At 43.4% G+C, this 57,671-nt stretch carries 41 protein-coding genes (2 of these 41 only partly in view); 19 read left to right on the top strand and 22 right to left on the bottom strand.

Features of this window, described 5'->3' with window-relative positions:
• Window positions 1-439 carry the 5' portion of a hypothetical protein gene (locus tag E2H97_RS01100; protein WP_133405415.1) on the bottom strand. It extends 197 nt beyond the left edge of the window, so the window shows 439 of its 636 coding nt (coding positions 1-439); it begins with the start codon at window positions 437-439; the stop codon falls past the left edge of the window.
• A 167-nt stretch (window positions 440-606) separates the two neighbouring features.
• Between E2H97_RS01100 and E2H97_RS01095 the strand changes: the two genes are divergently transcribed.
• Complete coding sequence (locus E2H97_RS01095; RefSeq protein WP_133405414.1) at window positions 607-2,064, top strand: hypothetical protein; 1,458 nt, start codon at window positions 607-609, stop codon at window positions 2,062-2,064.
• 117 nt (window positions 2,065-2,181) lie between these two features.
• The gene (locus tag E2H97_RS01090) at window positions 2,182-3,117 is read left to right on the top strand and encodes a PI-PLC domain-containing protein (RefSeq protein ID WP_133405413.1); all 936 of its coding nucleotides are present in this window, start codon (window positions 2,182-2,184) and stop codon (window positions 3,115-3,117) included.
• A gap of 88 nt (window positions 3,118-3,205) precedes the next feature.
• Here E2H97_RS01090 and E2H97_RS01085 read toward each other — a convergent pair whose 3' ends face one another.
• The 3 genes from E2H97_RS01085 to E2H97_RS01075 are packed head-to-tail and all read right to left on the bottom strand — an operon-like array spanning window position 3,206 to window position 5,893.
• Window positions 3,206-3,679, bottom strand: coding sequence for a DUF494 family protein (locus tag E2H97_RS01085; protein ID WP_133405412.1), 474 nt, complete (start codon window positions 3,677-3,679; stop codon window positions 3,206-3,208).
• A 4-nt stretch (window positions 3,680-3,683) separates the two neighbouring features.
• Window positions 3,684-4,799 (bottom strand): DNA-processing protein DprA, encoded by a 1,116-nt coding sequence (gene dprA, locus E2H97_RS01080; protein ID WP_133405411.1) that lies wholly within the window; start codon window positions 4,797-4,799, stop codon window positions 3,684-3,686.
• Window positions 4,796-5,893 carry a LysM peptidoglycan-binding domain-containing protein gene (locus E2H97_RS01075; protein ID WP_133405410.1) on the bottom strand — a complete coding sequence of 366 codons (1,098 nt, stop codon included), beginning with the start codon at window positions 5,891-5,893 and terminating at the stop codon, window positions 4,796-4,798. Before E2H97_RS01075 ends, dprA begins: the two co-directional genes overlap by 4 nt.
• A 215-nt stretch (window positions 5,894-6,108) precedes the next feature.
• Here E2H97_RS01075 and def point away from each other — a divergent pair, with 215 nt between their 5' ends.
• From def to E2H97_RS01050, 5 genes are read left to right on the top strand one after another with little or no spacing between them, the layout of a single operon-like run.
• A complete protein-coding gene (gene def / locus E2H97_RS01070; protein WP_133405409.1) occupies window positions 6,109-6,621 on the top strand; it encodes a peptide deformylase in 513 nt (170 codons plus the stop codon).
• Window positions 6,622-6,630: 9 nt separating this feature from the next.
• Window positions 6,631-7,587 (top strand): methionyl-tRNA formyltransferase, encoded by a 957-nt coding sequence (fmt, locus tag E2H97_RS01065; protein ID WP_133405408.1) that lies wholly within the window; start codon window positions 6,631-6,633, stop codon window positions 7,585-7,587.
• Between the two features lie 2 nt (window positions 7,588-7,589).
• Window positions 7,590-8,870 (top strand): 16S rRNA (cytosine(967)-C(5))-methyltransferase RsmB, encoded by a 1,281-nt coding sequence (rsmB, locus tag E2H97_RS01060; protein WP_133405407.1) that lies wholly within the window; start codon window positions 7,590-7,592, stop codon window positions 8,868-8,870.
• 15 nt (window positions 8,871-8,885) lie between these two features.
• Window positions 8,886-10,295, top strand: coding sequence for a Trk system potassium transporter TrkA (gene trkA / locus E2H97_RS01055; RefSeq protein ID WP_133405406.1), 1,410 nt, complete (start codon window positions 8,886-8,888; stop codon window positions 10,293-10,295).
• Window positions 10,296-10,352: 57 nt separating this feature from the next.
• The gene (locus E2H97_RS01050; RefSeq protein ID WP_133405405.1) at window positions 10,353-11,798 is read left to right on the top strand and encodes a TrkH family potassium uptake protein; all 1,446 of its coding nucleotides are present in this window, start codon (window positions 10,353-10,355) and stop codon (window positions 11,796-11,798) included.
• A 46-nt stretch (window positions 11,799-11,844) separates the two neighbouring features.
• Here E2H97_RS01050 and E2H97_RS01045 read toward each other — a convergent pair whose 3' ends face one another.
• A complete protein-coding gene (locus tag E2H97_RS01045) occupies window positions 11,845-14,367 on the bottom strand; it encodes an esterase-like activity of phytase family protein (protein WP_133405404.1) in 2,523 nt (840 codons plus the stop codon).
• Window positions 14,368-14,697: 330 nt separating this feature from the next.
• Between E2H97_RS01045 and E2H97_RS01040 the strand changes: the two genes are divergently transcribed.
• Both E2H97_RS01040 and E2H97_RS01035 read left to right on the top strand, forming a co-directional pair.
• On the top strand, window positions 14,698-18,060 hold the full coding sequence (locus tag E2H97_RS01040; RefSeq protein WP_133405403.1) for a hypothetical protein: 3,363 nt from the start codon (window positions 14,698-14,700) through the stop codon (window positions 18,058-18,060).
• A 274-nt stretch (window positions 18,061-18,334) separates the two neighbouring features.
• Window positions 18,335-18,826 (top strand): hypothetical protein, encoded by a 492-nt coding sequence (locus E2H97_RS01035; RefSeq protein ID WP_133405402.1) that lies wholly within the window; start codon window positions 18,335-18,337, stop codon window positions 18,824-18,826.
• A gap of 219 nt (window positions 18,827-19,045) precedes the next feature.
• Here the strand turns inward: E2H97_RS01035 and groL are convergent, their stop codons facing one another.
• Window positions 19,046-20,698: a chaperonin GroEL gene (gene groL / locus E2H97_RS01030; RefSeq protein ID WP_133405401.1), complete on the bottom strand. Its 1,653-nt coding sequence runs from the start codon at window positions 20,696-20,698 to the stop codon at window positions 19,046-19,048.
• A gap of 30 nt (window positions 20,699-20,728) precedes the next feature.
• Window positions 20,729-21,022 carry a co-chaperone GroES gene (locus E2H97_RS01025; RefSeq protein ID WP_133405400.1) on the bottom strand — a complete coding sequence of 98 codons (294 nt, stop codon included), beginning with the start codon at window positions 21,020-21,022 and terminating at the stop codon, window positions 20,729-20,731.
• A 240-nt stretch (window positions 21,023-21,262) separates the two neighbouring features.
• Here E2H97_RS01025 and E2H97_RS01020 point away from each other — a divergent pair, with 240 nt between their 5' ends.
• Together E2H97_RS01020 and E2H97_RS01015 are read left to right on the top strand one after the other, a co-directional pair.
• Window positions 21,263-22,603 (top strand): MATE family efflux transporter, encoded by a 1,341-nt coding sequence (locus E2H97_RS01020; RefSeq protein ID WP_133405399.1) that lies wholly within the window; start codon window positions 21,263-21,265, stop codon window positions 22,601-22,603.
• Window positions 22,604-22,972: 369 nt separating this feature from the next.
• Window positions 22,973-26,044: a protein kinase family protein gene (locus tag E2H97_RS01015; RefSeq protein ID WP_133405398.1), complete on the top strand. Its 3,072-nt coding sequence runs from the start codon at window positions 22,973-22,975 to the stop codon at window positions 26,042-26,044.
• Window positions 26,045-26,086: 42 nt separating this feature from the next.
• Here E2H97_RS01015 and E2H97_RS01010 read toward each other — a convergent pair whose 3' ends face one another.
• Together E2H97_RS01010 and E2H97_RS01005 are read right to left on the bottom strand one after the other, a co-directional pair.
• Window positions 26,087-28,486 (bottom strand): zinc-dependent metalloprotease, encoded by a 2,400-nt coding sequence (locus E2H97_RS01010; protein WP_133405397.1) that lies wholly within the window; start codon window positions 28,484-28,486, stop codon window positions 26,087-26,089.
• A gap of 168 nt (window positions 28,487-28,654) precedes the next feature.
• The gene (locus E2H97_RS01005) at window positions 28,655-29,659 is read right to left on the bottom strand and encodes a LacI family DNA-binding transcriptional regulator (protein ID WP_133405396.1); all 1,005 of its coding nucleotides are present in this window, start codon (window positions 29,657-29,659) and stop codon (window positions 28,655-28,657) included.
• 138 nt (window positions 29,660-29,797) lie between these two features.
• On the opposite strand from E2H97_RS01005, the gene E2H97_RS01000 reads away from it, so the two are divergent.
• From E2H97_RS01000 to galE, 3 genes are read left to right on the top strand one after another with little or no spacing between them, the layout of a single operon-like run.
• Window positions 29,798-30,838 (top strand): UDP-glucose--hexose-1-phosphate uridylyltransferase, encoded by a 1,041-nt coding sequence (locus E2H97_RS01000; protein ID WP_133405395.1) that lies wholly within the window; start codon window positions 29,798-29,800, stop codon window positions 30,836-30,838.
• Between the two features lie 14 nt (window positions 30,839-30,852).
• Entirely contained in the window at window positions 30,853-32,004 is a 1,152-nt protein-coding gene (gene galK, locus E2H97_RS00995) for a galactokinase (RefSeq protein WP_133405394.1), read from the top strand.
• An 18-nt stretch (window positions 32,005-32,022) separates the two neighbouring features.
• Complete coding sequence (gene galE, locus E2H97_RS00990; RefSeq protein WP_133405393.1) at window positions 32,023-33,042, top strand: UDP-glucose 4-epimerase GalE; 1,020 nt, start codon at window positions 32,023-32,025, stop codon at window positions 33,040-33,042.
• Window positions 33,043-33,105: 63 nt separating this feature from the next.
• Here galE and E2H97_RS00985 read toward each other — a convergent pair whose 3' ends face one another.
• The 7 genes from E2H97_RS00985 to E2H97_RS00955 all read right to left on the bottom strand — a co-directional run bounded on the left by E2H97_RS00985 (window position 33,106) and on the right by E2H97_RS00955 (window position 44,002).
• A complete protein-coding gene (locus tag E2H97_RS00985; RefSeq protein WP_133405392.1) occupies window positions 33,106-33,549 on the bottom strand; it encodes a hypothetical protein in 444 nt (147 codons plus the stop codon).
• 96 nt (window positions 33,550-33,645) lie between these two features.
• Window positions 33,646-34,752, bottom strand: a complete 1,107-nt coding sequence (locus E2H97_RS00980; protein WP_133405391.1) for an acyltransferase family protein — start codon at window positions 34,750-34,752, stop codon at window positions 33,646-33,648.
• Window positions 34,753-34,781: 29 nt separating this feature from the next.
• The gene (locus E2H97_RS00975; protein ID WP_133405390.1) at window positions 34,782-35,372 is read right to left on the bottom strand and encodes a LysE family translocator; all 591 of its coding nucleotides are present in this window, start codon (window positions 35,370-35,372) and stop codon (window positions 34,782-34,784) included.
• Window positions 35,373-35,384: 12 nt separating this feature from the next.
• Window positions 35,385-36,116: an SDR family oxidoreductase gene (locus E2H97_RS00970; protein ID WP_133405389.1), complete on the bottom strand. Its 732-nt coding sequence runs from the start codon at window positions 36,114-36,116 to the stop codon at window positions 35,385-35,387.
• A gap of 135 nt (window positions 36,117-36,251) precedes the next feature.
• Window positions 36,252-38,399, bottom strand: a complete 2,148-nt coding sequence (locus E2H97_RS00965; RefSeq protein WP_133405388.1) for a tetratricopeptide repeat protein — start codon at window positions 38,397-38,399, stop codon at window positions 36,252-36,254.
• Between the two features lie 385 nt (window positions 38,400-38,784).
• Window positions 38,785-42,477, bottom strand: coding sequence for a response regulator (locus E2H97_RS00960; protein WP_133405387.1), 3,693 nt, complete (start codon window positions 42,475-42,477; stop codon window positions 38,785-38,787).
• A gap of 130 nt (window positions 42,478-42,607) precedes the next feature.
• A complete protein-coding gene (locus tag E2H97_RS00955) occupies window positions 42,608-44,002 on the bottom strand; it encodes a PhoH family protein (RefSeq protein WP_133405386.1) in 1,395 nt (464 codons plus the stop codon).
• A gap of 214 nt (window positions 44,003-44,216) precedes the next feature.
• Between E2H97_RS00955 and E2H97_RS00950 the strand changes: the two genes are divergently transcribed.
• The 4 genes from E2H97_RS00950 (at window position 44,217) to E2H97_RS00935 (ending at window position 50,104) form a co-directional block, all read left to right on the top strand.
• Window positions 44,217-44,627: a lysozyme inhibitor LprI family protein gene (locus E2H97_RS00950; protein ID WP_133405385.1), complete on the top strand. Its 411-nt coding sequence runs from the start codon at window positions 44,217-44,219 to the stop codon at window positions 44,625-44,627.
• Window positions 44,628-44,866: 239 nt separating this feature from the next.
• Window positions 44,867-47,788 carry an RNA polymerase-associated protein RapA gene (gene rapA, locus E2H97_RS00945; RefSeq protein ID WP_133405384.1) on the top strand — a complete coding sequence of 974 codons (2,922 nt, stop codon included), beginning with the start codon at window positions 44,867-44,869 and terminating at the stop codon, window positions 47,786-47,788.
• 319 nt (window positions 47,789-48,107) lie between these two features.
• Window positions 48,108-49,121 (top strand): response regulator, encoded by a 1,014-nt coding sequence (locus E2H97_RS00940; protein WP_133405383.1) that lies wholly within the window; start codon window positions 48,108-48,110, stop codon window positions 49,119-49,121.
• Window positions 49,118-50,104 carry a sensor domain-containing diguanylate cyclase gene (locus E2H97_RS00935; RefSeq protein ID WP_133405382.1) on the top strand — a complete coding sequence of 329 codons (987 nt, stop codon included), beginning with the start codon at window positions 49,118-49,120 and terminating at the stop codon, window positions 50,102-50,104. Before E2H97_RS00940 ends, E2H97_RS00935 begins: the two co-directional genes overlap by 4 nt.
• 42 nt (window positions 50,105-50,146) lie before the next feature.
• On the opposite strand, the gene rraB is transcribed toward E2H97_RS00935, so the two are convergent.
• From rraB to E2H97_RS00915, 4 genes are all read right to left on the bottom strand, one after another.
• A complete protein-coding gene (gene rraB / locus E2H97_RS00930; protein ID WP_133405381.1) occupies window positions 50,147-50,545 on the bottom strand; it encodes a ribonuclease E inhibitor RraB in 399 nt (132 codons plus the stop codon).
• 8 nt (window positions 50,546-50,553) lie between these two features.
• Entirely contained in the window at window positions 50,554-51,285 is a 732-nt protein-coding gene (locus tag E2H97_RS00925) for a 1-acylglycerol-3-phosphate O-acyltransferase (RefSeq protein ID WP_133405380.1), read from the bottom strand.
• Window positions 51,286-51,428: 143 nt separating this feature from the next.
• Complete coding sequence (norR, locus tag E2H97_RS00920; RefSeq protein WP_133408535.1) at window positions 51,429-52,979, bottom strand: nitric oxide reductase transcriptional regulator NorR; 1,551 nt, start codon at window positions 52,977-52,979, stop codon at window positions 51,429-51,431.
• A gap of 184 nt (window positions 52,980-53,163) precedes the next feature.
• Window positions 53,164-55,443 carry a nitric-oxide reductase large subunit gene (locus tag E2H97_RS00915; RefSeq protein WP_133405379.1) on the bottom strand — a complete coding sequence of 760 codons (2,280 nt, stop codon included), beginning with the start codon at window positions 55,441-55,443 and terminating at the stop codon, window positions 53,164-53,166.
• Window positions 55,444-55,664: 221 nt separating this feature from the next.
• Between E2H97_RS00915 and E2H97_RS00910 the strand changes: the two genes are divergently transcribed.
• The gene (locus E2H97_RS00910; protein ID WP_133405378.1) at window positions 55,665-56,102 is read left to right on the top strand and encodes a PH domain-containing protein; all 438 of its coding nucleotides are present in this window, start codon (window positions 55,665-55,667) and stop codon (window positions 56,100-56,102) included.
• Between the two features lie 41 nt (window positions 56,103-56,143).
• Here the strand turns inward: E2H97_RS00910 and E2H97_RS00905 are convergent, their stop codons facing one another.
• Both E2H97_RS00905 and E2H97_RS00900 read right to left on the bottom strand, forming a co-directional pair.
• Entirely contained in the window at window positions 56,144-56,908 is a 765-nt protein-coding gene (locus E2H97_RS00905; RefSeq protein WP_133405377.1) for a metal ABC transporter permease, read from the bottom strand.
• Window positions 56,908-57,671 carry the 3' portion of a metal ABC transporter solute-binding protein, Zn/Mn family gene (locus tag E2H97_RS00900; protein WP_133405376.1) on the bottom strand. The gene runs 142 nt beyond the window's last position, so the window shows 764 of its 906 coding nt (coding positions 143-906); its start codon lies off the right edge, out of view; the stop codon is at window positions 56,908-56,910. The genes E2H97_RS00905 and E2H97_RS00900 overlap by 1 nt, the downstream gene beginning before the upstream one ends.

Below are 57,671 nucleotides of genomic sequence, written 5' to 3'. Positions count from 1 at the left end.
TAAGATCTTCGTTACAGTAAACCTTAATATAAAAACAGCATGACTTTTTCCATTTCACATAGGATTTGAATTTTAAAAAAGATTTACCCGCTTTACCGTATTTAGGTACGTCATAATCTGGCAAACAATTTCTTAATAAAACATCAAGTGCTACACCTACTTTTTGAATGAACTGGTAGCCTCTTACCTGACCGATCCCTTCATTGGTTTTCAATAAAGGCTCTAATCGCCTAAAATCAAAATCGCCATTCATCAAAGTCATGCATAAACCAAAACAACATCCATTGGTCGTGACATTGTCACTTTCAATTCGCACATACCCTCGTGGAAACTCCACTTGGCGGCCTAATACAAAATTCAAATTTGGTGTTATTATTGACTGATCAAAATCGTAAAATGCAACGGCACCTCGTGACTTTGCTATTCCCTCAAATGACATGCCCAGACCTTTTACACAAGATACTATGTACGCATTATAAAAATAATCATTGGCTAAGGTTCGAATTTAGAATGCTTAATAATAATGATTTGGAATAAGGAATCGATCTTTACGGTGCTAACCTGACACTCATTGTGCCCTTCATACATAAAGCCGAGTACCGAAATATGGCTACATCAGCTCAAGCAATCCCCCTTCCCCTTACATCAATAGAAACCACACATGTCTCGGCTACAACAGACGAAGATATCCAATCAAAACTTCAGCTTTTACAAGATGAGGCATCATCGCTCTCTCAGCTTGACACACAGGATGCCATCACCAAACATTCCAAACTCGTTTTCGAAATAGATAAAACACTACAATCATTACCAGAAACTCAACGAAAAGCCGCTTTGATATCAACATTAAATGGTTACCGTGATCACCTTACCACTTTTTTAAAGGCGCTCCCGGCATTGCAGTTTTCTAATGAAGACATGGGACTGGCTCAACATGTCCTTCCCCTTTTATCTAGACAAATGCCAAGTAAACTTGCGGTTACTTCCCAAAAAGAGACCAAACCCGCATGTGAAACGGTTGAACTTAACACTTTGCAGCAACAATTTAGAACATTCACCCTTGTTAAATCTATTCTTGATCAACATTCAGAATTGAGCGATCCCGATTGTTATCACACACTAGTGTTAAGACTGATTGAAACGCGAACCCAGCAGGCAATGTACACTTCTTGCCTTCACACCAAGCAACTGCATTTGAGACAAGCCCTACAACTGTCGTCAACCGATGCTCGGCTATCAAGAGAAGTCATTTCCCGACAAGCACTACGTGCCCATACCATTCTAAGGTGGCATGCTTTCGTTGAAAAAAAAGATGAAAAAAACATAGAAGAACTTCAAACAGAAATAAGAAAGCATCAAAGAGCCAAACAATCTCATCATACTGGAGATGTCTATTCTCTATATTGGCAATATGTCGTGAGCACGCATTGCTCAATTTTTAATGTATCCCAAAATGATAAGCTTTCAAGAGAAGTCGAACTGGTAACTCAATGTGAAAAACAATTAAAACCAGCGGCCAACTGCCCATTAGAAGATAAAGCTTTTTATGATTACTTAGTCTATAAAACCCAATGTTTCCACCATTATTCTGCTGGCCTAAAGCAAATGGCTACCGCTTTACGACTCAATTGTTTATCACCCAATAAACCTATTGACCATAAAAAATTAGATCAAGCAATGATGGCCTACCTACAAACCATTAACCTTACGTTAAAGTCCATGGCTTTCCCTCAATGGCAGCAAGGCGAAGTCACTTTAGACAATCTTTGTCAAATAGATTTTGGTCAAATCAAAACTCAACTCACTGAAGATATGCAATTTGTCATACTTGATTCCATCTACGGTATTGCTTGGTGCTACTTCATAAAAAGTAAACCTGCTTGTTTTATGGAGGCATCGCCAAAACGTTCAGAAGCCTTTGAATGGCTTACCATCGCAGGCAAAATTAAGGCAATAGCCCAGCAGTTTGGGCATTTACAAACATCAGTATTAGAGCGAGATCTAATCGGTGCAAATGAGGCAAGAAAATTAGTTGAAACAAACTTTGCAACCTTTGCCAATTAGCAAATGGCTCAACAACTAACATAGCCAATAGTTAAATCTTATAGCCGTTAGCTTTATTTAACTCTTGATAAATCCGATATGCTAAACACCTTTTTAGTCTAACTAAGAGCATTCGGCATGGGTCGATTTATGGGTGAATACTTAGAGTTTCCATTAGAGTCATGGATGGAACATTTTAGTCGTCATGTTGAAGCCTTTAAGTACAAAACCTTAATTGATATCACCATGCCCGGTAGTCACGATGCGGCAACTTATACCATGTCCTCGTCGGCAGGAGCCAAATTTGCGGTGACTCAGACAAAAACCTTAGTCGAACAATTTAATTTAGGCGTTCGCTACTTTGATATCAGAGTGAGACAAGTGGACGGAAAGCAAATGTCTTTTTTTCATGGCTCTGTAGACAGTAAAAAAGAAGACGTTTTTCCTAATTTAATGGCTTTTTTTAGTACGGTTTTACTCAGCAACGAAGTTGTTATCATCAAGCTTCACTTTAGTGGTGTCAGCGACTTCGAACTGTTTCGAAAACTCTATATCAATGAAGATATCAAGGCACTGATTCTCACTCCTTACGAATTCACCAGTGAACCACTCGAAAATTTATTAGGAACAAAAAAACTCGTTATCTTAACCAATCATGGCGGATTAACTGACATCTCTGTTGATTACAATAAAAGCACCACGACGCAGTGGGGAAAAACCAGAGACCCGAAAAAATTATTGGAGTCAATGAACGAGACCAGAGCAACACTAGATATGTTTTCGAGATATAAACTGAAAGTCGTGCAAACCAATCAACCTGCGTTGGTCGGCAGTGGCAGTAATCGATTTATTTCCGTGTTAGATCAAGATGCCCAACCCGAAAGCCGCGCAACGGTAAGGCATTTTGTGAATCAAAGTAAGCACGAACTGATAAGAGTTAAAGCCAGCAAAAATATGAGTCACTTTCGTCAAGTGCAGATGTGTACCAGAGGAGTGATCAGTCTAGACAATATCGGCTCAGATATGGATAAAGACCAATTAGTCGGGCAAATCATCGAGCTTAACTATTGGTAACCTGAGCTGATTTCTTTATGCAGAGCTCAGGTTACTTAAACAAAAAAGGAAGCGATTCGCCTCCTTTCTTTGCGGGTATGTGTTCACATTAAGAGTGTAATCGGCCATCAGGCTGCTCAAAAATCAAATCTTCCATTTGTTCGTAAGCCGATTGGTGACCAGGAGCATTAAATAAGACCATCAAAATCACCCACTTTAAGTCGTCCAACCCAAGGTAGCTGTCTTCTAGCTCCATCACACGGTCGATAACCATTTCACGAGTTTCGACATTCAGCACCTTGATCTGTTCAAGGAACAAGATAAAGCCACGACTTTCTACATCCAGTTTGTCCATTTCCTCTGTAGTATAAATACGAAAAGATTGTTGGTTATGTGTGCGGAGATAAGATCCCTCCTTAGTCTGTAAATCCGCTAATCGCTCTAACCAATCTAAGGCCTTAATGATTTCTGATTGATGAAAACCTGCTCGTGTCAATTCTTGAGTCAGCTCACCCTCATCCACTAATAACTCTGTATCTCCTTGGACATAGTTCTCGAAAAGGTACATTAAAATGTCAAACATCGGCCTAACTCCTCTTCAGTTTAACGTAACCACCAGGTACTGTTGCCACCCAACCTTGCAGTTCAAGTTCAAGTAATTGCTCCAGCACTTGATCGATCGCAATTCCACTATGCTCGACAATGACATCAATTGTCGTTGTCTCATAGCCTACACTAGCCAAGAGTGAAGAAAATGGCAAATCAGGTTGTGCCTTTTCTACTATATGGTGCTGCTTTTTTGACTCTTCAAGATGATGGCGAAAAATAGTGGGTAATTCTTGCAAAATATCATCCACACATGTTGTCAACTTTGCTCCTTGCTGAATTAAGTCATGGCAGCCCTGACTTTGATGACTCAAAATGCTCCCAGGAAGCGCAAACACATCTCGCCCTTGCTCCATTGCCAGTCTTGCCGTAATTAGCGAGCCACTACGACGAGACGCCTCAACCACCAGCGTACCTAAACTAAGACCGCTAATAATACGATTTCGTTTCGGAAAATTCCCTGCATAAGGCCGAGTGTCTGGCCAATATTCACTAATGAGACAGCCATGTGCTTGAATATCTTGGTACAGTTTTCGATGACGTTTTGGATAAATTTCTTCAACGCCTGTTCCTAATACCGCTGTGGTTTTCAACGCTAACTCAGTTCGAGCCGCCAACGCTCCGCTGTGCGCAGCGCCATCAATACCAGCCGCTAAGCCACTGGTTACTGTCATTCCAGCCTCTACTAGCTGCTTTGACAATTCATAGCTGTGCTTTAACCCTGCTGGCGTAGCATCTCGGCTGCCCACTATCGCTACTGAAGGCAAGGCTAACGCCATTGGATCGCCCTTAACAAACAGTAACAGAGGAGGATCGCTAATATGTTTTAACAACGGTGGATAATGGTCATCGTCTTGGCAAAGAATATGATGCTCGGAAGAGGACTGTAGCCATGATAAGGCAAAATCAACTTTTTCAGGGTGGTATTTTAAGGAGGCAAGACTTTTAGCTGAAGCAGGTAAATCGTGAGGGCGATGCTCTATCGCCCACCTTAGCTCAGATAAAGAAAGATGCTTTAATAATTGTTGAATCCGAGTTGGCCCTAACCCAGATACCGCACTAACAACTAGCCAATCGGCCAGCGCTGATGCGGTCATTGCCTAGCGATGGCTCCCGAGCGAGGTGTTACAATCTTATCCCCGACACGCACTGGACGATCATTTAATAAAATCAAACCAAAACTCACGTCATCAAACACCTTAAACACCATTAATTTACCACGAAAGGTATCGGGAACCGTTATCGCATTATCATCAGAAATGGCGGCCATTAGATTGTTATAGGCATTGCGATCTTCTGTTTGTACTGGCTGCTCATTCGCATCAATCACAATTTCATCGCCGTCACGGAAAATATCGAAGACTTGACCAGAACGTATTCCCGCCTTACTACCATTATCTAGATACACCACGCTTAGCTGACCAGCTTCACGCTGTTTATTGGCAATCGCAATCACTCGGGTAATGCTGTCCACGGCTCCAGGAGCTGGCATATAGTAAGCTGACATCATGGCTTCTTCATCGACTGGCAACGCAAAAAAACCCGCTTTAGTTTCTCGCTGATTATTCAGAATTTGTACCTTTGAGACTCGACCAGATTCAATCACTCTACCACTTCCGGTTAGAACAAGCTCTTTACCTAAATGCTCACCGTGGGCTTCAAGATCACGTCCAGGTTGATATAACGCCAACTTTTGTCCAACATCCAGAGTCTTATCGACGTAAATCACATCATTAAGGGTATGAAAGCGAGATTCACGTTCACCACCAAGTACTTTCGCTTTGCCTTCAAGCCAATCAAGCGTTTCAATACGATTTTGCAAAATATACGGCTGAATAACGCCAAGGTCGATCATGGGAATAGCGGTATTTTTAGCGATAATTCGACCATGTGGTGACAGTTTTTTATGCGCTTTTTTAACCAGCCTAGGCTGACCATTAATAAAAACTAATGTTAAGGTATCACCGGGGTAAATAAGGTGAGGATTTGTCACTTGAGGGTTGGCATCCCATAATTCAGGCCAGCGCCAAGGATCTTGTAAATAAAAAGTAGAGATATCCCATAAAGTATCGCCTTTTTTGACCACATAGGTTTGTGGACGATCTTGCTTTAGCGCCAAAGTATCGGCGAGCGCTGCACTCGTCATCAAAACGAGCAGTATTAGAATTATGCGTTTCATATAACGGTCCATTTTGTCGTTTCGGGCTTTCTCAATGGATTCAAATCAGGAATGCCCCTAATCCATTAGCGTATGATGTAACTCTACCACTTGATCATAAAGACTTATTCACTTTGAACAATGGTATTCCCCACCACAAAGGATTAAAATTACTCTATTGAACATAGGGCACACCCTAGGGTCAGTATAACTAACTGATTTAGATTTAACAGACTTAGAGAACATCTATGGCACTATTACCTGTTTTACGTTTTCCCGATGAGCGTTTGCGCACTATCGCAAAGCCAGTTACTGAATTTGATGACAAGCTGCAAACTCAAATCGAAGACATGCTAGAAACCATGTACGAAGAAAAAGGCATTGGTCTTGCAGCAACTCAGGTGGACTATCATCAGCGCTTAATTGTGATGGACTTACAAGATGACGTTGAGCGTCCAAATGTATTCATCAACCCAGAGATTGTTGAGTCCAGTGGTCATTTTGAAAACGAAGAAGGCTGTTTATCCGTCCCAGGCGTCTACGCCAAAGTTGAACGTGCAGAGAATGTGACGGTAAAAGCGTTGGATCGTGACGGCAAAGAATTCACTGTAGAAGCCGATGGCTTGTTTGCTATCTGCCTTCAACACGAAATGGATCACATTGTCGGAAAGCTATTTGTGGATTACTTGTCACCACTCAAACGCAATCGCATTAAGCAAAAGTTAGAAAAAGAAGCTCGTCTGGCTGCGAAAAACGCCTAAGGTACCATTTTGAAACCACTCAATATTATTTTTGCCGGTACGCCGGATTTTGCTGCTCGCCATTTACAAGCCTTAATCGACTCTCACCATAATGTGATTGGGGTTTATACCCAACCTGATCGTCCAGCAGGTCGCGGTAAAAAATTGCAAGCCAGCCCAGTAAAGCAACTAGCCGAACAACACGACATTAGCGTTTACCAACCTAAAAGCTTACGAACTGAAGATGCACAACAAGAATTAGCTGGGCTGAACGCTGACATCATGGTGGTGGTCGCTTATGGTTTGATTTTGCCACAAGTGGTATTAGACACGCCAAAGCTTGGCTGCATCAATGTTCATGGTTCTATTCTTCCCCGCTGGCGAGGCGCGGCACCGATTCAACGCTCGATTTGGGCGGGCGATGTTGAAACTGGTGTGACGATTATGCAAATGGATATTGGCCTCGATACTGGTGATATGCTGCTGAAAACCAAACTGCCGATTTTGCCTGAAGACACCAGTGCGACCTTATACGAAAAACTCGCCGAACAAGGCCCAGTTGCTCTGCTGGCAGCACTAGATGGCCTAGCTGCTGGCACACTGCAAGCCGAAGTACAGGATGATGCTTTGGCCAATTATGCTGAAAAGCTGTCAAAAGAAGAAGCTAAAATTGACTGGAACAAATCGGCAAAACAATTATGGCAAGAAGTCCGTGCCTTCAACCCTTGGCCTGTCAGTCATTTTGCACATCGTGATCAAACCATCAAAGTCTGGGAAGCGGATTTTCAACATACCGAACACAATGCCAAAGTAGGAAGTGTTGTATCTGCAGATAAAAGCGGTATTGCGATTGCCGCCGCTGATGGTGTTTTAATCTTAAAAACACTGCAAATCCCCGGTAAAAAACCGATGGCCGCAGCCGATGTCCTCAATGGTAAAGCCGATTGGTTCCAAGTTGGGCAATTGATTGGCAGCAGTGAGGCTTAACCATGAATGTAAGAGCCCTCGCCGCCAAAGCCTTGTATGCGGTATTAGAGCAAGGCATTTCGTTATCAGTTGCACTGCCTGAGCAACAAAAAAAGCTCAGCAATGGTAAAGATAAAGGCCTACTTGCCGAACTTTGTTATGGCGTATTGCGCGTACTGCCACAGCTTGATAAACGAGTGAGTGATTGCTTAAGTAAACCCTTTAAAAACAAGCAACGCGTATTGCATCAATTATTGCTTGTAGGTTGTTATCAGCTGTATTTTACTCGCATACCTGAACATGCCGCGATTTCAGAAACCGCTGAAGCTTGTCGTCAGCTAAGATTCGAAGGCTTGGTTAAAGTTATCAATGGAGTATTGAGAAACATTCAGCGCAACCAAACGGAACTCAGCGCTGATAATCCTGTATTGGAATTTAATACTCCCAACTGGCTGATCAAACACTTACAAGCCGCTTACCCTGATGCTTGGAAGTCCATTATTGAGCAAAGCCACCAGCGGCCGCCGATGTGGCTTCGTAATAACCAGCAAGCACAAAGCCGTGAGCAATATCTCTCACAATTGTCAGAAGCTGGCATAGAGGCCACAGCGGGCAAGAGTAAGGATGCCATATTGCTGGAGCAAGCGACAGATGTGATGCAGTTACCAAACTTCGCACAAGGCGCTGTTTCTGTTCAAGATGCTGCGGCACAATGGGCGGCTTGGTTACTTGAGCCCAAAGATAACGAGCTGATTTTAGATGCGTGTGCAGCCCCGGGTGGTAAAACGTGTCACATTTTAGAGCAAGCCCCAAACGCACAAGTCATCGCTGTAGATTTTGATGAAAAGCGCTTAGCTCGCGTCAATGAGAATCTCGAGCGCCTGAATGTATCAGCGCAAACCATTCATGGTGATGCCGCCAATATTGATTCATGGTGGCAAGGTGACAAATTCGATCGCATTTTGCTTGACGCCCCCTGCTCAGCCACGGGCGTTATTCGCCGTCACCCAGATATTAAATGGTTAAGGCAATCGAAAGACATTGAAGAGCTTGCCAAGTTGCAATCCCAAATATTGGACCATTGTTGGCAATGGCTAAAACCGGGCGGCACACTACTTTATGCCACTTGCTCAATTTTGCCTGAAGAAAATGCCGAACAAATCAAAGCATTTCTTGCTCGTCAATCTGATGCTAAGCTTGAAGGGTTTGCAGAGCAAAATAGCCAAGATTCAATCGGCTGGCAAATCACACCTGGTGAATCGAATATGGACGGGTTTTATTACGCTCGTTTAAAAAAACAATAGGGATAGAAACAGGCAATGAAAATTATCATTTTAGGTGCAGGTCAGGTTGGCGGCACACTGGCAGAAAATCTGGTAGGTGAAAACAACGATATCACCTTAGTCGATAATGATAAAATTCGCCTGCGCTCTCTACAGGATAAGTTTGACTTACGAGTCGTTCATGGTCACGGGGCGCACCCAGAAGTCTTAAAAGAAGCCGGTGCAGAGGATGCCGATATGCTCATCGCTGTGACCAACAGCGATGAATGTAATATGGCGGCCTGTCAAATCGCCTATACCTTATACGGTACCCCAACTAAGATTGCTCGTATTCGCTCTCAACAATACCTGACGCTCAGCAATAAATTATTCATCGACAGTGAGCGTAAAAACTCAGATAACCGTTTACGTGGCGGTTTTGTGATTGATGAACTTATTGCCCCAGAGCAACTCGTCACCTCATACATTCACCGCTTAGTCGAATACCCTGGCGCACTTCAAGTTCTTGAATTTGCCGAAGGTCGTTTAAGCTTAGTCGCCATTAAAGCGTATTACGGTGGCCCGCTTGTAGGGAATGCACTGTCTGCGCTGCGCGAGCATATGCCGAATATTGATACCCGTGTTGCTGCGATTTTCCGTCAGGGTCGCCCCATCATGCCACAAGGCACCACCATCATCGAAGCCGATGATGAGGTGTTTTTCGTCGCTGACAGTCGCCATGTTCGTGCGGTAATGAGCGAAATGCAAAAGCTGGATAATCAATACCGTAATATCATGATTGCAGGTGGCGGTAACATTGGTTTAGGGCTGGCGAAAAAGCTCGAACAAGACCATGCGGTTAAGCTGCTTGAAGCCAAGCCAGAACGTGCCGAAGCCTTATCTGAGTTACTGGAAAATACCACGGTCTTTTGCGGGGATGCCGCCGATCAAGAATTGCTCCTTGAAGAGCACATCGACCAAACCGACGTATTTATTGCGGTCACCAATGATGATGAAGCCAACATCATGTCAGCCTTATTGGCGAAACGCATGGGCGCCAAAAAAGTCATGGTGCTTATTCAACGTGAAGCTTATGTCGATTTAGTTCAAGAAGCCAATATTGATATCGCGATCTCACCTCAACAAGCCACCATTTCGGCGTTGTTAACCCATATTCGTCAAGGCGATATTTGTAACGTTTATTCATTACGAAGAGGGGCGGCAGAAGCCATTGAAGCCATTGCCCATGGTGACGCCAGTACTTCTAAGGTTGTTGGTAAAGCCATTGGTGACATCAAAATGCCTCCGGGTACCACCATTGGTGCCATTGTACGCGAACAAGAAGTATTAATGGCGCACGATAAAACCGTTATCGAGCAGGGAGACCATGTGGTGCTGTTTTTGGTCAACAAGAAATTTATTGGCGAAGTCGAAAAACTGTTCCAACCTAGCGCGTTCTTTTTCTAGAGGTAAACGCATGCTGTTACTACACTTAGTTGCATCATATCGAACGTTTCAGGTTTTATGATCAACTTTCGCCCAGTCATATTTACATTAGGCACATTCTTATCGATGCTGTCGGGGTTTATGCTTATTCCCCTGTGTTTTTCTTTGATTTATGCCGAAGATACCAGCATCGCCTTTATTCTGGCGACAGCCCTGACCAGCATTGCCGCCAGTATTTGTATCCATCAAGGTCAGAAAGCACGCATCCACCTCAACATTCGTGAAATGTTCATTCTGACCAGCATCACCTGGTTTGTAGTCAGTTTATTTGCGGCACTGCCCTTTACCTTTTATCACGGTATCGAATACACCGACGCCTTCTTTGAAACCATGTCAGGGGTCACCACCACAGGCTCTACGGTACTGTCTGGACTTGATGACATGGCCCATAGTATTTTGATCTGGCGTTCTCTACTGCAATGGCTGGGCGGGATTGGTTTTATTGTGATGGCCGTTGCCGTATTACCGTTTTTAAACGTCGGTGGTATGCGCCTATTCCGCACAGAATCCTCAGATTGGAGTGATAAGAGTACGCCACGCACTCAAGACATGGCGAAGAATTTATTCTTCATCTATATCCTGCTCAGTGTGGCCTGTGCCTTGAGCTATCATCTTGCAGGCATGACATGGTTTGAAGCCATCAACCATGCCATGACCACGATTTCGACTGGCGGCTATTCCACTTCCGATCAATCCATGTCGCACTTTTCTCATAGCGCTCAATGGATCAGTATTGTGTTTATGCTGGCTGGCGGCTTACCTTTAATCATCTTTGTGCAATGCATTGCCCAGCGTAGTTTACTGGTTTGGAAAGATGCTCAAGTTGTGGGATTTGTGAAGTTTTTAGCTTTAGTCTCCATCGTATTGGCCATTTGGTATTGGTTTACTCACCACGGTACACACCCAATCGATGCCTTGAGATTAGCCACCTTCAATGTGGTTTCTGTGGTGACCACCACAGGCTATGGGCTTACTGACTATGGCGCTTGGGGCGCCTTTTCCTTCGTGGTGTTTTTGTTTTTAATGTCGGTAGGCAGTTGCTCAGGCTCCACCTCTGGCGGCATTAAAATTTTCCGCTTTCAAATTGCCTTTGCCATCATGCGTGAGCAACTGAAACTGCAATTTCATCCTAATGGCGTCTTTACCGAGAAGTACAACAACCGCAGCATTCAACCCGATATTGTGCGTTCGTTAGTGACCTTTATGTTGTTGTACGTTGCCGTGGTGATTGCCATCACCATTATTTTAGTGCTGACGAATTTAGATCCTATGACCAGCTTAAGTGCTTCGCTCACCGCAGTAGCTAATGTTGGCCCAGGATTAGGCGACATTATTGGCCCTGCAGGCAACTTCTCCAGCTTAAGCGATACCGCTAAATGGGCATTATCCATTGGTATGTTACTTGGCCGATTGGAGATCTTAACCGTAGCTGTGATTTTCCATCCGAAGTTTTGGAAGTTTTAACAAAAAAGCCACGCTCCTTGTCGTGGCTTTTTAGCACTGAGATAAATTACAAAATCTTTCCAAGATTCAATAGCTGAGTTTCACCGCTGTTATCGTCAACGCCATCATTGTCATTAACGATAAACACGTTTCCGTCAGGCATCACCGCTAAACCCTCTACCTTTTCAAACGCAAGGTTGTTGTAGCGAGTTAAATCTGGCATTAAATCACGCACCATCATTTTAGTGACATCTGCGCCATCGGCTAAGCCTTTAAGTGAAATGCGATACAGCTTTTTAATCGCTGCATCTGGGCCACTTTGGTTGTCACGCTCAACCACAAGGAACTCACCATCTTTAAGGGCGGTGATTTCACTTAAACCAACCCAGCCACCGTTTTGTGATTTTGGCTCATCTAAGGTGTAGTTGAAGAACTTCCAGCTAGTATTGCTTGGATCAAACTTAGCAATACGCACTGTTTCTTCGTCATTCCATGCTCGTTGCATCGCGATAACCACTTTGCCATCGGATTCAGTCACGCCTTCAAAACCAAAGCGTAATTGCACGTTTTCTAGCGCTTCAGGTAAGCGGTGAGCGCGAGTAATTTCAGCGTCCTTGTTCAGTTTCAACAATAGGTTAACTGAGTTTACAGGTTTCTTCTTGTCGCCAACCGTACCAGAGCCTTCAGACACTAACCAGAATCCACCATTAGCTGCCATAGCAATGCCTTCTGGATCGAGATTCACGGTTTTATCTTCATTGACCATTGCCGCTAAATCCGCTGAATCAAAGACATCTTTACGGGCGTCAGATTTAGCATCTTCGGCTGCGTCAACCGCCACCACTTTCAAGCCTTTTAATACGTCATTGCTGTCTTTGATTTGCATTGCTGCCGTTAATACCGCAGGTTGCTTACTGGCATCAATTTTGAAGAGTCGACTGTGGGTATAAGCACTGTCTTCAACGGCATAAAGGTGTTTGCTGTCATCAGCTGCCACTAAACCAGAAAGCGCACTCCAAGGGATTGGATGACCATTAGCATCATTCACAGACTGAATGCTTGGGTACCTATTGTACTTACTGCCGTAACGGTAGATGTTGAGGCCCGCACGCATTTTATCGCCACGATCATCTTTCTCGCTTGATGCAATCACAAGGTCGCGGCTTGGGATCGCTAGAATACCTTCAGGCCCGACCGCCGCTGGCAAAGTTTGCTTGTACTTTGGCGTATCTGCATCATTCACATCGTAAACGAAGACTAAATTGGCACGCTCAGAGGCCACAAATAAATAGTTGTCATCACCAAACTCACCGACTTCAATGTTTTCTGGCTCGTTTCCTTTGTTTTCTGAGCGCCCTTCTGGGTAATGGCCAAAACGCACCGCTAAATGCTCAAGTTGATTTGCCGCTTGATACACCACTTTGCCTTGAGTGTTATACACGGTGAAGCCACGGCCGCCACCTTTGTAATCACCTTCATCAGCAGTGGCAAAGAAGTCATTATTGATCCAGCTTACGCCGTCTGGCTCACGCGGCACATCGCTTAAGCTGCCAGTCAGTTGAATGCGATCTTCTTCTTTGTTATCAATCGCAGCCAGATTTACTGTGCCCGCTGAGAAATGCTTAGTGACTTTTGCCGTTTCTAAATCAATCAATACAATATGATTGTTTTCTTGTAGCGTAACCACAGCAATGTTGTTGTCGTTAATGTCTACATATTCTGGCTCAGGATCATCAGCGTGATTGTCAGCTAACCCTTTAAGTGCCACAGTTGAGGTTGTCCATGAATCCACACCGCCCATCGCTTTGAGTACAATCACTTCACCAGCTTCGGTTTGTGGAAATGGCGTATCTTCATCTAAACGCTCATTTTCAAGTACGATAGCGGCATAGTTACCGTCTTTGCTTACCGCGACAGAGTCAGGCTGACCCGCAAGCGCAATCGAACGCTCAAGCATAGGCTTGGCCGTATCCATGATGTTATAGATTTCTAAACTGCCTGATTGTGTATCGTCTTTTGAAAGGTTGGTGGCAACCAGTAAGTAGTTACCTAATGCTGAAATTGACGTTGGCTCACCTTGTAGCTCAAACGTGCCTAAACCTTGTGGCTGTTCAGGGTTTTCAATGCTCACGGCACCAAAGGCTTCTTGCTCGCCATCGGTATAATAAACCACCATGCCGTCCTCACTGGCGGCAGAAATTTCCGCTACCGTTTCTTCATCAGTGTCACAGCTGTTATCGAACTGCAAGCACACTGGGTAAGTCGCAATGCGCTCAAAATAATCTTGGTTATTTTGCTGGCAAACGTAGCTGGTGTTTGATACTTCGTCGCCGTCTAACTTACCGTTTTCATTGGTATCAGTGCCAGATGTCACCCTAATACCGCCATCGGTACACTGAGCATGACCAACCGGAAGTTCCGTATGAACGACTAGCGCCGCCGCACCATTTTTTCCACTGCTGCCATTACCACCTGCACTTCCATTCTGACCATCTTTGCCGTCTTTTCCATCCTTACCGTCATCACCATTACACGCCGCTAATAAGCTGGCCATGATAATAGTCGCAAGCATATTGCGTTTCATGTTCATTTTCTGTCCTTAAAAATTAAAAAACTTAACTAAATTAAGAAACTAAAATGACAATGAGGATACGTATTTATGTCGATTTGATTGTTGTTTTATGACAAGAACAATTAATGGATAAACTCATTACCCTCTGACCTTCACAGCGATTTAAAATGAAAATAATTGACAGTCCCTGATTACAGATTTCAGTTCCCACCCTTTTCAAAATCCATCATATCTCATTATTTTTAAACTAAATTTCATCATTGCTTTGTTGGTTTTTAGATATATTACGAGGTTAGGACTAGTTACATTTACAGGAGGCATTTATTTTCAGAACAGTCAGGAGCTTAAATGTTTGGCATTCCTCAATTCATCTACAACTATGGTGCTTGGATGCTTGGTTATGCCGCAGAGCCTCCCGCAGTAGCGAATCATGATTTGCCCCATCAAATGGAATCAGGTGTTCATACTCCTGTATCTTTAGACCTTGAACCCGAAGCACCACCTCTAAATTTTGATACCCAACTCGGTAGACGATTAGACAGCAAACTCCCCGCTTTCCATGCTAAAGCTCATCAATTAAACGCCAAGATGGAGCCTTTACTAGCACAAACACGCAGCCCTGATTTTGTAAGTCAAAACTGTTTACAAGCCGAACAGTTATTTATCGAGTTTTACAGACTCTATTGCGGTTATTCTGACTATTTAAAAAGCTCACCAATAGAGCAAGAGTTTTTAAGCCTTCCTACAACGCCATCGAGCAACTCTGATCGCGTCTATGCCTTATTACATATCAACACCATTAGCCTGTGCCTAAAAGGCATGGAACTGCTCACTAACGAATTCTGTCTGTCAGATGCCATTCTCCGTGGTGTATGTATGAATTATTTATCCGCAGATGCGAGATCAGTTCCATTTTCACCTCTGAGCCAAGAGCTTAGTACCGTAAGCCTAGATACCTTTGTTCATTCAAAGCTAGCCTTGTTACAGTTGGGATTTAAATTAATCGAAAAGTATCAAGATAAAATAGGTTTTGATCAGTTATGCCAGAGCTATGCGCAATTTGTGGTAAATACCGGTATTCTCGTCGAAAGAGCAGAAAAAGAAACGGCCATTCCTATTGAGTCGAGTTTAGAAGAAACTCGGGCAGCCCTTGGTCAATTTGTTTACGCAGAACAAATCCTCCATCACAGGTTGTGTTTTGCCTATAGCGAAGAGCATCGGGCTCATAAAAATTGTGTTTATCTGATCCACCACTTGCGCTTTTGTAAATTCCTTGTCCGACCTTCCAGCATGGTTCCAATATTACATTGCCTCAATCAATTAGAAGGTACGCCTAGCGCAATTCAAGTTCAGCAAATCGCTTCGTATCTCGAATTTTTCTTAGCACGCTCACTACCCGATCACATCCCAGTAGATGCCATTGTGATTAAGCCGCACATTGAAGCGTTCGTTTTCATGATGACTAACCAAGACAGCTGGTTAAATAAAGCGTTGGCTAAAGATGAATTATCACAATTGACATCAACGGTTAAAACAAAGTTTTCCCAAGCTGAGCAGATTGCCCAGCGGCATTTTTCAATTACGCTGTCCAAACTTCCTAAATCAACGCTAGCGACGTTCAACTATGATGCTGAGCCAGCTGAGAATACGCCTCCTAAAGATGTTCACCCTAAAAACTTAAGAAAGCGAGACATTGATTGTTTACATCAAGCCTTGTCTATCCCAGCCGTTGGCCTCTCGTCCGTACCCAAATCAAAAGTGAGTGTACAAAAGCAATCCGCAACCGCATTACACTCGCTCTTCGAAACCGCAAACAAACAGTCGACTCAGTTCATTACGCATTATCAATCAAAATCGAAGGAACAATTTCCAAATGCTCACCTCCGTGCTGCTCAAACAACGATTTCGGCTTACCAAACTTACCTAAGTACCCACCCTTGTGAGGCTCAAATACTGGTAAGGCCCTTTGTCCCTGTTGTTATGTGTAACGCCAGAAATAACCATGGGAACGTAGGAAAAACGTCACAAAAAACAAGACATTTTGCTCTGCAACAACTCTGTCTTTTTGTTAATCACTATCAATACCAAACCAATAGACAGCTTGAGTCTCTCGATAATCAGTTTCTACAAATCAAGAAAATGAAACCATCAAATGAAAGAGAGCGGCAGTTTCAACAACTGTGCGCGAGTATGGAAAGGTTTCAGAATGAACGTTTAGAATGCATAACGCATACAATCAAAGCCACAGTAGCTCATCAAGACCGTGAGCATGAGTTCATGTCTAAATCAGAAATATTAATAGATGTTGTGGTAGATATGTCTACATTGTGGGAAAAAATGTTAACAATACACCTTGAAACTCAAGCCATAAGTGGCATCTCAAAAGCTACGCTTACTAACCTACAAGCAACCATTTTGGATGGCCCATTTTATAAAAACAGAGGTTTGCTATCTGTGGTTTTATTACACTCTAGCTTACCTGTAACCCCCTATTTTAGACAAAAAGTAAACTGCATAAAGCTCATTATCAGTAAGGATGAGATTATAGAAGCATTGACTCAATTAGACTACTTCAGTATTGAACTGCAAGTAGATCCAGAACTATTACAGCTTCTATTTCAGCAATTAACTCACGCTGTCAATGCTGAGGTTAAGCAATTAAAAGCGAACCCTTCGGGTAGTTCACCTGTAACCTTAGCGGTCATGAATAGTTTTGAGCATGGCTGGTTGCAGCGGCATTGGCATGAGTTTGTCTATCTACGAAATGGCATGATCCCTGATGAGCAAAACTTATTGCCCCTCATTAAAACTCATCATGATGCAGTCAAACAACAAGTAATTAACGCAAAAGCAAAGCGACAACGCTTGTATGAAGTCGGACAACGGGTTTTAGCGAGAAAAGCCAAACCGGCTCCGCCTCCTAATCAAGGCAAAGCAGCACGACCGCTAAAGCCTCAGCCACAAAAAATGCAACTTGAGCCCACAACGGGTGCTTTAGAACCCGTAACTGAGAGTGAAATTGATAAGGTATTTACTAAAGTAGAGGCCATGATCCCAACCCAGCCAGCCAGTGCCATGTTGGAACTGAATAAAATATTCGAAGCCTCTCAAGATCGCCCTAACTTTCGAGTACGAGCACAGATCAATATTGCCTTTGCTGCCGTGATGGAGGTCACTACAACCTTGAATAAATTCAGTCAAGTAGCAAAAGACAGTGCGGTTTTCCAAAAAATGCTTAACACCGCTATTGATAGCCCCCCACATCATTTTCAATCTAAAGATCTTTATAAAAAGATGATCCTTCATTATGAAAATTTAGCAACGCTATGCGAGCAACTGGATGCCAGCATTAACACCTTTAAAGCACGAATGATCGACTTTAATAAGATTGCACCCCAAGTATCAAGCGAGGATGAAACGGTTCATGACATTGTTTGCTCAGTCTTAATGGATTGCAGTAACCGCCTTATACAAGTGGAATCAACGCTAGAAGTTCTTCAAGACTGCGTCAGGTTAAGGCATTTACATAACACGGCATTAGCTCAGGTTAAGAAAAAAGAAAATGTAGATTATGACAGTCGGTATAAGGCAAAAATGGCTTTTCAGCATGGTGGCAATTCAGTGATGGCCTCACAAGCGGTGGTAATGAAAGCAATTGGCACTTTGGTTGACGCTCAAGTAAGAGCGTTTGAAGGTGAAACCCGTCAATGAATTATCTGATCACTCTTCTCTCTCACTTGGGTACAGGCATCGCGTAGGAGAAGTTTCGATAAAATGAAGGAATGTTATTGTGGCATGAGTTGCATCCTTTGATGTTCAGTCAGGGTACAACTGTTAAGTAGTACATTGCTAGCTATATAAGGTACGACAAAACATCCAAGGACAGTCATGGAGTTTATTGTCTCTATTGGGGGTGAAGCAGTAAATAGAATACAAATTTCAAAGAGATTGTAAGTACATTTTCAATTAACTAGAGGACGTTAAAATGAAAGCTTTCATACTTACTGCCACCTTGTGTACAAATGCAGCACTGGCCGCCGTGCCACCGGTTCAATTTTTTGGGGATTGGGAAGTATTAAGTGATGGTACTAATTTAGCCGCAACATCCATACCTTTAAATTTAAGCCCACGATCTGTATTTTTTGTCTGTAATCTAAATCATCAAGATTGTAAGGTTACTTATTTGCAACCCAATCAGTGCAATAAGAATGACCACCCCTTTATCAATATCATAAGACAAGATCATTATTCATGGGCAGGCTTTAAAGCTGATTGTGTTAATGGCCAATTAGAAGCAGACGACACCGGATGGACTTCTATATTTGCAGTGATTAACGGCTCTCCGGATCATTTTTCAATAGCGCTACCTGCTGTAGAAGATAGCACGAATACTTATAGTTCTAATGGTGCAAAAGAAGCGATTCAATATATTTCAGGAACGAACAATAATTTTAATTGGTCGACTTTGAAAAAATAGGCTTTAGAACTTGAAAAAGAACAGCATTGAAGATTAGGGGGGAAACTAATATAAACCACCTCAATTTGAGACTTTATAAAAATGTAATACCCCTCATTAGACCCTGACATTCCTAGTTTTTTTAGAATTATTTAGAACCACTGATGATTTTAAATCAATAAAAAAGCCCATAAACTATGCATTTATGAGCTTCTTAGGAAGTTATAGGTTTAGGGCAGATTACATCATGCCGCCCATACCACCCATTCCTCCCATGCCGCCACCCATGGCGCCCATGTCTGGAGCAGCAGCTTCTGATTCTTCTTCACCCACCATTGCTTCGGTAGTGATCATCAAACCAGCGATAGAGGCTGCGTATTGTAATGCGCTACGAGTTACTTTAGTTGGGTCAAGGATACCCATTTCTAGCATGTCACCGTAAGTGTCGTTGCCTGCGTTGTAACCATAGTTGCCAGTGCCACCTTTAACAGTGTTCGCCACTACAGACGCTTCTTCACCTGCGTTGGTCGAGATTTGACGCAGTGGTGCTTCCATAGCACGTAGTGCCATTGCTACACCGTGCTGTTGATCTTCGTTCGCCACATCAACGTCAGCGACTTTAGAAGCAACACGGATAAGCGCTACACCGCCGCCTGGAACCACACCTTCTTCAACGGCTGCACGAGTCGCGTGAAGCGCATCTTCAACACGCTCTTTCTTCTCTTTCATTTCAACTTCAGTCGCGGCGCCGACTTTGATCACGGCAACACCGCCAGCCAGTTTCGCCATGCGCTCTTGCAGTTTTTCTTTGTCGTAGTCAGAAGTTGATTCTTCAACTTGTTGCTTGATTTGAGCCACACGCGCTTGAATTTGTGCTTCTTCACCAGTGCCATCAATGATGGTCGTAGTGTCTTTAGTGATCACAACACGCTTAGCTGTACCTAAGTCTTCAAGCTGTGCTTTTTCAAGCTCCATGCCCACTTCTTCAGCAATCACAGTACCGCCAGTTAGGATAGCGATATCTTGAAGCATGGCTTTACGGCGGTCACCGAAACCTGGCGCTTTAACCGCGGCAACTTTCACAATACCACGCATGTTATTCACAACTAATGTTGCAAGCGCTTCGCCTTCAACATCTTCAGCGATGATCATCAGTGGCTTACCGGTTTTCGCCAAACCTTCAAGGATTGGTAGTAATTCACGGATGTTAGAAATCTTTTTGTCGACAAGCAGAATGTACGGGCTGTCTAGCTCTACGCTACCCGTTTCTTGCTTGTTGATGAAGTAAGGAGATAGGTAACCACGGTCAAACTGCATACCTTCTACTACGTCAAGTTCGTTTTCTAGCGCTTGACCTTCTTCAACAGTGATAACGCCTTCTTTACCTACACGCTCCATCGCTTCAGCGATGATGTCACCAACGGTTTCGTCAGAGTTAGCAGAGATAGTACCTACTTGCGCGATGGCTTTTGAGTCTGCACATTCTTGAGACAGATCTTTCAGCTCAGCAACCGCTGCTTTAACCGCTTTGTCGATGCCGCGTTTAAGATCCATTGGGTTCATGCCAGCGGCAACCGCTTTTAGACCTTCAGTTACGATAGCCTGTGCTAATACGGTAGCGGTAGTGGTACCGTCACCCGCTGCATCGTTAGCTTTTGATGCAACTTCTTTCACCATTTGCGCGCCCATGTTTTCGAACTTGTCTTTAAGTTCGATTTCTTTGGCTACGGTTACACCGTCTTTGGTGATAAGCGGCGCACCAAAGCTTTTGTCTAGTACAACGTTACGGCCTTTAGGACCTAAGGTTACTTTTACTGCGTTCGCCAGTGTGTTCACGCCTTTGAGCATTTTGCTGCGAGCGTCATTACCAAATAGCACTTCTTTTGCTGCCATTGTTTTTATCCTCTAAATTCGTGTTGAAAATTACTCAGTAACTACTGCAAGAATGTCTGACTCAGATAAGATCAGGACTTCTTTACCATCTACTTTTTCTTTTTTCACACCATAGCCTTCGTTGAAGATCACGATGTCGCCCACTTCAACGTCTAATGCTTGAACGGTACCATTTTCAAGAATGCGACCTTTACCCGTCGCCAACACTTTACCGCGAGATGACTTTTCTGCTGCACTACCAGTTAGCACAATGCCACCAGCTGATTTTGATTCTACTTCTAATGGCTCAATGATCACGCGATCATGTAATGGACGAATCTTCATCGATGGAGTCTCCTAACGAATAACAATCTAATAAAACGAAATATTTGGGGAATAAGCCCGTTTAATAACAGGGATATATGGTTGTATTTATCAGTTTCAAGAGAGGAGCCCAAAAAAATTCAATTTTTGTTAATGCTTGCTCTCTGCCGTTTTATGGCAATTTTTGCTAAAATCTTGATTCTTTTTTCGCTTCGTTGCATTTTTACTCAAGAAAAAGCAGCTGCCTCTTTTTGGATGTTGATGAAAGATCACCACGGCATTTTGCACGCGCCAATAGCGCCCACATTATTAAAAATGAGCCTCCCGAATTTAGTAGGGATTTTTACGGTATTAAGTTTCAACCTAATAGACACTTATTTTATCAGTCGCTTGGGCACTCATGCTTTAACCGCTATTAGTTTTACTTTTCCTGTGACCTTATTGATTGTCAGTATTGCGATTGGCATTGGTGCAGGCGTATCTACCAATTTCGGCCGATTAATTGGTGCGAAACAATTTGGCCAAGCACGCGTCCTGTTTCATGATGCGTTACTGATCAGCCTGTTATTGACGGTCTTGGTGTCCATCATTGGTTTTTTCAGTATTGATTGGTTATTCCAACTATTGGGCGCCAAAGCCATAAGCCTTCCGCTTATCCATGACTACATGGCAATTTGGTATTTAGGCGCGCCAATTCTAGTGTTACTCATGGTGGGAAACCAAGGGATCAGAGCCACTGGCGATACCCATACTCCAGCAAAAATCATGGCTTTTAGTGCCATTTTAAATGTGATTTTAGATCCATTATTGATATTTGGACTCGGCCCATTTCCTCGATTAGAAATCCAAGGCGCCGCCATTGCGACTTTGCTTTCTTGGTTAGTGGCGTTTGGTTTTTCAGGCTACATCATTGCCATAAAGCGTAAGCTGATTGAATTTGTTGATTTTGAAATTAAGCGAGTGAAACACAGTTGGCATCGTCTAGCACATATCGCCCGCCCTGCGGCGTTCACTAACTTGATCAATCCATTAGCCAATGCCGTATTAATGGCGCTACTAGCACGTTTGGATCATGCCGCAGTGGCCGCGTTTGGCGCAGGCACTAGAATCGAATCCATTTTATTAATGGCGGTGATGGCTCTGTCATCCAGTCTTGTGCCTTTTATCGCACAGAACTTAGGTGCTGGACATCCTGAACGTGCTAAACACGCACTGACCTTGTCATTAAAGTTCATCTTTGTATTTCAGTGTGCGTTATATATCCCTGTATTTATCTTTTCCCAGCACATTGCTCTTTTATTTACTCAAGATCCTGCAGTGTTACATTGGCTACATTTGTATTTGATCGCCTTACCTCTTGCCTATGGCGGTTTAGGCATGATTATTCTATTTGCCACAGCCTTAAATGCTTACCATCGACCAATGAGTTCTTTGGTTATTAATGTCAGCCGGCTGTTTTTATTAATGATTCCGCTGGCATTATTGGGCTCATATATTGATGGTGTGAGGGGGATTCTGATTGCCTTACCCATTACCAATCTCGCTATGGGATTTGCTTGCTATTACTTATCTAAACACATCACTGATCCGAATTTAAACTAAGGATTAATTCGGCCCAGTTTTATGAATATTTGTTGAGATATTCTTGTGAATTTTCACTCTAACTTCTGTAGTTATACTCGTGATACCTGAAGATTCAGGATTTCAGCGAGAATTAATTGCCATTTAGGAAAGGCACTTACCCGCAGGAATAACCATTCTATTTCAAGGTTAAGTAACGCATCATAAATGGCAATTAAACTCGCACAATGTGGGCATTTCAGCGTTGATTCTTCTTTGTTGTGAAAGCTTAAATTAGCCCGCTAGTTCTGCACTTTCACGCCTTGAATAATGCAACGCTGAATTAGCCCTGAAAATTGTATCTTCAAGTATCACGAGTATATTTAATAACCACTGAAATAGGTAGTAGACTTGGCAGTAAATGATAGCCCTGTCGATACACAAAGTTGTTATCAACAGGCCGTTAAGACACTTAATTTTAAGAAATTAGAGCGAGGGGAACAGTGTGAACTGAGCGTCCATACTGGCGCGAAATCCACACGTCACTACCTTGTACAACGATTACATAATAAATTGACGCTCATCCGTACTCGCCAATTCTTTAAAAATGATACTGAATTTACCCTAACTGATCAGCTGCCTTACGATACTCATGAATATCAGTTACTTAAGACCATATCTTTACAAGCGTCGATTACCTTTTTACAAGTTGAGCTCTTTACTTCATCTGTACCGTTAGATGATTCAAAACTCTCAATCATAAACTCATTAGAGGCAGAAAAAGCCGCGTCTTTATTAAGTTCCGAATATTTACAAAAAACGCCACCGAATGTAGATGGATTAGCTCAAACACTTAAAAATCTTGATGAAAAAGTGGCTCATTCAGTCTTTCAGCACTTATCTACGGAAAATAAACTGGCGTTGTTACATAGTCGCAATTGGTACAATTCACAGCTACACGCTCAATTGTTCTTTAAGCTCACGTTAGAAGAGCAGCAATGCTTTGTAACACAAGCTGCTCCTCAAGAACTTGAAGTCTTTTTTAATAACGTCCAATTATTGGTGCAAGATAAAGAAATGGAGTGTGATGATTGGGAAAAGGTCGATGCCTGTGAAACACAAACCGAAGAAACCCAATACACAACTCAACTGACAAGGCTATTTGATTCGCTGCAATCCACCACCGATGTTAAAGAGAAATTAGAGCAATCTATTTTTCAATTATCTGTACCGGTTTTTGCTAATTTCACAGAGTTGTTTCCAAACACTATGCAGCAAGCATGGTTACTTGGGTACTTATCAGCCGCCAATGATTTAGCGCCTCATCAAGCATTGATCGCAAGCCGTATTTGTAGCTTGCCACTTACCGAAGCGATACGAGTACTGAACCAACTTGCGACTAAACCTTTGATCCAAGTGTTAACGACAATGGACGCTGATCAGGCGCTTGTGTATTTAAAACAGCCTGAGCTAAATCAAAAGCAAGCAGACATTCAAACTCACCTTTTTAATCTTCTTGCTCAGACTCCAATCGCAAGTAAAAAACGACCGGTATGTCATAAGCTACTCGAGTTACGTTCTCCAGCCCCAGTAGCGATGCTTTGTTTCTATTTCACTCCGATAAGCTTTGAAGCATTTTTGGGGCAATTAAGCCCTGAAGAAGCCAAAGCAATTGTAAATCAACTTACTTTTTTGGCCGATCAAAGTAAGCATGCCAGCCAACCCGAGTTATTAAGTCGACTCCCAACCGAATATCTTGTTGAATTGAGCCGAGAGCAACAGCAATCTCAAGTCGATATGTTACGTCAAATGTCGCCGTTAACCGCCATGCGTGTCATGTCCGAATGGCTTCCTGATGACTGGGATCATTTTTTTCCTACAAATGATGCCTGCTTATTAAGAGTACTCAAGCCTTTTTCTCCTTCAACACGGCAAACCTTGATAAGAAGGATCCCTTGGCGCCACTGGCAAGCTCTGGTAATAAGATTAATTAACTGTCCATTAGACACCATCACAGACTTCACCTACGATCTGCACTTTAACACTTGGTGGCAGTGTAACTGTCCAGCTGAACAGCTCAAGATGTTTAATCAACAATCCCCATCGTTCCAAAGAGGCTGCTTGCTGTTTTTAAGCTATGAAAAATTATTAAACCTCATTGTGGCAAGTCCAGCGTCTAGCTTAGGTCTGATGATCGACAGATTCCCGTCACATCCTAAATTGATCCACTTTTTAATCTTTCTAGGAAAAGAACATCCCGAACGGCTACAAGCCGCTTGCGATTGGCTATCTGAACAATATTCTCATTTTGACGAAACAGAAGGTTTAATGGAAGCTTGCTATAATGCTGATGTTCCAGCGGTAACACACTATGTTGCCAAACTTTATCAAAGTGAGCCTTTTGTAAACAAAATTGCACGTGCTTATCGTAGTCACAAAGAACGACTCGACTTAATCCATCAAAGCAATGATGCAATAATAGTTGCTGCAGGAAAGCAGCCTCAAGGTCCGACTTATTATTATGATAAAGAAAAGATATTTCCGCCGATGCGCCATCCTAGTGGGACAAAAGATCTCGTAGGTTTCCATCGCTACGGCGTTCCTCATGGTGGAGCTAAACAAGTAACAACTCAAGATGATCATTATATTGCGCTTGAAGAAAATATCTCAAAGCACCGAAGAAATGGTGTGTTCCAAATTAAACTGCTGACTACGGAGCAAACCCATAAGACCCGTAATATATTTGAAGAAATTCACACATCATTAGGAAAGCCTAGACTAGAGGACAGCTGTTTTACCCCTGGATTATTAGGCGTCATCACGGAAAATGAACAAATATTAGCCGTAAGAGGTGGTGTCGACGTTACTAGCTACGTAAATTCACATGGCTCATTACCACTCGTCACTTTTAAAAGTCTGACAGCTCAAGTCGCTAAATTGCATGAAGCCGATATTGTTCACCGAGATTTCAAACCAGAGAATATTTTGATTCGAGATTCTGTGTCAGTCGATGGTAAACGTGTCTGGCTGCCAAGCATACAACTCAAAGTCATCGATTGCGATGGCGCGATAACACGTTCTTCTGGTCAACCGCGCAACTCCGCTTATACCATTGCTTATATCACCCGTTCTTTACTTGTAAATCGTGGCCGAGAAAGACGTTCAAGTGGCTTAACCATCAACGTCAGCAGTGAGAACTATGCACTCCTACTTACGATTTTGTTCGCTGTCAGTGAAGAGTTTCGCGCACTGCCTTTGTGTCACCCCAAAGAGGAAAACCGACAGTATTCCGTTGATCGCATGTTTGAAGTTGGTATTTTAAAGGAATATCAAAAATGGCCTCCACTTGAAAAGGCATTAATGAAGATCCTTGAGCAATACATAGTACCTAAGCACCTAAACAAAGTCGTACGATTTTTGACAAACCCTTTTCTAAACCGTTTACCCATACCGCTACATAACGTGTTTAATTGGCAGGCTTAAGTAAACCTCAACTCTGCATAAGCCTGCCAAATTTTCAGTGACTTAAATCGGTGAGCCAGGTGGCAATGCTAGCGGTTTATCAATTAATTTATGTTTCGGCTCACTGAGACCTTTACCTATCTCTGCCGCCAACCATTGTAAGTGTCTTTCACTATCACCACTGTGTTGGCGAGAGTATCGAGCTAATTGCTTACTGGCTAAGACTAGCTTCGCTCGTATAAACGACTTCACTTCTGGCGTCGTATTCGGATGATGCAAACTCGACAATAAACTATCGGCAACCACAGTGTTGGTTCGCATCCATAATCGAAGCTTGTTCTTATCCTTTGGTTTGTTAAACCAAGTGCAGTCCAATAACTGAGTTACTAATTCTGTGACCGATAAACGCACTTCCGAAGCCTGATGTGCTTCATCAATTCGATTTAATCGTCTTGGCTGCAAAATATTATCGGCAATATGGCGGCCCAACACTTCGGCCATTCCCAGTTCGTCATTAATAACACCTAAGCGTGAAGCAAAACTCTCACGAGTTCGGCGATAGGCGCCAGCTTTTGGTAATAACTGACTTTTAAGCGCTGTTGACAATGCTAATTGCTGTGGTGATAAGGCATCAAGTAATGCGCTCAGTGCGCTTCGCTGTGACTCATTAGAGCTAAATTGCCATTTATCGGTGTAGCCATAATCGTAATCCGTACCGCCAATGTATTTCGCCACAGCATTGATTTGGTAACGCGACAATAGATACATAGGGACTAACGTATCGCTGAGTTCCCCCAAAGGTTGCCCTTCAAGTAAAACGTTTGCATTAAAATCTTGCAATGCTTGCTGACGCACTTTTTGAAGTCGTTTTAATTCATCAATAGCACTGCTACCGTTATCCCAAAGGCTGGCATAGATCTGACTGGCATCAGCAGCACGAGAGTCGGATTCACCGATATTTCTCAACCCATCTTTATGCGCTTGAGCAATCAGTGCATTTAAGCTTTGCATCTGAGCTTGTGGAGTATCGAATTCGCCATAACCATATTGAATGGCGAATTCATCCCATTTTCCGACACCAACACCATATGCATTGGTGATATCAACCTTGCCGTCTTGTAGGGTGATTTTCGGATGTGGATAGTCCATCACTGAGGCATCAAGAGTGGATGAAGCCGCAAAGTTATGTCCGATTCCGATAGTGTGCCCAAGTTCGTGTGCCGACAGTTGGCGAATGCGTGCTAATGCCATTTGCATTGAAGCTTTGTCTGCGGCTTCTCTATCTTCCCAGCCAGCGGTTAACCCACGAGCGATTAATAAATCTTGGCGAACACGTAGACTGCCTAACGTTACATGTCCTTTGATGATTTCACCATTACGAGGATCGTGGATCACTGAACCGTATGACCAACCACGGGTTGCACGATGCACCCATTGGATCATGTTGTAACGCACATCTTGTGGATCAGCACCTTCAGGTAATAATTCCACTTTAAAGCCATCAATAAAGCCCGCTTTTTCAAATGCGGTTTCCCACCAGCGCGCACCATCAAGCAATGCACTACGAATAGGTTCTGGCGCACCACGATCTAGGTAATACACAATCGGCTTTTTCACTTTACTTGGGGCACTACCTGAATTGACCTTTTGTAAGCGATGACGCAATAAATAACGCTGTGTGATCGGCTTATCAATCGGTTGCGCATAATCCATGAAAGAGCGCGTGATATAACCACTGCGCGGATCATAAGCTCGAGCTTGGTAACCCTCATCTGGCAGGGCAATCATTGAGTAGCGCATTTGAATCGACAATTTTTGCGGATCTGGCGTTACTTGCTGCGCATAGTTTCCCGGCTTGCTGCTGTTAAACGTCAGCAGCACATCAACATCACTATTGTTAGGGAAAACTTTTATACTGCTTGGTTTGACCAAAGATAAGTTTTTATTAAGTTGATAATTACCTTGACCACGAGCCTTTAATCTAGAAGCCACACCGTGAAGATCATTCACCACCAAGCTATTGATTGAAACGGTAGGCTGCTTAGCACCACGAATTTTTCCACGCCACAAAATCGATTCCGCAAAAGCATTTTTTACTGCTTGTTGCTCGGCAGTATTGTTGGAATCGGCTCGGTAATAGGTATTTAGCTGTTTTAAAATCAAGTCAGTGCCATAACGCTCAAACTGCACAAGACGAGTGACTCCCAACTGCCCTCTATCAAGGCCAATATCATTAGAACCAACGCCTTGTACTAAGCTTGTGACCAATAAAAATGGCTGATTAAGCTTCTCGACTTTCAGCAATAAATCACCGCTATTATCATCAAACTTTAATTGATAGAAAGACTGGTTTGAAGCTTGCTGCTCCTTAGCTGTTGCAACGTCAATGGCAGCTGGTGTGAACGTAGAATAGCTAGCAGTGGCAATAAATAACCCAACTGCCAATCGACTTGAGAATTTCATGTTGCGTCCTTGATCAATTTTTTTACAACAGCTTACGGTCTAGTCCATTCAGATTCAATCCCCGAAAAACGAAAAAAGAATCTACATGAGATTCTTTTTAAGATTGCAATATATTGCTAAAACTCAACAGGATTTGATCTGTAACTAGCAAAAACTCTTACTCGTTCACTATTGATGAGTCCTGGCCGACTCTCGTTTCACCAGCAGTGGCACATATTTCTGTTCCTGCTTTGGTGGCATTTGATCTTTGGTCGCTAACGCCATCGACAACTTAGCCGCATGTTGTGCCATTTCTTCTACAGGGTAATCTAAGGTCGTTAATTTAGGACGGGAAAATTGCGCTAAAATACCGTTATCAAAACCAATCACTGACACATCTTGCGGAACCCGAAATCCATTATCTTCAAGAGTCGAGATAACCCCGATCGCCATCGCATCGTTGTAAACAAAAATGGCAGAAAACGGCCGACCACTGGCTAATAATTCCTGCGCAGCTAACTTACCGCCTTGTGGGTTAGGCTCAGCATATTTGACCAATTTAGGATTTAAAGGAACATCACTCCCTTCGAGAACTTCTTTAAAGCCATTATGGCGATGAACCGGATCATCAATGGCAAAATTGCTCATGATGCAGGCGCAATTTTGGTGATTGAGCATTAACAAGTGGCGGCCTGCAATTCGTCCACCTTCAAGGTTATCCAGCCAAATACAGCGCTCAGCAATCTCCTCGATGTAGCGATCAATCAATACAAAACCCGCAATATCTTTACTGAGGGCTATCAGTTCCTCTGCTGGCAATTTTTTACTGTGCATCACAATGGTGTCACAGCGTCTTTCTAACAATAAGTTAATTGCTTGCCGTTCAGATTCAGCCGTATGCCCACCTGTACTTAAAAGGATCTGCATATTGTGCTCACGGGCAATCTTATCGATGCCATTGGCTAATACGGCAAAAAACGGATCTGATATATCGGGGATCACCACCCCAATCGTAGTACTTTTTTGACTGACTAAAGCTCGAGCGTTCGCATTAGGTCGATAACCGAGATCAGCCATGATTTTTTTGATTTCTTCGCGCTTTTTATCGCTTACCTTGGGGCCATTGTTGACCACTCTCGAAACGGTAGCAACAGAAACTCCAGCTGCTTTTGCTACATCTTTAATTGTCACCATAAGTTTAGCTGTTGCCTTATTACGCTATTTTTAAAAAGAGCAAGGATTATAAACTAATCAACAAAAATTTAATATTATGTTGCAGAAATAAGGGTAAACGTTTAACCTTTCCCAAAATATAATTTTAGGAAAGCAAATATGACATCGCCATTTGATCCTACTGAGCACCCACACCGTCGTTATAATCCGCTGATTAATGAGTGGGTTTTGGTGTCGCCGCACCGTGCCAAACGTCCTTGGCAGGGCCAAGTTGAAAAGCTAGAGGAGACGGCAAAGCCAGCTTATGATGAGAGCTGCTTTTTGTGTGCGGGAAACACTCGTATCAATGGTGAAGTCAATGAAAAGTATGAAAAAACGTTTGTTTTCCAAAATGATTTTGCCGCTCTAAAACCCGATACCCCCCTAAATGAGAGTGATGATCCTCTGTTTCGTATGCGTACTGAACAAGGTGTAAGTCGTGTTATATGCTTTTCACCCGATCATAGTAAAACGCTTCCACAATTAAGTGTCGACGAAATCACCGAAGTAGTTCACACATGGAAAGCCCAATGCGCCGATTTAGGTCAAACCTACAAATGGGTACAAGTGTTTGAGAACAAAGGAGCTGTTATGGGCTGCTCGAATCCTCACCCTCATGGGCAAGTGTGGGCACAACAGCACTTACCGACACTGGTAGAAAAAAAGCAACGAGCTCAATCAGACTACTTTTCTGAGCATGGTCGTAACTTATTAAGTGACTATGTGGCTCGTGAAGTTGAGTCACAAGAACGCGTTGTGGTTGAAAATGATGATTGGGTGGTCGTGGTGCCTTATTGGGCAAGCTGGCCGTTTGAAACCTTGCTGTTACCAAAATTTGCCATTGCGCGTATGACGGATCTTGATGCCGAAAAAGCGGCAACCTTAGCTGACATTATCAAGCAGATCACCATCCGTTATGACAATTTATTTAATTGCTCTTTCCCGTATTCAATGGGATGGCATGGTGCACCTTACGATGGTGAACAACACGCCGAGTGGACGCTACATGCCAGCTTCTTCCCACCGTTATTACGCTCTGCCACAGTACGTAAATTTATGGTGGGTTACGAGATGATGGCAGAGGCTCAGCGTGACTTAACCGCTGAGCAAGCCGCTGAGCGCCTAAGAAACCTATCCAATATTCACTACAGCGAACAATAAAAAGAGCTAGCCCTATGTCACTGTTATTAGAGAAAACTCAAAATGCATTTGAGCAGGCTTTCGCCTCTGCACCTCAATTCACCATTCGAGCTCCGGGTCGTGTGAATCTGATTGGCGAACACACCGATTATAATGATGGCTTTGTACTGCCTTGTGCTATCAATTTTCACACCTTGGTTTGTGCCAACCCACGCCAAGATCGCATTGTTCGCGTTGTCGCACTGGATTATGAATTTGAGCAAGACGAATTTAGCTTAGATGCGCCTATCGAGCCAGCCGACAAACAATGGGCAAACTATGTTCGTGGCGTTGTAAAAGTGCTGGTTGATCGTGGTTATGAGTTCAATGGCGCCGATATCGCGGTATGCGGTAATATTCCACAAGGTACAGGGCTGTCTTCTTCAGCATCTTTAGAAGTGGTGATCGGTCAAACGTTTAAGACCTTATATGGTTTAGATATTTCTCAACAAGATGTGGCGTTAATCGGCCAAGAAGCCGAAAATAAATTTGTCGGCTGTAACTGTGGCATCATGGATCAATTGATTTCGGCCAAAGCAGAGAAAGGGCACGCCTCATTAATCGATTGTAAAACGCTTGAGCTATCCGCGGTTTCGATTCCTGAGGGTCAATCAATTCTTATCGTTAACTCGAATAAAAAGCGTGGTCTTGTCGACAGCGAGTACAATACTCGTCGTCAGCAATGCGAAGATGCATCAGCTTACTTCGGCGTAAATAGCTTACGTGAAGTTGATTTAGCGACCTTAGAAGCACGCATTGATGGATTAGAGCCCGTAATTGGTCAACGCGCTCGCCACGTCGTAACTGAGAACCAACGCGTACTTGAAGCCGTTGAAGCGATGAACAATGGCAACATGTACAAGCTTCAAGCTCTGATGGCCGCCTCCCATGCTTCTATGCGCGATGATTTTGAAATCACCGTATTTGAAATCGACACCTTAGTCGACATCATCAAAGCAGCCGTTGGCACTCAAGGTGGCGTTCGTATGACTGGTGGTGGTTTTGGTGGTTGCGTGGTTTCAATCATTCCTGATGAACTGGTTGATTCTGTGGTGAAAACCATCGAAGATAAGTACCCTAAAACGACAGGCTTAACACCAGATATATTTGTCTGCTCAGCCGAAGCTGGTGCAGGTGAGTTAAAGTAATAATTTTAGGGTAACAAGATGGCAATTTTAGTCACAGGCGGTGCGGGCTATATCGGTTCCCACACGGTTCTAAGTTTATTAGAAAACAATTATGAAGTGGTGGTGTTTGATAACCTATCAAACGCCAGTGAAACCTCACTAAAACGGGTTGAACAATTAACGGGAAAATCCGTCACCTTTATTCAAGGTGACATTCGCGATAAAGCGGCACTTGGGAAAGTATTTGAGCAACACGATATCTCAGCCACCATTCACTTTGCCGCGTTAAAAGCTGTGGGTGAATCAGCACAAATTCCATTGGCTTACTACGACAACAACGTTTATGGCACCATCACGTTATTGGAAGTAATGAAACAGCATAAAGTCTACGACTTTATTTTCAGTTCATCGGCGACTGTTTATGGCGAAGAAGCTATCCCACCTTACGTTGAAACCATGAAGCTTGGCACGCCAAGTAGCCCTTATGGTGCCAGTAAGGTGATGGTTGAACGAGTGATGGAAGACTTTGGAAAGTCTGATGCTAACTTCCGTGGTGTGTCTTTGCGTTACTTCAACCCGATTGGTGCTCACGAAAGCGGTCAAATTGGGGAAGATCCAAAAGGATTACCTAACAACTTACTGCCATTTGTAGCGCAGGTTGCAGTGGGTAAACGTGAAAAGCTCAGTGTCTTTGGTGACGATTACCCAACGAAAGATGGCTCATGTGAACGTGACTACTTGCACGTGGTTGATTTAGCCGAAGGTCATGTTGCCGCATTAAAGTGGCTAGAGAATCACCGTGATTTTGCTGGCACCGAAGCCTTTAACTTAGGCACAGGTAGTGCTATTTCAGTGTTTGCCATTATCAATGCCTTTGAAAGTGCCAATGACATTCAAATCCCATTTGAAGTGGCCCCTCGTCGCGCAGGTGATTTACCCGCATTTTGGGCTAACGCTGATAAGGCAGCTCAATCACTGAACTGGCAAGCGAAACGCAGCCTAGAAGCCATGATGAAAGATACATGGCGCTGGCAGTCGAATAATCCGAATGGATATTAATTGGTAGTAGGATTTGAGCATAAGAAGCCGCTCATAAAAAGCGGCTTTTTGTTTTCAACTGCGTTAACTGATCACTTTAATTTGATCGAGTGAGCTAATTTTGATTTGAGTCTGAAAATAATACTTGTCGGTCATTTTGCCCTTAGACAAAAAATAAATTTTCACTCTCTTCACTTCACCCGTCACTTCAACGGTCTTATTCAAAAAGAACTTATCTGGTGCGCTGCCGTATTTTTCATCTAATTCAAACGCAAGCATAGGCGTTATCGCCACCGAAATATTTCGTCTATCCCTGTAATCATCTTGGGTATTTAAATACACACGCTCTGATTGCATCCCCGTCGCTTTAATGGGTAACTTGAACGTCCCTTTTACACCTTGAGGTGCACTTTGTTCCGCCAGTGCTATAAGGTTCATAATGCTCTTGGTATCTGAATTCACAGCTAAATTCGGTGTAGAACCACAAGCGCCTAAAAATAAACACATCGCTAACACAGCAAATCTCATTTTTTTATCTCCTTATTGTAAATGACGTTTATTTCCTCGTTTTAACGTCAATAGTCTACGTTCAATTTACACAAAAACCATCTTTCAAAGACATCGCTACTGAGTCACTTTCAAACCAAATAAATACCGTGTCAGTTTAAAGGGCTTAATCACAACAAAACAGGTCGCAGCACATACAAAAAAAGCAGCCATTAGCAGACAAAGTGACTTAATCGCAATTCCCGCATCCCATTGCACGATATAAAAGGCAAACACGACAATAATGGTTTGGTGCAAAATGTAAAAAGGATAAATCAACTCGTTAGCCGCCTTTAACCATTTAGGTGTCGTTTTACACATAACACTGGCATAGCCAACCAATGTTAGTAAGCCTGACCACGACACTAAGGTGCAAACCAGCCACCATAGTTGCCAGCGTATATCTAATGACACATAAGCACTGATATCGGGCTTGAAATAATAGCCGTAAAACACAATTGAACTGAATATAAACCACTTGAGATTGGTTTTTCGATTGTCAGCAAGGGCTTTCCAAATAACCGGGCTTCTTATAAAACACATCCCTGCCACAAAGAACATCAAGAAGAACAGTGACACTGATAAGTTTTCAATATTGTGGCTTTGAGATGGCATCACCCATTTAAGGCCCAACCTAACCATTAATACCAAGAGCACTAATGAGAACAGCCCATGCTGAGTCGTGGCTAATCGACTGAGTTTATGGATAAAGCGTTCACCGAGGTTGGCGCTTAAAACACGATTTAGTGGCACGGCCAAAATCATAAAGATGATCAAAAACTCAATAAACCAAAGATGATTGGCGTCGAATGATAATACCAACTCTTTATAAGCATCGACTAAGCCTTGATAGTCACCGATATTCTCGTAGTAATTTTGCGGAGGGACGATGAACATCATTGCAATAATAAGTGGCACAAATAACCGATGAAATTTACTGAGTAAAAACGATTTATTGCTGACTTTTTGTAATAAAAGATAACTCCCAGCTCCCGCAACAAAAAATAAGGTTTGCAGCCGAAGTTGTTCGAAATAGACCATGATATCGTCTAGTAATTTACTCGACTCCTTGTTCATTACATGCCAGCCATCTCCATTAAATGGCATAAACACATGATGCAGAAATACCGCCAGTATCAAGAATACTCGCAACCAATCTAGCTCTGAATATCGTATTTGCTCCATCTTCTTCAGTCGTCCATGTTTGATTTTATTTATAGAAACAACGCCGCCGTAACACTAATCGCCATCAACAAGGCAAAGATAAAACGAATACATTGAGCTCGCTTAGGTGTTGAAAAAATCGGTTTTAGCACTCCCCCAGCTCCCAGCCAGATTAAATCTACAGCACAGGCAACAATAAACCCAGTGATGCCTGTTAAGACGTAACTTAGAGCGATATTATCGACAGGAAGTAAAAATTGAGAAAAGAGCGCCAAGAACGCCGCATAGACTTTAGGGTTAAACAGATTCAGTAAAAAACCGTCTTTAAAGTCAGGAACGGCATCTTTGTGAGCCACTCCTCCCTTTGCAGTAGCGATTTTGTAGGCGACAAACAAGATATACCCTGTCGCAACCAGCTGACATGCTAATCGAACTTTGGGAAAGGTTTCAAATAATGCCGCCAAACCAACCGCCGCAATGGTAATGGCAACCGCTATACCTGATAAAATCCCACCCAGAAATGGTAATCCTTTTTTAAAACCTGAACTTGCACCCACCGCCGCTAACGCCAAAGGCGCTGGACCGGGCGATCCTAAAAAGGCTGCTGTGGTTAATACTAAGGTGATCCAACTTTCTAACATACCTGTACTTCCTTATAATCCACCAGAAACATCAATAATATCACCGGTAATAAACGAGGCTTTTTCTGACAATAACCAACTGATGGTATGTGCAACTTCTTCGGATTTACCATAACGTTTTAGGGGAATAACATCCGCAAGCCGTCGAACCCGATTTACTTCCCCACCGTCCGCATGGATTTCGGTATCAATAATGGCAGGTCGTACGCAGTTCACGCGAATGTTTCTGGGGGCTAACTCTTTAGCTAAGCCAATGGTAAGAGAGTCAATTGCTCCTTTAGAAGCGGCATAATCAAGGTATTCATTGGGCGCCCCCGTTCTCGCAGCAACAGAGCCGACATTGACTATCGCACCGCCATTAGGCATATGTTCAAGGGCAAATTTACTACACAGGAAATAGCTGGTGATGTTATTGGTTAAAATGCGATTGATTCGAGATTCTGTTAGCTTTGTAAGCGGGCTTTGAGTTTCTAAGATACCGACATTATTGACAAGGTGGGTGACGGAACCGAATTCCGAATAAACAAATTCAAATAATGATTTTACACCATGAGTGTTAGATACATCGGCCTTAAAGGCTACGGCCACTCCACCAGCTTGCTTGATTTCATTGACAAGCTGCTCAGCGGTTTGTTGATTAGATTTAAAGTTAATACAAACAAAGTAACCCTCAGAAGCTAACAATTTTGCTGTAGCAGCCCCAATTCCTCTGCCGCCACCGGTAATCACAACAACTTTCTTCACTTACACCCCACATCCATGCATCTATAACAAAATAGTAACACCATGGTTTATTAATCAAAACAACAATGATGTAATGGAATGTTTATGAATACCAGCGTGTATCAGGTATGGAATGACGTCAAAGAAAGTTGGCTATTACCAACTCCCTTGAGTACTAAAAAATTCGTATGACTCTACGTCTTGTAACTTTTGCGATAATTGTCGACCTAGATTAAGTAAATTCGGATTGTATTGGTAATGCGCAACCACTTTTTTTAGCTCTGAAAGAGCTTGTCGTGTTCTACCTAAGCTATCCAGTGCAATGTAATACACATAGGCATATTGAGCGTTATTCGGTGCCTGTTGTACGGCTCGTTCAAAATACGTGAGTGCTTGTTGATGCTGCTTTTGACGAATTAAAAACAATCCATAGCTGTAACTCACAACTGCTGACTTAGAGACATTTTTAAGCGCCTGCGAGTACACTTGCCGCTCTTTTTCGATTTGACGTAAGTTACGATAAATGTCGGTCAAGTTGATGTATGATTCCGCAAAGTAAGGGTCAACTTTAATGCTGTGATTAAGCGCCACAATAGCGGCATCATAGTTTCTCATCCTTACCAACTCTTGGCTGGCATTCAAGCTACTTTCTCCTCGCCACGCATTGATATCATGGGATTGTACAAGTTCGTCATACGCCGCTTTAAGTGCGCTCATATCAGTGAGGTGTGAATCTAATAGTGCCGTTGCCGCTGTGACTCGAATAGCGCGGTATTTATCTTTAAGTAGCTTTGGCAAAGACAGTTGACGCTGCCCTTTTGGCAATAGCTGGCCAATTTTCGCTACCGCTAATCGAATTAAGGGTTCAGTTGAATTTATCCAAGGCTCAACCGTAGCATTGTTTATTTGCCTTGTACTATTGGGTAGCAGGGCTATGGCACTGGCCCGTTTGATCACCGCTAAACGGTGATCATTGATAACCGCTAAGTGCTGAGATAAAGGTAACCCACCTTGCTTTTGTAGCAGAATATAATCCAATTCAACTTGAGTTAACCTATTCGATTTACCGTACCACGCTGCCACTTTGGCGCTCGCCCAGCTGACAGGCTTATCTTTATGGCAAGTACTGCAGGCATTTGGAATCCCAAACTCTTCAGTCAAGCTCGGTCTTGGAATACTAAAGCTGTGATCGCGTCTATCATCCACGCCCATATAGCGCGTTTCAGGCATATGGCAACTGACACATTGCGCCCCTTCGCTGTCAAATGGGTGATTAATATGGGCTTTCGTTTGATAAGCATCAGCCTTATGGCATTGCAAACATAAGCCATTATTTTGAGCTTTCACCTTCATAGTGTGTTTGTCATGACAATCAAGACAGTTCACCCCAGCTTTAAACATCTTGCTCTGTAAAAACGAGCCATAAACGTACACTTCTTCTTTGATTTGACCATCGGCGTGATACAAAGGATCGGCAAGTAAATCAGGCGAAAATTGATCTAAAAACGGTTTCGCCGGATCAATCCCATCTGTTAGCGGCGTACGCAGTGCATGGCAAGCAAAACAGGTATCCATAAAGCGATTATCACGGTAGCTATCTGTGCGACTGGCAATGTTTTCTCCTGGCTTAAACATCCAGTCTAATTGTGAACCGACTTTAGGTTTTGGAGCTTTATAGTGATCATCTTTTACCGTATGACACGACTTACAATTAACATTGATGCCTTCAAATGTGGTGTTAAAGGTATCACTGGTTTTATCGTACTGACGAGTTAACCCTTGTGAATGGCAATCGGCACACATGCCATTCCAGTTTTGTAGCGGCTGCTGCCAATGAAAACGATCATTGGGTTTCACATCTTCATCAGCATAATTAGGGTACCAACGCTGTCCACCTTCAGACTTTGCGCGACTGTCCCATGAAAACGAAAAGGTTTGATAGCGACCATTGCTGGTTTTGATCAAGTATTGTTGCAGTGGATAATGACCAAAAGCGTAAGCGATTTGGTAGAGCTGTGTTTTACCGCCCTCAGTAAGCTCAACCCAAAATTGCTTCCCATTCTTAAAAAAGCGGGCTTTTTGGCTGTGGTGTTGAACTGTGACGTTGTTGAAATTACCCAAGATACTTTGGTCGTTAGGCAACATCATAGCTTTGGCATGATCAGACTTAAACCAATCCTTATGCTCAGTCTTATGGCAACTGGTGCAGTTATCTGAATGGGTCGGGCTCGCGTTGGCGAGACTGAGACAAAGCGACATCAAAAATAGAGAGTATCTGAAAATTATTTTTAATGTAGCCGTCATTAGGGTTCCGTCTTTTTATCATTTTTCACACTGGATTTTGCCCGCAAAAGCTTAACCCACTACAGGTGGGCTTACCACAAATTATCATATTTATTTTTTTAGAAAATCAATACAGACAAAGTTGTAGTCTAGAGAGAATAAAAGGCTATAGGCTTTTGTTTTTTAACTGAGAACATACCAAAAATTTCAAGTGATTGAATTTATAGGAGAGAGGATAAGCAATAAGCTCAATGTCCGAGGCATGGATGCCGAGGCCAAGCGCCCATGGATGGGCTTGCAGCGTTTCAGCGTTTGCTTATCCTCGCTTTCCATCAAAAAGTGGGAATTCGTCTGTGCGCAGACAAATCCCCATCGACGTTTCTATAAAAAGCAACACATATTGAAATTAACTGGTCTTGATCCACTCCGAAAGCGTATCAAATAACTCATTGAGGATAATAGGCTTAGTAATATGCGCATTCATTCCGGCAGACAAACTCTTTTCTCTGTCTCCCGACATGGCATGAGCGGTCATGGCAATGATGGGTAACTCAGTGGCACTATAGGTTTCACGTAATTTCTTCGCGGCTGTTAAGCCATCCATCACCGGCATTTGAATGTCCATCAACACCGCTTGATAGATATTTTGAGCTATCATATCCAGTGCCACTTGCCCGTTTTCGGCAATCTCAACCTCATAATCCGCACTCTTTAACAGTTCGGATGCCACCTGCTGGTTAATGAGGTTGTCTTCAACTAACAAGATTTTGCCCTTAGTCGTTGGAAGCTCGACAGGAGCTTGTAACGCTAATGAGTCTTGAGACTCTTTTTGCGCAAAAGCATCGACAATCGAATCAAACAAAGCTGACGCTTTAAACGGCTTTTGCAAGAAAGTGAAGACTTTCGCGTTGTCGACTTCTTCTTGGGTGGGCTCTTGAGCATGAGCCGTCATCATGATGATCACGGGACGATGTTGAATGCGACCATCCTCAACCATGCGCTCGATTTCATCAATCACTTCGCCACCGTGCATTTGTGGCATCATCCAATCGATGAGTAACAAATCAATCTCTTGCTTTTGTAATTGTGTCAGTGCCGCTTCGCCATTATCTACCGTTTGCACATCAAAATTGAAATCTTGCATGATGTTAGAATAAATTTGCAGCGCTGTTGGATTGTCGTCCACCACTAAGGTTTTTAGCGAAGACAATGATTCAGGTAGGGCTTTTTGCTCAACCTTTGCATCTTCAGCGATTTCAAAACTCAGGGTAAAGCTAAAAGTACTGCCTTGTTTAGGCTCACTTTCCACTTCCATCTTGCCGCCCATCATCGACACTAAGTGCTGACTGATGGATAACCCTAGCCCTGTACCACCGTATTTACGCGTCGTTGAACCATCGGCTTGCGCAAAGGCATCAAACAGAGTTTCTTGTTTAGCCTGTTCAATCCCAATTCCTGTATCACGCACCCAGAACCGCAAGGTAATACGCTGATCACGCTCACCGAGATCTTCACAACCAAGTTCAATTTCCCCTTCTTGGGTAAACTTCACCGCATTGGAGAGTAAGTTGATGAGCACTTGCCCTAAGCGCAATGGATCGCCTTTTAAGGTTAATCCAGCAGTAACAGGGGCATAAAGCAGCAGTTCAACGCCTTTTTCTTGTGCTTTAAGCGCATTCAAATCGACGGCGTGATCCAGCACTTTATCCAGCGCAAACGACACTTTTTCAAGTTCCAGTTTTCCTGCTTCGATTTTAGAGAAATCAAGAATGTCATTGATGATCCTAAGCAGCGATTGCGCTGAGAACCCCGCTTTATGCAGGTAATCTTTCTGTTGCTCGGTCAACGAGGTGCGCTGTGCCAGCTCCAACATACCAATCACCGCATTCATCGGGGTACGGATCTCGTGGCTCATGTTGGCTAAGAATTCACTCTTATAGAGGTTCGCCGATTCTGCGTCTCGTTTCGCTTCCAACAGCGCCACTTCGTTGATTTTCTGACGAGTAATGTCTTTATGGGTACCCACCATTCGCTTCGGTAAGCCTTCAGCGGTAAATTCCACCACTCGACCACGAGAAAGTAACCAGTAATACTCTCCATTTTGTGCCTGCATACGAAATTCGATTTCATAAACAGAATCTGGGGCTTGTAGGTAGTGTTCTCGGTACTCTTGAACCCGCTGCTGATCGTCGGGATGAATTAAGTCATCAATTGTCGACACCAACGCCGGAAACTCATTGGGTTTGTAGCCCATCATGGTATAAAAAGCAGGGTTACAAATGATTTGCTCGGAATCCAAATACCAGTCCCAAAGGCCATCTTCTACCGCATCCATCGCCAAATGATAACGCTCTTCAGACAAACGTAATTGCTCAGCCGATTCATGCTCTCGAGTCACGTCACGCCACACCGCAATCAAGCCTAATAATTCATTGCGTCGATTGTAAAAAGGCAGTTTTAGGGTATCGAGCAACACTTGTTTACCAAACAATTCCACTTTTTCCTGATAGCGCATCGGGATTTTATCTTTGAGGATCTGCTCATCTTCAGCGCGAATACGCTCACCAAGTTCAGGATTCGTCAGTGTTGCAGAAGTCTGACCTATCAGCTCATTTTCGCTGTAACCGAGCATGCGCTCTGCCGCTTTGTTACAACCGAGGTATTTACCTTCTTTGTCTTTAAAAATGATGGCTTCTGGAATGGAGTCAATCAAAGAACGTAATAACGCATATTCTCGCTCACGACGTTCGGTGGTTTCTTTCAGCTTTTCAGTGCGATTCGCCACCAGCTTATCAAGGCGTTTATTTTGCTCGGAAAGGTTACGAGTATACTGTTGGTTTTCATCAAAAATTCGGCTCACCAATTGAAACCAAGGTGCCCAACCCGGCGTCATTTTATCCGGTACAGGTCTAGGTAATTGCGAACAATTTTCAAGATGAGACAAGAGTTGTGATGCAGGAGCAACAAACGAGCGACGGGTTAACCAGTGAACAATGGTCACCAATACCGACAAGGCAAATACCACGAAAATAAAGGTCATTTCGACTTCGTTTCTGGCCTCTTGAAACATGGCGTCCACAGGCTGCATATACAATAATCGCCACGGCACATTTTGCAGCGCCACGGTTTGAATGTAGTAGCCATTGCGAATAAAGCCTTCATCAGCATCAAAGAGTTCAGATTCAGAAATATCGTGCAATTTGGCCGGAATACGCTGGCTTAAGTGAAACACGCGATTCATGCCGCCCGTTTCCATACTGCTGTCGGACAATACATTGTTTTTCTGATCAAGCAAAATCACCGTGCCCGGCATTTTAAAGTAATCGTCAATCTGCTTGGATAATGACGACAGTGTCATATCCAGATTAATAGAGCCAATGAACTCATTATCCAAATACACCGGAACACCCACTGTCGTCAGTAGTTCTGTGTTGACTCCGCCTAAATACCCTTCAGACCAAAACACGTTTCGTTGCGGGTTCATTCTCGGACCCGCCAACTTAAACTGTTTGTTATTCAGCAGTTCTTCTCTAAAACGCTGTTCGTTAGATGGCCAAGGGTAATAAGACATCATTTTGCGTTTTGAAATGTAGTAAATAGACGAAGACTCAGGGGCGGCTTGCTTGGCTACCGGAAACGACAACGACAGTTCAAACAACATTTCTAACTCTTGGTAGAAGCGTTCGCTGCGATTTTCCAAGGAACCCGTACCCGTTATACGCCCCATATTAGTAAAAGGCTGACCGCTTTTGGCGTATTGGGGTTCTAGAGTAAAAAACTGTCGAGTTTCATTGAATTTCTCGTATTCCGACAACCTATCTTTTCGAACTAACTCACCACGTCTAAGGTGATCCACCGCTACATTACGCAAACTGTTAATGGCTCGAATGCTCGACTCCAACAGTAAATCCACCTGTCGAACGTGCTGCTCAATTTGCAGCTCGCGCTTTTGGATCACTTCTGTTTTTTGGGCATCATAGGCTGACCATGAAAGCAACATGGCGATGATGATCACCCCAAAGTAGGTATACAGTACTGCCCAGTTATAATTTTTTTGAATGGGAGAGGTCAGTTGCTGGACAGGTTCGTTGGGATTCATGTAGAGCCTTTTGGAAACTTATAAAAACGATAAGCTGGGGTTAATTATACTCACAACACCGATACTGTCACTGAATTCTCATAACAAAAACGCCCACTTAGGGCGTTTTAAGAGGATGAGCAGAGGATGATCACAAATACTCTTCGGCAAATTCCGCTAATCGAGAACGAACAACGCCATTGAGGTAAATATTGGCACTACCATCAAAGTTCTTAAAACGTTCAACGATATAGGTTAAGCCTGAAGTCACAGGGGTAAGGTAGTTGGAATCAATTTGCGCTAAGTTACCGCAGCAAATTAATTTGGTGCCTTCGCCCATGCGGGTGATCATGGTTTTCAATTGTGATGCGGTTAGGTTTTGACATTCATCCAACAATACAATGGTATTTTGAATCGAACGTCCACGCATAAAGTTAATGGATTTAAGCTGAATGTTGGCCTTATCCATGATGTAGTTCAAACTGCCTGCTGGATTGACATCATGCTTGTGCAGCACTTCAAGAGTATCGGTAATGGCGGCGAGCCAAGGTCCCATTTTCTCCTCTTCGGTGCCGGGTAAAAAACCAATGGATTCGGCAATTTCAGGCGTATTACGCGTCACAATGATTTTCTCATATTGATTGCGCTCTACCACCAGCTCTAACGCACTTGCCATTGCCAGTAGGGTTTTACCGCAGCCAGCGGGGCCAGTTAGAATCACCATATCAATGTCAGGATCGAGCAAAGCTTGCAGTGCCATCCCTTGGTAGACATTTTTAGGGCGAATTCCCCACGCTTCGGCATTCATGATCCGCTCACGGTTCAGATCCTGAAAGGTCACATGGTCTTGATCGAGCTTGGTCACGCGTCCGCAAAAGTCCGATTCTTCGTCAATCAAATATTGATTAACATACAAAAGCTCAGTATCGACTTCAGAAAGCGGTAATTGATGAACCGTTTTACGCCCAAGACGCTCGGTTTCAATATTGCCGACATTCTTCCAAAAACTGCCCTGAAATTGATGAAAACCTTTGGTTAAAAAGCGAACGTCATCAATGATTTGGTCGCGGCGATAATCTTCGACCTGCTCAATACCCACCCCTTTGGCTTTCAGGCGCATATTGATGTCTTTGGTCACCAGCACCACGTCGCGATTTGGGTGTTGCTGCTGCAAATGCAACGTGGTGTTAAGGATCAGGTTATCGTTGTTATCGCCAGTCAAACTGCCGATAGTGAATTCAATTAAATGGTCGGGAAAGACGGCGAGATGTCCGGTGGCGTCTTCGTGTCCCGGTCTAACAGGGAGCGGTACACCATGTACCAATTGTTCAGGAGTGATGTTGCCGCCTAAGGTATCTTCGAGGGTTCGAATGGCGACTCGTGCATCGCGACTGACGTCGCGCTTTCTATCTTTGATGGTATCGAGTTCTTCGAGTACCGTCATGGGGACAATTACGTCATGTTCTTTAAAGGAATAAATTGCGAGTGGTTCATGCAATAACACATTAGTATCTAATACAAACAGCTTGGTGTCGTCTCGGTCCATGGCGCCTCCATTAATGCGATTGGTATAAATATACGTACGGTGTGAATGCCTCCTTTTGCATTGATGATGTTGAAGCAAAACGGTGTCAGTTCCATGACAGCCCTTTCCACTTGTTGATACCTCTAGTAAAGCGTATGCTGACTAAAAAAGATACGACAATTTTTGTTAAATTTTTTCAGATGGCGTTAAAGCCTTACAGTAACTGAGGTTATGTATGCAAAAATATTTTCGCTTGTTGGCTTTGACGTTTTTAAGTCTGTTTACTGCTATGGCCTACGCCAGCAATCCATGTGAGCTTTTATCCAATACTTTAAGCATTAATCAATGCAAACAAACTCAATTGAAACAAGCACAAACCAAACTAGCAAAATACTGGCAACAAGCACTCAAGCAACACTCTAAGCCAGCCGAAGCGAAACAAGCCTTAGAAAATGAGCAAAAACTGTGGCAGAAATACGCGGATCAGCATTGCCAAACCGTGTATCAGCTTTATTTACCTGGCACCATCGCACCAAGCATGATGTTCGACTGTCAAACTCGCCTGACTCAATCCAGAACAGTGGAGATCTGGAAAGCTTATATACAAACCTTATCGGGTGATAAACCCGCTTTACCTAGACCTTAGTAAATTCAGTTTGAGTTTCTGTTTACCGAGGTATAGGCTAAGGCTCTTGTTGTATCAAACTGGCTTAAAAAGACGCTCCACCTTCATTGCGCATACTACTTACGAGCGTTCTGCCTCAAATTTAAACAGAAAGACAAGGATCTTCATTTACTTATTCTCGGCAATTGCAGTTCGGTTGTCACGGGTATAAGATACGCGCCATTTTTTGAGTCAGCCTAGAAAAAAGAGTAGAAATTCACATGCCATTTGCTTTGGGTCAACGTTGGATCAGTGATACAGAAACTGATCTGGGTTTAGGTACAGTTGTTCAATTAGAAGGCCGCATGGTCACTGTGTTATTTCCCGCCACTGGAGATAACCGCATGTTTGCCCGAGAAGATGCCCCATTAACCCGTGTGATTTATAATCCTGGTGATACCATTGAAAGTCACGAAGGCTGGCAGTTAACGGTTTCTGAGCTTGAAGAAAACAACCAGTTAATCATTTATCACGGAACCCGCCAAGACACCGGTGAAACCGCGGAATTACGTGAAACACTGCTGAATCATAATGTTCGCTTCAATAAGCCTCAAGATCGCTTATTTGCTGGTCAAATTGATCGTTTAGATCGCTTTGGTCTTCGCTATCGTGCCCAAAACTTACGCCACCAACTGGCGACCTCTGATATTTTAGGTCTGCAAGGGCCCAGAGTCGGTTTGATCCCTCACCAAACATGGATTGCCCATGAAGTCGGTCAACGCTTTGCACCGCGTGTATTATTAGCCGATGAAGTGGGTTTAGGTAAAACCATCGAAGCTGGTCTTATTCTGCATCAACAGCTATTAACCGGACGTGCTGAACGCATTCTTGTGATTGTGCCTGATTCATTACGTCATCAATGGCTGGTTGAAATGATGCGTCGCTTCAACTTACGTTTCTCGATTTTTGATGAAGAGCGCTGCGTTGAAGCTTATGCCGATAACGACAACCCGTTTTATACCGAGCAACTGGTTATCTGCTCAATGGAGCTACTGCGTAAGAAAAAACGCTTAGAGCAAGCCGTCGATGCCGATTGGGATTTATTGGTTGTTGATGAAGCTCATCATCTTGAGTGGTCGGAAGAAAATCCAAGCCGAGCGTATAAGATTGTTGAAGCCTTAAGTGATGTGGTACCGGGCGTATTACTGCTTACCGCAACCCCAGACCAACTCGGCCATCAAAGCCACTTTGCTCGCTTGCGTCTACTCGATCCAGACCGTTTCTATGATTACGAGGCCTTCTTAGCTGAAGAAGAAAATTACCGTAGCGTTGCCGATGCCGCTGAAGCGCTATTAGCCGAGCAAAAACTGCCAGACTCAGCCATCAACAGCTTAACAGAGCTTTTGTCTGAAAAAGACATTAACCCGCAGATCCAAATGATCCAAGCGGATGACGTTGATGCCGAGCTTCGAGAGCAAGCTCGTGATGAACTCTTGCAAGAATTGCTCGACAGACACGGTACTGGCCGCATTTTGTATCGCAACACTCGTGCAGGTGTTAAAGGTTTCCCACAGCGTATTTTAAATACTCACCCACAAGCTTTGCCAGAGCAGTATCGTACGGCAGCTCGCGTGAGTGCCATGATGTCAACGGGCACTGCAACGGGTGTGGCTCAGCTTGAACTTAAAGTGAAAAAAGCCCTGAGCCCCGAGAAAATCTACCAAGAGTTTGATGCAGGTAACTCAGAGTGGTGGAAGTTCGATCCACGTGTCGACTGGCTGATTGATTTTCTAAAAAATAATCGCAGCAAAAAAGTGCTGATCATTGCTAGCCAAGCGGAAACCGCACTCAGCCTTGAAGAAGCCCTGCGTACTCGTGAAGGTATTCAAGCGACGGTATTCCACGAAGGCATGTCAATTATTGAGCGTGATAAAGCCGGTGCTTACTTTGCGCAGGAAGAAGGCGGCGCTCAGGCACTGATCTGCTCTGAAATTGGCTCAGAAGGTCGTAACTTCCAGTTTGCCAGCCACTTAGTATTATTCGATTTACCCCTCAACCCTGACTTACTTGAGCAACGCATTGGTCGTTTAGATCGTATCGGTCAAAAACACGATGTGAATATTCACTTGCCATATTTTAGTGAAACCGCTCAAGAGCAGTTAATGCAGTGGTATCACCAAGGGCTCAACGCCTTTGAAATGACCTGCCCAAGTGGTCATGTGTTGTATAAAGAATTTGCCGAGCCATTATTGTCGACCTTAGTGTCTGGTGACAGCGATGAAATGACACAGCTGATGAACCACACTCAGCAGCGTTATAAAGAGCTCAAGCAAGCCATGGAGCAAGGTCGCGATAAGCTGTTAGAAATTAACTCTCACGGTGGCAGCAAATCGGCGGCCATTGTTGAGCGCTTACAGCAAAAAGATCAAGATGTTAATTTGATTGGTTCGGTTATCCGATTGTGGGACATCATCGGTGTTGACCAAGAAGATCACGGTGAAAATACCATTATCCTCAAACCGTCTGAAAACATGTTATTCCCAACTTATCCCGGATTACCGGAAGATGGCATTACTGTGACGTTCGACCGCGATGTAGCCTTGTCTCGCGATGATATCGCCTTGATCACCGAAGAGCATCCAATTGTGCAAACGGGTTTGGATCTGATCACCAGCTCAGAAACTGGCAGCGTCAGCGTCGCGATTTTAAAGAATAAAGCGCTTCCTGCAGGCACCTTATTCCTTGAACTGATTTATATGGCGGATGCTTCAGCACCAAAAGCCAGCCAGTTATACCGTTACTTACCACCAACACCTATTCGCGTGTTACTGGATAAAAACGGCAACGATTTATCCTCAAAAGTGGATTACGACAGCTTTGATAAGCAGCTAAGTGCGGTAAATCGTCACATTGGTAGCAAACTGGTTACTGCTTCTCAGGCGCAAATTGTGCCGCTTCTTCCAAAAGCCGAGCAAGTGGCACAAGTGGCACTCGAAAGCTTAGTGGCCGATGCTCGTGAGAATATGACTCAGAAGATCAGTACGGAATTGGCTCGTCTTGAGTCATTGAAAGCGGTCAACCCAAATATCCGTGATGATGAATTGGACTACCTTAAAGATCAAATGACAGAACTGAACGGCTATATGGACGACTGCCCATTACAACTTGACGCCATTCGTCTGGTCTTAGTCAGCCACGCCTAATCGTCTATTTATTGAAAGCCGAGATATATTCATCTCGGCTTTATTGTCTAAAATTTGAATCGATAGCTATTCTCATTGGCATTTTCACTTGATGATAAAATAGAATTTTTACTCTTTTTACTTCAGCCATTTAGCGTAAAATTTCTTCAATATCGAATTCAAATCCGCAATAATTGTGGTAGTATTGTTTCCGTCAAAAAACATTGAACAGTCAGTAAGTTGACGTTATTGATTGGCAAATATATAAAAACGACAAACGCAATAAAGCGATAACGAACATCACCAAAGAGTGATGAGTATTTAAGGATGAAAGGACGTAATGACCACTCAGGTATTAATCTGTGATGACTCCGCCATGGCAAGGAAACAAATGGCGAGGGTGTTACCAGCAGATTGGGACATATCTCTCACCTTTGCAACCAATGGTGTAGAAGGTTTAGAAGCCATCAAGGCAGGCAAAGGTGAAGTCGTATTTTTAGACCTCACTATGCCAGTCATGGATGGTTATCAAGTACTAAAAACCGTTCAAGAGTTAGATCTTCCTGCTCTGATCGTTGTCGTGTCTGGTGATATTCAGCACCAAGCCTACCAAAAAGTAAAAGCACTTGGCGCTGTTGATTTCGTACAAAAGCCCGTCAGTACAGATGCACTGCAGCACATTCTGCAAGAGTATGGGATTTATCATCGCTGTGACGTGGCTTCTGCTTTTGATGCGCCTGAAATCAAAGTCAACCTAAGAGACGCATGCCAAGAAGTGGCCAATGTTGCCATGGGACGTGCGGCCGACTTACTGGCTAAACTGCTTGATGTTTACGTACCGCTTCCCATTCCTGCGGTCAATGTGCTTGAAGTGAGCGAACTCACCATGGCCTTAAAGGCCACGGAAAACAGCCGCCAGATTTCAGCACTCTGCCAAGGCTTTATTGGTCCGGGTATCGCTGGTGAAGCGCTACTGCTGTTCCATGACTCCAGTTTTGACGATATGGCAAAACTGATGAACATTAGTCATCCTGATTCATCGCAAGCTGAAATTGAAGTCATGGTTGATACAGGTAATGTCCTCATTGGTGCCTTTTTAAATGGCATTTCCGATCAGTTGAATATTTCATTTAGCCAAAATCATCCGGTTATTTTAGGCCGTCATTGCACGGCCAATGAATTGATCCACGATAACGCCGAAAAATGGCAACGTACACTCGCCATGGAAATCAATTATCAAATTAAAGATCATAACATTCAATGTGATTTACTATTGTTATTTACAGAGGACTCTTTACCCGCATTGAGTAGCAAACTGGGCTATCTTACCCACACAGAAGGTGAGTCGTTATGACCAAAAATCCAAATATACTCAACGAATTTCACTGGCTACTCGATCTCGTACAATCGCTGGATGTTGGTATTGTTGTTATCAACAGTGATCATCAAATCAAACTGTGGAATGGGTTTATGGAAAACCACAGTGGCGCTTCTCCAACCACACTTATCGATAAAAATTTATTTCAGGCGTTTCCAGAGTTAGATGCCAAGTGGCTTAAGCAAAAAATTGAGTCAGTATTTCTTCTTAAAAATCGCTCTTTTATCAGCTGGGAGCAACGCCCTTATGTGTTCAAGTTTAAAAACTACCGTCCTATCACTGGACGTGCCGAGCACATGTACCAAAATGTCACGTTGCAGCCTTTGTTATCGCCTTGTGGAAAAGTCACCAGCATCAGTATCATTATTTATGATGTCACTGACAGCGCCATGAAAAAGCTACAGCTTAATCAAGCCAACCAAGTGCTTGAGCGTTTAAGTCAAACCGATGAATTGACCCAACTTCATAATCGCCGTCATTGGCAGCAATGTCTAGAACGCGAGTTTGAACGCTTTACCCGCTATCAAAGTCCTGCAAGTCTCGTAATGCTGGATATTGATCACTTTAAATCCGTTAACGACAATTACGGTCATCAAACGGGAGATACCGTTATTCAGCGGGTAGCACATGCGTTATCACAATCACTCAGAGAAACCGATTTTGCAGGACGTTATGGTGGAGAGGAATTTGGCGTCGTACTCGCCAATACCACAGCAGAAGATGCATTGAGCTTTACAGAAAGACTAAGGAAGAAGGTAGAAGCCCTTACGTTTTCGAGCAATGATAACCAAGCCTTTACAGTATCCATTAGCCTTGGGATCTGTGCCATTAATGACAACGTGCGCGATAACAGCCATTGGATTTCATTAGCGGATAAAGCCTTGTATCGTGCAAAATTAAGTGGGCGTAACCGCAGTGTGATTTATCGCGATACTGATAGTGAAAAGAATCTGCATTGACCATCCATGGTTGAGGTTTCCTGTAGGAAGTGACACTAACGATTAGTGCAACACTTCCTCATCATTTTCATAAACTGGCTCACCGTTTTCATCGACAAAATAGGTGCCCCAGCCGTCATAATCGATTTTCTGTTTTGTCGCTAATTGGATCAACTGCTCACAAGCCTGATCCAATAGTTCAACCTCTAATTGGTGATGAGCAATGGCATCAAAGCAAAAAATAATGCTGCCATCTTCTAACTCAACTTCTTCTGCATCCGTGACTTCAAATCCTAGTTTAAAGGCATCAACAGCCGCCTTTTCAAGATTTGAAAAGTTACTGCTAGAAAAATGATGCTCAATAATATATTCAGCGGTTGGGTGTGAACCATCTGCCAAAATGGCATCCACGATTTCTCTATTCTCAGCGTATTGTTCTTGCAGTAATGATGGGCTAGACATGGCCACTCCTATAAAGCTTTTGGACGCATCAATAATTGCGCTTCTTGATTTAACTCTTCTAACTTGTTTTTCATGCGTTGGTACACATCATCAGCCAAGGATCTGGCATCACTTTTTTCTAATGTTTCTGTGACAATCGGCTCTAACATTTCGATGATCACCACACCGTTATTCCAATGATTTAAATTAATATGATCTTGGGAACTGGCCACCACAGGTACAATGGGCGCACCCGACTGGATCGCAGTATGAAAAGCACCGGATTTTAAGGGTAATAAACCACGACCACGAGAACGTGTACCTTCAGGAAATATCCAGACAGAAAGTCCAGTTTGTTTAATTTTTTCCGCTACCTTACTCATGGTGCTGACGGCACTATGACGGTTACTGCGGTTAATCAGAATATTGCCAGATAACCAGTAAATCTGACCGAAAAAGGGAATCCAAGCCAAGCTCTTTTTACCAAGACTTACAGTGCCTTTAGGAACCACTGCGGTGTGAGTGAATAAGTCAAAGTTATTTTGATGATTACCAACAAAAATTTGAGACTCAGTATCATCGTGCTTTTTATCACGAATGATCAATTTGATCCCTAAAATGGGGGCAACCTTAGAAAAAATACTGGCCATAAAATGGACATTATTACGATGGCGTGGACGTAATAAACAATACAGACCGCCACCAATGGTTACTAACACCAGCAGCACAGCTAAAATCAAACTACGAAATATCAACAGCACGAACACACTCCGATAACCAATTCGCGGGCTAGTATACTTGAGTTTGTCCACTAAAATAAGACAGACTGTGTGAGTTTTGACACAAAGTTTGTTCAAAAATCACTCTCGAAATTAACTTCTAGCGGTGTAGGGGCGCGCCCAAGTTACTTTAACCCTAAGCGCTTAGCCAAACGGTGCAAATTACCTGGATCTAGCTTTAAACCACGAGCCGTTGCCGCCCAATTACCTTTGTTCTTGGCAAGAACACGACGAATATAATCCGACTGAAACTCATCAACCGCCATTTTTAAACTGACATCTTGGGCTGGAAACTCAGATGAAAGGTTTGAGTTTAACGATGGCTGTTCTGTTGTTGCAGTCATATCCCCCACCAGCTCAAAATATTGCGGCTTAATGGTACAGATTTCATCTTCGGTATGCGCATTAGCCAAAATCGCTGCGCGGTGTAAGGCATGATCGAGCTCACGTACATTACCCGGCCAATGATAACCATTAAGTAACAGCAAACTGCTTGGACTGAGTTTGAGATGTTTTAATCCCAATTTTTGACGATAACGTTCCACAAAGAAGCCACTGAGAACGGTAATATCCCCTTCTCGTTCTCGCAAAGCAGGAACCAAAATAGGAAACACACTTAAGCGATGATATAAATCGGCTCGGAATCGCCCTTCCATCACTTCTGTTTTAAGATCTTTATTGGTCGCGGCAATGATGCGAACATCGACATGTTGACTGTGATCATCCCCAATTTTTTGAATGTCACCGTACTGTAATACGCGTAATAGCTTGGCTTGCAGTGCGAGCGGTAATTCACCGATTTCATCTAAAAATAAGGTGCCGTTATCGGCCATTTCAAACTTACCACGACGATGACCGATAGCGCCCGTAAACGCTCCCTTTACATGACCAAACAACTCACTTTCAGCCACGGATTCGGGCAAGGCAGCACAATTCAAATACACCAGCGGCTTGGTAGAGCGAGAGGATTGCGCATGAATACTGCGGGCAACCAGCTCTTTGCCTGTACCTGTATCGCCACTGATCAGCACATTAAGATCGCTTTTCGCCACTACCGAAATTTCTTGCTTTAACGCAATCATTAACGGCGATTGACCGATGAGATCGATATCCGAATGACGAGGCTGATGTTCAGTATCACTATGATGGGCTTGCTCCCTAACCGCTCTTTGCTCAAGCTTTTCCATCATCAAAGCATTATTGAGTGATACCGCCGCAATGGCACTGATGCTTCTGAGTTCAAAATCACTGAATTGATCAAACTGCATAGGATCAAAGCCATCAATGGTCACCGCACCAATCAGCCGTTCTTCGGCAAATAATGGTAGCCCAATACAAGCATGGACTTTGAGCTCATCTTGTTGATTAGGGATCAAGCCATCATAAGGATCGTCTAGTTCACTGTCAGCAGGAAAGCGGACAATATCCCCAGCACGGGCAATGGCTTCTAAACGTGGATGTTCATTTAAAATAAAGCGACGCCCTAACACATCATCGTGTAAGCCATTGATAGCTAAGGGAGTGAAATAAGTACCGTGATAAGACAATAATGCCGCCGCATCACAATGTAAATTTCGTCTTAGCGTATTAAGCAAACTTGAGAATCGATCACGGCTCGCCAAGCCAGAGGTAATATCTAACGCAAGACGTGTTAAATCAGATTGACTTAACGCCATTACTGCCTCCTGAGTGTATTGAGACTGGGCGGCCATAGGTATTCTCCGTTACATGCTATTGTCACTATTACAGCGTCACTTTAACACTCTGTTGTCCGCCAGAACTTGATCCATATTAAAAAAGGAGCCGCAAGGGCTCCTTTTACCTTCCGTATTGAAATGTCACCATCTCAGTTTGGAGGGGTTATGCCATTTTACCGTCAACCGCAGTAGCTTTAGGTTGAGCAATCGCCTTTTTGATAAGGTCGAATAAGAACATGGCGATGAATAAGCCACCTAGCGCGAAGATAATATCGCCAATCATACGAGACCAAACTAAGTTCTCAACCAAGGTACTGTGGATCACCTCAGGTGAACGAGCGAACCAATAACCGTGTTCAATCGCTGCGAAGAACTGTACTAGACCCATTGGCAATAGTGAGATGAATACCATCGCTGCTAGACCAATGTTTAAGCTCCAGAATGCACCTTTCAATAAGCCATCATTCCACTCTAAACGACCCGTTAATCCACGTAGGCAGAACAACATCAGACCAATCCCCAGCATGCCATATACGCCCATGAATGCCGCGTGACCGTGGGTTGCCGTAGTATTCAGACCTTGTACAAAGTACAGTGAAATTGGTGGGTTAATGAGGAAGCCTAAGATACCTGCACCCACTAAGTTCCAGAATGCCGTTGCTACGAAGAACATGATTGCCCAGTGATAGCGTTGCATCCATGGACTTGCACGACGCATACGATAAGTTTCTACCGCTTCGTAACCAATCAGCGCCAACGGTACCACTTCTAGTGCTGAGAAGATTGCGCCCCAAGCGATAACCGCCGTTGGTGCACCAGTGAAGTAAAGGTGATGCAAAGTACCAATCAAACCACCAGTTAAGAAAATCACCGTCGCGAACAATACCGCACCGTTGGCACTTCTCGCTCTGATAAGACCAAGGCGAACCATCATTAGCGCGATTACAGAAGTTGCAAAGGTTTCAAAGAAGCCTTCTACCCATAGATGAACTACCCACCAACGCCAGTATTCAGCAATCGCAAGGTTAGTGTGTTTACCCATCATTAGACCGGCACCATAGAACAGACCGATGGCCACACATGATGCGTATAAAATCCAAATTACAGGGCGCATTTCACCTTTATCACCCAGTGCAGGTTTAATAGCTGCGGTGACTAATGCTAGCCAAATCAATAGACCACCTAGCAGTAATACTTGCCATACACGACCTAAATCAATGTATTCATAGCCTTGGTGACCGAACAAGAAGTTCATGTCCAAATCAAAGTACTGCTGAACACCTAACCACTCACCTGTCATCGAGCCAAGTACCACAACAACCAGAGCAACCCACAGTACGTTAACCCCAATTCTTTGGAACTTAGGCTCATACTTAGATAATGCTGGCGCAATGTATAAGCCAGTACCTAACCAAGCGGTTGCAATCCAGAATACCGCCAACTGAGTATGCCAAGTACGTACAACTGAGTAAGGCAGAATTTCAGCCAGCGGGATACCGTAGAAGTCTTGACCTTCTACTGCATAGTGCGCGGTAATGCCGCCTAAGAAAATTTGCAGTAAGAACAGACCAATCGCAGTGACGAAGTACTTATACACCGCTTTTTGTGATGGCGTTGGGTTAGTGAAGAATAATGGATCTTCTTTCGCTGGCTCTGGCAGTGGATCGTGCTTAGCGCTGGCGTGATGCCACACTAGTGCACCGATACCCGCAATCAGCATCACAATACTTAGAATTGACCAAACGATATTATCAGAAGTTGGCGTATTCCCAAGCTGAGGATCAAACGGCCAGTTGTTGGTATAAGTGTGATCCAGTCCCGGGCGCTCAGTAATTGCCGCCCATGCACCCCAGAAAATGAAAGCTGAAAGCTTTTGACGATTTTCAGCGGTATTTACCGTACCTTCTTTCATTGCGTATTGTTCACGCAAAGGTTGCAACGCAGGATCATCACCAAACAGTGATACATAATGTTTTTGAACTTGCTGAATCGCTTTAATACGAGTATCAGATAAACGAACAAACTCGCGTCCGTTTCCATCTTCTTCAATGGTATTTTTGCGAATGTCTTCACGCAGTAACTGCTCAAGACCCGCTTGTTGAGAGCTGCTCAGTAACGAAAAATCTTTACTGTATTCTTGATTTGCAGTGATGTTTAGCCAAGCTTGTGCTTCACGGTGTAACCAATCGGCCGTCCAATCTGGTGCGACATACGACCCGTGCCCCCAAATAGAACCCAATTGATGCCCACCCATTGAACGCCAGACTAACTGACCTTGTTCAACATCGTTTTTACTGTATACCACTTGCCCTTGGCTATCAGTGTATGCCTCAGGTATTGGTGGTTTTTCACGATAAATATCACTACCCAAACTGAGTAGTACGGTAAATGATGCCACCAGTACCATGAGTAGTGCGATGGCGGTAAGTTTCTGTTTGTTCATATCAGCCCCTTGCGTTCAGCTTCCCAAAAGCGATTACCCAACTCTTGTTTCTGCTTAGGCTATTGCGGCTTTTATGCCAAACTGTTAACTTATTGTTTTAAAAGGGTAACAACAAAAACCAACCTACATTTATTGTTAAATAAACAATCACAAAAACTATGTCACCATGACACCAGTGTCACTTTGACAATGTTGAGTCATTTGTTATTAGGGAGAATAAAATGAGCCACCAAAAGCAGTTAATTTTCCGTTCAAAAGTTGATGTATGGCTGATGATTGTGCTTTTGTTCAGTGTCGTTATCGGAACATTTACAGCGCTCAAAATGATCATTGATCATTTTTCAATCTTCAATTTAGGAATGGGGATCATTATTTTTGTAATCGCCGCATATTTACCACTGTGGTTATTTGCTCGTACCTATTACAAAATTGACGAACAACACAGTCATCTGTATATCCAAAGTGGGCCGTTCCGTTGGTTTATTCCTTTTGCCGAAATTCATGCTATTGATGAATCACGTAACCTAATCGCAAGTCCCGCCTTATCAATGGAGCGGTTGAAAATAAGTTATAGCAACAACCAAAGTATCTTGGTTTCACCCAAAGAGAAAGGTAAGTTTAGAAAGACGTTAGAAGCGCTTATAAACGAGTATGAATAGTATCGTTAACCACCTTGCCATAAACAAGGTGGTTATAGAGATCAAGCACGAGCTTTTGAGCGTCCAAAGTACAGACGAGCGGCGATCGCACTCAAGGCTAAACAAATGACGATTGTCGCGCCGCTTGGTAAATCAAGCGTTGCCGATGCAATCAAACCACTCACAAAACCGACTAAGCCGACAACATAAGCAAAAATCAGTGTGTGTTTACCGTTAAACTTGTTCACCGCCAACGCAGGTAAAATCAAACTGCTGAAGATCAAATATACCCCCACCAATTCAACCGACAAAGTAATGGTAATGGCAAACAGAAGATAGAAAGCACTTCCCGTTAACCACTGCGGTTTTAGCCAAATCGCTAATATGATCAAGCCATACACAATGGAAGGTAAAATTAATTGTGACCAATCGACCCACAATATTTGCCCGTCCATCACTTGCTTGAGTAACTCTGCACCATGGGGATTGTTGGCCAGTATTACGAACGCAAACACCGCTGATAAAACATACATACAACCGATGATGGCTTCCAACTCATCTTTAAAGCGGCGCTCCATCCACGCAATAATACCTGCCCCCAATAGCGCAAATATTAAAGGGAGAATGAACGAAGCCATAGGCCAATGTTCAAATTCATGTACTGTTTTAGCTAAGATTGCCCCGAGCGCTGCAACTTGAGCAATCGCGAGATCAATAAAGATGATCCCGCGTTTGAGAACTTGCCGACCAAGTAAAACATGGGTGGATAACACCAATAATCCAGCAACAAAAGCTGGTAATAAAATGATCAGCAACTCATTGCTCATTAGTTCATCGCCTTTAACAACTTAGTAATTACATCATCATACAGCTTAAATAAGCTGTCACTGTCTGCTTCTCTCGTCACCGTTGCTGGTAACACGACCATGGGCAATTTGGTATGTGACGCTAACCATTTACTGCCTTTGGTATCTTGATAAGACGCCTGAACAATTAGATCTATCGGTTGCTGCTTTGCCAACGCCAATAGCCCAGCTAAGTGAGAAGAACTCGGTGGCAAGCCTGGCTTAGGCTCTAAGTCACCCACTTGCTTGATCCCCAGCCAATTAAACAAATAACGAAAACTGGTATGGTACGCAATCACTTGCTTGCCTTTCAGCGATACCGCTTTTTGTTCCCAGCTTTTAATTGCCTGAGTCCAACGTTGTTTAAACGCCTCAAAATTACGTTGATACTCAGCTTTTTGTTCAGGATCAAGCTTGATCAAACGTTGATGCAACGCATCTGCAACTTTTAATAATCGATACGGATCGAATTGAATATGCGGATTACCCTGAGCATGAACATCGCCCATGCTTCTATCAACACGCTCCAACTTATCTAACGTCTCGATATGATCAGCAGCAAAAAATAGCCCAGTGTTGGCGTTGCGAACGGCGGAATTCGCCGCTTTCATTTGTAACATTGGTAACCAGCCTACTTCCAGCTCAGCGCCTGCACACACTAACAAATCGGCACGTCTTAGCTTAGCAATCAAACTTGGACGCGCTTGGATCATGTGTGGATCTTGCAAAGCTGTCGTCGCTGAAT

This window comes from Parashewanella tropica, from assembly GCF_004358445.1.
Classification (GTDB): domain Bacteria; phylum Pseudomonadota; class Gammaproteobacteria; order Enterobacterales; family Shewanellaceae; genus Parashewanella; species Parashewanella tropica.
Note: the sequence above shows the minus strand (reverse complement) of the source record. Positions and strands in the feature narration are given on the sequence as shown.

Coding starts and splice junctions, on each gene's coding strand:
- E2H97_RS01095 (WP_133405414.1), top strand. CDS start 607: ATGGCTACATCAGCTCAAGCAATCCCCCTTCCCCTTACATCAATAGAA.
- E2H97_RS01090 (WP_133405413.1), top strand. CDS start 2,182: ATGGGTCGATTTATGGGTGAATACTTAGAGTTTCCATTAGAGTCATGG.
- E2H97_RS01085 (WP_133405412.1), bottom strand. CDS start 3,679: ATGTTTGACATTTTAATGTACCTTTTCGAGAACTATGTCCAAGGAGAT.
- dprA (WP_133405411.1), bottom strand. CDS start 4,799: ATGACCGCATCAGCGCTGGCCGATTGGCTAGTTGTTAGTGCGGTATCT.
- E2H97_RS01075 (WP_133405410.1), bottom strand. CDS start 5,893: ATGGACCGTTATATGAAACGCATAATTCTAATACTGCTCGTTTTGATG.
- def (WP_133405409.1), top strand. CDS start 6,109: ATGGCACTATTACCTGTTTTACGTTTTCCCGATGAGCGTTTGCGCACT.
- rsmB (WP_133405407.1), top strand. CDS start 7,590: ATGAATGTAAGAGCCCTCGCCGCCAAAGCCTTGTATGCGGTATTAGAG.
- trkA (WP_133405406.1), top strand. CDS start 8,886: ATGAAAATTATCATTTTAGGTGCAGGTCAGGTTGGCGGCACACTGGCA.
- E2H97_RS01050 (WP_133405405.1), top strand. CDS start 10,353: ATGATCAACTTTCGCCCAGTCATATTTACATTAGGCACATTCTTATCG.
- E2H97_RS01045 (WP_133405404.1), bottom strand. CDS start 14,367: ATGAACATGAAACGCAATATGCTTGCGACTATTATCATGGCCAGCTTA.
- E2H97_RS01040 (WP_133405403.1), top strand. CDS start 14,698: ATGTTTGGCATTCCTCAATTCATCTACAACTATGGTGCTTGGATGCTT.
- E2H97_RS01035 (WP_133405402.1), top strand. CDS start 18,335: ATGAAAGCTTTCATACTTACTGCCACCTTGTGTACAAATGCAGCACTG.
- groL (WP_133405401.1), bottom strand. CDS start 20,698: ATGGCAGCAAAAGAAGTGCTATTTGGTAATGACGCTCGCAGCAAAATG.
- E2H97_RS01025 (WP_133405400.1), bottom strand. CDS start 21,022: ATGAAGATTCGTCCATTACATGATCGCGTGATCATTGAGCCATTAGAA.
- E2H97_RS01020 (WP_133405399.1), top strand. CDS start 21,263: ATGAAAGATCACCACGGCATTTTGCACGCGCCAATAGCGCCCACATTA.
- E2H97_RS01010 (WP_133405397.1), bottom strand. CDS start 28,486: ATGAAATTCTCAAGTCGATTGGCAGTTGGGTTATTTATTGCCACTGCT.
- E2H97_RS01005 (WP_133405396.1), bottom strand. CDS start 29,659: ATGGTGACAATTAAAGATGTAGCAAAAGCAGCTGGAGTTTCTGTTGCT.
- E2H97_RS01000 (WP_133405395.1), top strand. CDS start 29,798: ATGACATCGCCATTTGATCCTACTGAGCACCCACACCGTCGTTATAAT.
- galK (WP_133405394.1), top strand. CDS start 30,853: ATGTCACTGTTATTAGAGAAAACTCAAAATGCATTTGAGCAGGCTTTC.
- galE (WP_133405393.1), top strand. CDS start 32,023: ATGGCAATTTTAGTCACAGGCGGTGCGGGCTATATCGGTTCCCACACG.
- E2H97_RS00985 (WP_133405392.1), bottom strand. CDS start 33,549: ATGAGATTTGCTGTGTTAGCGATGTGTTTATTTTTAGGCGCTTGTGGT.
- E2H97_RS00980 (WP_133405391.1), bottom strand. CDS start 34,752: ATGGAGCAAATACGATATTCAGAGCTAGATTGGTTGCGAGTATTCTTG.
- E2H97_RS00975 (WP_133405390.1), bottom strand. CDS start 35,372: ATGTTAGAAAGTTGGATCACCTTAGTATTAACCACAGCAGCCTTTTTA.
- E2H97_RS00965 (WP_133405388.1), bottom strand. CDS start 38,399: ATGACGGCTACATTAAAAATAATTTTCAGATACTCTCTATTTTTGATG.
- E2H97_RS00960 (WP_133405387.1), bottom strand. CDS start 42,477: ATGAATCCCAACGAACCTGTCCAGCAACTGACCTCTCCCATTCAAAAA.
- E2H97_RS00955 (WP_133405386.1), bottom strand. CDS start 44,002: ATGGACCGAGACGACACCAAGCTGTTTGTATTAGATACTAATGTGTTA.
- E2H97_RS00950 (WP_133405385.1), top strand. CDS start 44,217: ATGCAAAAATATTTTCGCTTGTTGGCTTTGACGTTTTTAAGTCTGTTT.
- rapA (WP_133405384.1), top strand. CDS start 44,867: ATGCCATTTGCTTTGGGTCAACGTTGGATCAGTGATACAGAAACTGAT.
- E2H97_RS00940 (WP_133405383.1), top strand. CDS start 48,108: ATGACCACTCAGGTATTAATCTGTGATGACTCCGCCATGGCAAGGAAA.
- E2H97_RS00935 (WP_133405382.1), top strand. CDS start 49,118: ATGACCAAAAATCCAAATATACTCAACGAATTTCACTGGCTACTCGAT.
- rraB (WP_133405381.1), bottom strand. CDS start 50,545: ATGTCTAGCCCATCATTACTGCAAGAACAATACGCTGAGAATAGAGAA.
- norR (WP_133408535.1), bottom strand. CDS start 52,979: ATGGCGTTAAGTCAATCTGATTTAACACGTCTTGCGTTAGATATTACC.
- E2H97_RS00915 (WP_133405379.1), bottom strand. CDS start 55,443: ATGAACAAACAGAAACTTACCGCCATCGCACTACTCATGGTACTGGTG.
- E2H97_RS00910 (WP_133405378.1), top strand. CDS start 55,665: ATGAGCCACCAAAAGCAGTTAATTTTCCGTTCAAAAGTTGATGTATGG.
- E2H97_RS00905 (WP_133405377.1), bottom strand. CDS start 56,908: ATGAGCAATGAGTTGCTGATCATTTTATTACCAGCTTTTGTTGCTGGA.